Raw genomic sequence first — 54,998 nt, 5'->3', positions numbered from 1 at the left:
CGAAAGGGCCTGCCGTGCGCGCCACGCGAGCGCAGGCCGACCGCATCCTGTACAAGGCGGCGATCCGCAAGCGCCTGGAGAATCAGCCGAACCTGTGGCTGTTTCAAGGCGCGTGCGATGACCTGATTCTGGAAGGTGGCCGAATCGCGGGGGCTGTCACGCAAGTGGGCATACGCTTCATGGCGCGCGCCGTGGTGTTGACCGCCGGTACTTTTCTCGACGGCAAGATCCACGTCGGCCTGGAAAGCCACAGCGCCGGCCGCGCTGGCGACCCGCCGGCGGTGGCGTTGTCTTCGCGGCTGAAGGAGCTGAAGCTGCCACAAGGCCGGCTCAAGACCGGCACGCCGCCGCGGCTCGACGGCCGCTCGATCAACTTCGCTGCCTTGACCGCCCAGCCGGGCGATGGCGTGCCGGGCGCCAATGGCTCACCCGCCGCCGAGCCGATGCCGGTGTTCAGCTTCATGGGCCGAGCCGAGCAGCATCCGCAGCAAGTGCCCTGCTGGATCACGCATACCAACGAGCGCACGCACGCGATCATCCGCTCGGGTTTCGACCGCAGCCCGATGTTCACGGGCTTGATCGACGGCGTGGGGCCACGCTACTGCCCGAGCATCGAAGACAAGGTGAATCGCTTCGCCGACAAGGACTCACACCAGATCTTTCTGGAGCCTGAAGGCCTGACGACGCACGAGTTTTATCCGAACGGCATTTCAACCTCGCTGCCCTTCGACATCCAGCTCGCCGCGGTGCGCAGCATGGTGGGCCTGGAAGAGGCGCACATCCTGCGGCCGGGTTACGCGATCGAGTACGACTACTTCGACCCACGCGAGCTGAAGGCCAGCTTCGAGACGCGCGGCGTCGAAGGTTTGTTTTTTGCCGGCCAGATCAACGGGACGACGGGATACGAAGAGGCTGCAGCGCAAGGGCTGTTCGCCGGCATCAACGCTGCGCTGCAGGTGCGCGGCGACCCGGCGTGGCTGCCGCGCCGCGACCAGGCCTACATCGGCGTGCTGGTCGACGACCTGATCACCAAGGGCGTGACCGAGCCTTACCGCATGTTCACGAGCCGCGCCGAGTTCCGCCTGCAGCTGCGCGAAGACAACGCCGACATGCGGCTGACCGAAGCCGGCCGCGCGATGGGCCTGGTGGACGACGCTCGCTGGTCGGCCTTCAACCGCAAGCGTGATGCGGTGGCGCGCGAAGTCGAACGGCTGAAGCAGACCTGGGTGCGCCCTGCGGTCTTGCCCGACGAGCATGCGCAGCGCTTGCTCGGCACCACCATCGAACACGAGTACAGCCTCGCCGAACTGCTGACACGGCCCGACGTCGGGTTCGATCAAGTCGCCGAGGTAGCGCAGATTGCATCGCCAGACGCTGCTGTTTCACGTGAAACACTGCAGGCGGAATTCGGCGCTGCGCTCGCCGACACGGTGATCGAGCAAGTCCAGATCAGCATCAAGTACGCGGGCTACATCGACAAGCAGAACCGTGACGTGGAGCGCAGCGCGCACTTCGAGAGCTTGCCGCTGCCGGAAAACATCGACTACGGGCTTGTTCAGGCGCTGTCGTTCGAGGCGCGCCAGAAGCTGGCCAAACACCGGCCAGAAACGCTCGGGCAAGCCTCGCGGATCTCGGGCATCACGCCGGCCTCGATTTCGCTGCTGCTCGTGCACCTTAAAAAGGGGCGTTTCAAGGGCTTTGCCCAGCACGACGCGCGCCCGGCAGATGCAACCGCCTGAGGCGCCAGCCGCAGCTCGCCGGGAAGCGCTCGCCGAGATCGGCGACGCCTTGGCGCTCGAGCTGACCACGGCGCAGGCCGACACCCTGCTCGCCTACCTGGCCCTGCTGCAGCGCTGGAATGCCACCTACAACTTGACAGCCGTGCGTGACCCGGCGCAGATGCTGACGCAGCACCTGGCCGACTGCCTGGCCGTCGTCGGCCCGCTGCGCCGGCAGCTCGACGCCAGCCAGGCGCGGCGGATTCTCGACGTGGGCAGCGGCGGCGGCTTGCCCGGTGTCGTGATCGCGGCCCTGAACCCGGGCGTTCAAGTCACCTGCGTCGACACGGTCGGAAAGAAGGCGGCATTCGTACGCCAGACCGCCGGTGAGCTCGGCCTGAAGGACCTGACCGCCGAGCACGCCCGCGTCGAACAACTCAAATCCGCGCCCTTCGACGTGATCGTTTCTCGTGCTTTCGCTTCGCTGAGCGACTTCACGCGCCTGACCGGCGCGCTCCTTGCGCCGGGCGGCGTCTGGATGGCGATGAAAGGCAAGCTGCCCGACGAAGAAATCGCCGCACTCGGACCCGGGCTGGAAGTGTTTCACGTGGAACAGCTGTTGGTCCCAGGCCTGCAAGCGGAGCGTTGCCTGGTCTGGATTCGGCCACGAACCCCGTCTCTATAATCGCCCTGCCCCCAAGAGCGGAATCCCCGTCCTTGCCTGCTGACCACAGCTCTCGGCCGCTTTCGCGCCACTTTGCCCACCTGTAGCACGCCCATGGCCAGAATTTTCTGCATCGCCAATCAGAAGGGCGGAGTCGGCAAGACCACCACCACGGTCAACCTGGCCGCAGGGCTGAGCAGAATCGGCAAACGCGTTCTGGTGGTCGACCTCGATCCGCAGGGCAATGCCACGATGGGGTCGGGTGTCGACAAACGTGCGCTCGGCTTGAGCGTCTACGACGTGCTCCTCGGAAACGCGTCGATCGCCGAAGCCCGCGTCGCCAGCGAGAAGGCCGGCTACGACGTGCTCGGCGCCAACCGAGAACTGGCGGGTGCCGAGGTGGAACTGGTGCAGCTCGAGCGCCGCGACAAACGCCTGCGCGACGCGCTTCAGGCGGTGCAATCCGACTACGACTTCGTGCTGATCGATTGCCCCCCGTCGCTGAGCATGCTCACGCTCAACGGCTTGTGCAGCGCCCACGGGGTCGTCGTGCCGATGCAATGCGAGTACTTTGCGCTCGAAGGCCTGAGCGACCTCGTGAACACGATCAAGCAGGTGCACGCCAACCTGAACCCCGAGCTCGAAATCATCGGCCTGCTGCGTGTCATGTTCGACCCGCGCATCACCCTGCAGCAGCAGGTGAGTGAGCAGCTCAAGGCCCACTTCGGCGACAAGGTGTTCAACACCGTGATTCCGCGCAACGTGCGCCTGGCCGAAGCGCCGAGCTACGGGATGCCGGGCGTGGTGTTCGACCCGGCCTCCAAGGGTGCGCAGGCGTTTGTCGAGTTCGCCCAGGAAATGTCGCAGCGCCTCGGTGCTGCATGAGCTTGCACGGGCTCAACCCGACAATCGACCCGGCGCTGCTCAGCCGGATCGAAGACGCCGGGCTGAACGCGAGCGCACCCCCGCAACAACGCTGGCTCGACGGTTGGCTGGTGCGTCTCTCGCCCGGCAAGGCCAAGCGCGCTCGCTGCATCAACGCGGTGGCTGCAGGCCGCCTGCCGATCGACGAACGCCTGAAAGCCTGTGATGCGGTGTTCGCCGAGGCCGGCCTGCCGATGATCGTGCGCATCACGCCGTTCACCTTGCCCGAGGGGCTCGACACGTTGCTGGCCCGCCAGGGGCTGAAGCGGTTCGACGACACACGGGTCATGGTTCTGGCCGATCTGGCAAGCCTGGCGGATGCGGCGATTCCGCCCGACGCGGAGTTCCACGCCACCGGTCTGGAAGCCTTCGCGCAACGGGTCGGCAGCCTGCGTGGCTCGCCACTTTCACAGCGCCAGGCGCACGGTCAGCGCTTGCTGAACTCGCCAGTACCGTTTCACGCTGTCGAAATGCACGTGGGCTCGGAACTCGTTGCTTGCGGTCAGTTCGCGATCGAAGGACCGCTGGTGGGTCTTTACGACGTGTTCACCGCAGCGACATCACGCGGCCGCGGATACGCTGGCCACTTGTGCCGGCACCTGCTGCAGCTAGCGCACACTCGCGGCGCACGCCATGCCTACCTTCAGGTCGATGGCGACAACCACGCCGCACGGACGGTGTATGAGCGCCTCGGGTTCACCGACGCCTACGCTTACCACTATCGCGCACGCGATCCTTCGGCGGCGTGAGCTTCGGGCGCTACAGCCCGAGCGATTCGTCCAGGCCCAGGTGCACGTTCATCGACTGCACGGCGGCACCACTGGCACCCTTGCCCAGGTTGTCGAGCCGGGCCATCAGAATCACCTGGCTGTCGTTGGCGAACACGAAGATGTCGACACGGTTGGTGTCGTTGCAGGCCTGCACATCGAAGAAGCCCGCTTCGATCGCCGCCGGGTCGCGCAGCGGCATCACACGGACAAAGCGCTCGCCGGCGTAGCGCTTTTCGAACACGCCTTGAACGTCCTGGGCCGTGCACGCCGAGCCCAACTGTGAAAGGTGTAAGGGCACGCTCACCGACAAACCCTTGTAGAACCTGCCCACGATCGGCATGAAAACCGGCTTGGTGGTCAAACCGGTGTGGGTCATCATCTCTGGAACGTGCTTGTGCGCGAGCGTCAGGCCATACGGCCGGGGCGAGTCGAGCTGCGCGTCACCACCCGCTTCGTACTGCTCGATCATCTTCTTGCCGCCACCGGAGTACCCGGTGATCGAGCTGGCAGAAATCGGTAGCGCCGGCGGCACCAGCCCGGCATCGACCAGTGGCCGCAGCAGCAGGATGAACGCCGAGGCATGGCAGCCGGGGTTCGAAATGCGCTTGCCGGTGCGAATCAGCGCACGCTGCCCTGGCGCCAACTCGGGCAAGCCGTAAGCCCAGCCGGGCGTGGTGCGGTGCGCCGTGCTGGCGTCGATCAGGCAGGTGTTGGGGTTGGTGACCAGCGCGGCCGCCTCTTTGGCCGCCACGTCGGGCAGGCACAGAAAGGCCACGTCGGCGGCGTTCAGCAGGCGCGCGCGTTCGGCCGCGTCCTTGCGCTTGTCGGCGTCGATGCGCAGCACTTCGATGTCGCTGCGCTGCGCGAGATACTCGTGAATGCGCAGGCCGGTGGTGCCCTCCTGGCCATCGACGAACGCGCGGTATTTCATGACTTTCACCCCTGCTTCGAAACTCCAACAAGCATAAACCACCACGATGACACTGCCCGATGTTTCGCCCTTGCGCGTCTTGTTGTTGCCGGGTTGGCAGAACTCGGGGCCGGGCCATTGGCAGACTCGCTGGGAAGAGCTTCACGGCCACCAGCGCGTCGAACAGGACGACTGGCTGTGGCCCAAACGCGGCGACTGGATGGCGCGTCTCGACGACGTGCTGTCGCAGAGCGAGACGCCTGCCGTGCTGGTTGCGCACAGCCTCGGCTGCCAGCTCGTCGCCGCGTGGGCGGCGCACTCGCAGCACACGGCGCGCGTCAAGGCGGCCTTGCTGGTCGCCCCACCCGACCCCGAGCGCGAAGACATGCCGCCGCATCTCTACAACTGGCGACCGGTCGTGCGCGAGCGGCTGCCTTTCGCGAGCCTGGTCGTGAGCAGCAGTGACGACCCGTACTGCAGCCCGAGCCGCGCCGCGGAGATGGCGGCCGACTGGGGCAGCGACTCGGCCACCCTCGGCGCGCGCGGCCACATCAACGGCGACTCGGGTCTCGGTGACTGGCCAGAAGGCCACGCGATGCTGCGGGCGCTGATCGGGCTGGCGGCGTGATCGTCCACAATTGTCGCCATGGTCACCAAGAAACCCAAAGGCCTCGGCCTCGGCCTCGAAGCGCTGCTCGGCCCGCGTGTCAAGGATGCCGATGAGCTCGCGAGCAGCACCCCGAGCGGCGCGCCGCACACGCTGAAGCTCACGCAACTGCAGGCGGGCAAGTACCAGCCGCGCACGCGCATGGACGAAGGCTCGTTGTACGAGCTGGCCGAGAGCATCAAGGCGCAAGGCGTGATGCAGCCGATCCTCGTGCGCCCGGTCGCACCGGGCCGCTACGAGATCATCGCCGGCGAGCGCCGCATGCGCGCGGCAAAGCTCGCGGGGCTCGACGACGTGCCGGTGCTGGTCCGCGAGGTGCCCGACGAAGCCGCGGCCGCGATGGCATTGATCGAGAACATCCAACGCGAAGACCTGAACCCGCTCGAAGAAGCGCAGGGCCTGAAGCGGCTGACCGACGAGTTCGGCCTCACGCACGAGCAGGCCGCGCAGTCGGTCGGGCGCTCGCGCAGCGCCGCGAGCAACCTGCTGCGCTTGTTGAACCTGACCGAGCCGGTGCAGCAGATGCTGATGGCCGGCGACATCGACATGGGCCACGCGCGCGCGCTGTTGCCGCTCGAAGGCGCACAGCAGATCTTGAGCGCGACCGAGATCGTCGCCAGGAAGCTGAGCGTGCGCGAGGCCGAGAGACTGGTCGCGCGCGCCGGCACCACGACCGGCCGGCAGACACCGCTGTTGCGCGCGAAGAACGGAAAGAGCCGCGACCTGCAACGCATCGAACAGGAGTTGTCCGACACCTTGACGGCTGCCGTCGAAGTGCGCGTCAAGAAGCGCACGAAGAAGGGCGAACAAGGCGAAATCGCCATCGCCTTCGGCTCCCTCGAAGAGCTCAATGGCCTGCTCGACAAGCTGGGCTTGGGCGCCCGCTGAGTTCGGCTTCGCGCGCAAGCGCACTGCGCGGAACTTTGGCGAACCAGGCAAGCTCAGCCACACAGGCGGCATGTCAACGCACTCATCTTCGGCACGTTGTTTGCTAATCATTCATGATGCAAACGAATCCCGAATTTGAGCGGTGATGGGCCTTTTACTCCGGGCACCGGCAGGCGCAGAATGAAAGAAGCTTGAGACACACAACCCGCTGATGAACGGAAAGCTCTGATGGCGCCCGCCGGGTGTCATCAGAACTTCCCCAGACGGTGAAGGGCATGCGACGCCCCGATCCGCCTCCTAGTACGCCACAGGAGATCAGCATGGATGTGATCAGCAATTTCGCCGCCCGCTTCGAACGCAGCCGCGAAGAAGAACTCTCGATCGAGGACTACCTCGCCGAGTGCAAGCGCAACCCGGTAGCGTATGCCACCGCCGCCGAGCGCATGCTCAAGGCCATCGGCGACCCGAAGATGGTCGACACGCGCAACGAGCCGCGCTTGTCACGCATCTTCGCCAACAAACTCATCAAGATCTACCCCGCCTTCGCCGAGTTCTACGGCATGGAAGACGCCATCGAGCAGGTGGTCTCGTACTTCCGCCACGCCGCACAAGGCCTCGAAGAAAAGAAGCAGATCCTCTATCTGCTGGGGCCCGTGGGCGGTGGCAAGAGCTCGATCGCCGAACGCCTGAAGCTGCTGATGGAACAGGTGCCGTTCTACGCCATCAAGGGCTCACCGGTGAACGAATCGCCACTCGGCCTGTTCGACCCGGTGGAAGACGGTGCGCTGCTCGAAAAAGAATTCGGCATTCCGCGCCGCTACCTGAACCGCATCATGAGCCCGTGGGCCGTGAAACGGCTCGAAGAGTACGGCGGCGACATCCGCCAATTCAAGGTCGTGAAGCGTTACCCGAGCGTGCTCAAGCAGGTCGGCGTGAGCAAGACCGAACCGGGCGACGAGAACAACCAGGACATCTCGGCGCTCGTCGGCAAGGTCGACATCCGCAAGCTCGAAACCTTTGCGCAAGACGACCCCGACGCCTACAGCTTCTCGGGTGGCCTGTGCCTGGCCAACCAGGGCCTGCTCGAGTTCGTTGAAATGTTCAAGGCGCCGATCAAGGTGCTGCACCCGCTGCTCACGGCCACGCAGGAAGGCAACTTCAAGGGCACCGAAGGTTTCGGCGCCATTCCGTTCGACGGCATCGTGCTCGCGCACAGCAACGAAAGCGAGTGGAAGACCTTCCGCAACAACAAGAACAACGAAGCCTTCCTCGACCGCATCTACATCGTGAAGGTGCCCTATTGCCTGCGCGTGAGTGAAGAGGTCAAGATCTACGAAAAGCTGCTGCGCGGCTCGTCGCTGGCCGAAGCCAAGTGCGCGCCCGGCACGCTGAAGATGATGAGCCAGTTCGCGATGCTCACGCGCCTGAAGGAGCCCGAGAACTCGTCGCTGTATTCGAAAATGCAGATCTACGACGGCGACAACCTGAAAGACACCGACCCGCGCGCCAAGAGCTACCAGGAGTACCGCGACTACGCCGGCGTCGACGAAGGCATGAGCGGCGTGTCGACCCGCTTCGCGTTCAAGATCCTGTCGAAGGTCTTCAACTTCGACAGCGCCGAAGTGGCCGCGAACCCGGTGCACCTGATGTACGTGCTCGAACAGCAGATCGAGCGCGAGCAGTTCCCGGCCGAGACCGAGCAGAAGTACCTCGGCTTCATCAAAGAGCACCTGTCGGCACGCTACGCCGAGTTCATCGGCAAGGAAATCCAGACCGCGTACCTCGAGAGCTACAGCGAGTACGGGCAGAACATCTTCGACCGCTACGTGACCTACGCCGACTACTGGATCCAGGACCAGGAATACCGCGACACCGACACCGGCGAGGTCTTCGACCGCGCTTCGCTGAACGCCGAGCTCGAGAAGATCGAGAAGCCCGCCGGCATCAGCAACCCGAAAGACTTCCGCAACGAGATCGTCAACTTCGTGCTGCGCGCGCGGGCCAACAACGCCGGCCACAACCCGGTGTGGTCGAGCTACGAAAAGCTGCGCACGGTGATCGAGAAGAAGATGTTCTCGAACACCGAAGAGCTGTTGCCGGTGATCAGCTTCAACGCGAAGGCGAGTGCCGACGAAGCCAAGAAGCACGAGAACTTCGTGAACCGCATGGTCGACAAGGGCTACACGGCCAAACAAGTGCGCTTGTTGTGCGAGTGGTATCTGCGCGTGCGCAAGAGCAGCTGATCGCTGACACGCCACCCACGGAGAACGCATGCTCCAGCAGATCATTGATCGGCGCCTGGCGGGCAAGAACAAGTCCATCGGCAACCGCGAGCGCTTCCTGCGCCGCCACCACAACCAGGTGCGCGACGCGGTGCGCCGCGCCGTCGACGCGCGCGGCATTCGCGACATGGAGCGTGGTGAAGACATCCACATCCCGAAGCGCGACATCAGCGAGCCGGTGTTCGGCCACGGCCAGGGCGGCACGCGCGAGATGGTGCACCCCGGCAACCAGGAATACATGACCGGTGACCAGATCGAGCGCCCCAAGGGTGGCGGCGGCAAAGGTGGCGGCAAGGGTGAAGCGAGCGATTCCGGCGAAGGTGACGACGACTTCGTCTTTCACCTGACCAAAGAAGAATTCATGCAGATCTTTTTCGACGACCTGGCGCTGCCCCGGCTGACGCAGACCCAGCTCGCCGAAACGCCGGAATGGAAAAGCCACCGCGCCGGTTTCGTCAGCGATGGCACGCCCAGCAACCTGAGCGTGGTGCGCTCGATGCGCGGCGCGATCGGCCGGCGCCTGGCGATCGGCGCCGGCTCGCGCGGCGAACTTCGTGCGCTCGAAGACGAGCTCGAAGAAGTGCTGGCGCAGCCGGTGAGCGCACTGCGCGACGCCCGCCGTGCCGAGCTGGTAGAGCGCATCGGCGCGCTGAAGAACCGCCTCTCACGCATCCCCTACCTCGACCCGATCGACCTGCGCTTTCGCAGCCGCGTGAAGGTGCCGGTGCCCACCACCAAGGCGGTCATGTTCTGCCTGATGGACGTGTCGGGTTCGATGGACGAAGGCCGCAAGGAATTGTCGAAGCGCTTCTTCATCCTGCTCTACCTTTTTCTCACACGCCACTACGACAAGATCGATCTGGTCTTCATTCGCCACCACACGCAGGCGCAAGAGGTCGACGAAGAAAACTTCTTCCACGCCCGCGAAACCGGCGGCACGGTGGTGTCGAGCGCGCTGGTGCTGATGGACGAGATCATCAAGGCCCGCTACTCGCCGAGCGAATGGAACATCTACGGCGCGCAGGCCAGCGACGGTGACAACTGGCACCACGACAGCGGCCGCTGCCGCGAGCTGCTGACCGAGCAGTTGCTGCCGGCCTGCCGCTACTTCGCCTACGTGCAGGTGGCCGACGAAGAGCAGAACCTCTGGGAAGAGTACACACGCCTGCAGGAAACCCACCCGCACTTCGCGATGCGCAAGGTCACCGAGGCGTCGCAGATCTACCCGGTGTTCCGCGAGCTCTTCAAGAAAGAAGGGGCGGCCTCTTGAACCAGGAGACAGCATGAGCGGCTTCCCCGGCGAACGCAGGATCAACGTCGGCCCGCCGCCGCCCTTCATGGGCGACCGCCGCAAGTCGGAGCGCAAGCCGCTGCTGGCGCCTTTGCCGGCCGGCCCGCGGCCGGCAGCGAAGCTGCCCGACCCGAGCGACTGGAGCTTCGAGCTGATCGAGCAATACCACGAGGTCATCCGCGCCACGGCACGCCGCTTCGGCCTGGACACCTACCCGAACCAGCTCGAGATCATCACCTCCGAGCAGATGATGGACGCCTACGCGTCGGTCGGCATGCCGGTGAACTACCGCCACTGGAGCTACGGCAAGGAGTTCATCGCCAACGAGAAGAACTACAAGCGCGGGCAGATGGGGCTGGCCTACGAGATCGTCATCAATTCCGACCCGTGCATCAGCTACCTGATGGAAGAAAACACCACTGCGATGCAGGCGCTGGTGATCGCGCACGCGGCTTATGGCCACAACAGCTTCTTCAAGGGCAACTACCTCTTCAAGCTCTGGACCGACGCATCGTCGATCATCGACTACCTGGTCTACTCGAAGAACTACATCGCCGAATGCGAAGAGCAGTACGGCCTCGGCCCGGTCGAAGAATTGCTCGACAGCTGCCACGCACTGCAGAACTACGGCGTCGACCGCTACCGCCGGCCCAGCAAACTCTCGTTCGCCGAAGAAACCGCGCGCCGCAAGGACCGTCTCGAGCACGCCCAGTCGCAGGTCAACGACATCTGGCGCACCCTGCCCAGAAAGGCCGAGAAGGCCGAAGACGTGGCCAACACCAAGCGCTTCCCGGCCGAGCTGCAGGAGAACATCCTCTACTTCATCGAAAAGAACGCGCCGCTGCTCGAACCCTGGCAGCGCGAGATCGTGCGCATCGTGCGCAAGATCGCGCAGTACTTCTACCCGCAGCGCCAGACGCAGGTCATGAACGAAGGCTGGGCCACGTTCTGGCACCACCACCTGCTCAACACCATGTACGACGACGGCTACCTCACCGACGGCGTGATGATCGAGTGGCTCAAGTCGCACACCAACGTGGTCTACCAGCCGCCGGTGGGGCACCGCGCCTACAGCGGCATCAACCCGTATGCGCTCGGTTTTGCGATGTACACCGACATCAAGCGCATCTGCGAAAACCCGACCGCCGAAGACCGCGAGTGGTTCCCGAGTTTCGCTGGCGCGCCCTGGCTGCCGACACTCGACCACGCCATGCGCAACTTCAAGGACGAGAGCTTCATCGGCCAGTACCTGTCACCGAAGCTGATGCGCGACATGCGACTGTTCGCGATCCTCGACGACGAAAAATCGGAAACGCTGGCGGTCTCGGCGATCCACGACGACTCGGGTTTCCGGCGCGTGCGCGAAGCGCTCTCGCACCAGTACGACCTGAGCTCGCGCGAACCCGACATCCAGGTCTGGAACGTGAACCTGCGCGGCGACCGCTCGCTCACGCTGCGCCACACGCGCCACAACAACCGGCCGCTGCACGAAGGCTCGCAAGAAGTGCTGAAGCACGTGGCGCGGCTTTGGGGCTTCGGTGTGCACCTTGAAAGTGTGGACGCCGCCGGCACCGTGGCTCAGCACCTCACGGTACCTGCCCCGAACCACTGATGAGGCGCCCGGTGGCGGCAGCCGCCACCGGGTGCGGGTCTCAGAGCGAGAAGATCTTCCCCGGGTTCATGATGTTCTTCGGGTCGAGCGCACGTTTCAGCGTGCGCATCATCTCGACCGTGCCGGCGCCGGTTTCGTCGATCAGGAAGCCCTGCTTGTGCAGGCCGATGCCGTGCTCGCCGGTGCAGGTGCCGTCGAATGCGATGGCCCGCGCCACCACCGCGTCGTTGAGCCGCTCGGCGGTTTCACGCTCCGCGGGAATGGCCGGGTCGACGAGGTAGGCGATGTGGAAGTTGCCGTCACCCACGTGGCCGACGATGTAGTGCTGCAGGCCCGCCGCTTCGGCTTCTTCTGACGCCTGCGTCACGCACGCGGCCAGGTGCGAGATCGGCACGCAGGTGTCGGTGGTGACGGTGCGGCAACCCGGCTTCAGCTGCAGGCCGGCGAAGTAGGCGTGGTGGCGGGCCGTCCAGAGTTTGGTGCGCTCTTCCGGCGTGGTCGCCCACTCGAAGCCGGCGCCACCGAATTCGCTCGCGATCTCTTGCACGCTCGCGGCCTGCTCTTTCACGCTCGCATCGCTGCCGTGAAACTCCATCAGCAGCATCGGCGCTTCAGTCAGCGTGAGCTTGTCGTGCCGGTTCACGGCGCGCACCGCGTGGGCGTCGAGCAGCTCGCAGCGGGCGATCGGTATGCCCATCTGGATGATCTGGATCGTGGTGCGCACGGCCGCGTCGATGCTCGGGAAAGTGCAGGTCGCGGCCGAGATCGCTTCGGGCAGCGGGAACAGGCGCAGCGTGATCTCGGTCATCACGCCGAGCGTGCCTTCGCTGCCCACCATCAGGCGCGTCAGGTCGTAGCCGGCCGACGACTTGCGCGCGCGCGTGCCGGTGTGGATGATCTCGCCGCTGGCGGTCACGACCGTCAGGCCGAGCACGTTCTCGCGCATCGTGCCGTAGCGCACCGCGTTCGTGCCGCTGGCGCGCGTGGCGCTCATACCGCCCAGGCTGGCGTCGGCGCCCGGGTCGATCGGAAAGAACAGGCCGGTGTGGCGGATCTCGTTGTTGAGCTGCATGCGCGTCACACCAGCCTGCACGGTGACGGTCAGGTCTTCGGGCTGGATCGCCACCAGCTTGTTCATGCGCGACAGGTCGATGCTCACGCCGCCCTGCACCGCCAGCAAGTGGCCTTCGAGCGACGAACCGGTGCCGAACGGGATCACCGGCACCCCGTGCCGGGCCGCGAGCTTCACGACCTCGGCCACGTCTTCGGTGCTCTCGCAATACACCACGGCTTCGGGTGGCGGCGCATCGAAGGGTGACTCGTCGCGGCCATGCTGCTCGCGCACCGCCATGGCGGTGGAGCAGCGTGCGCCGAAGCGCGATTGCAGCGCATCGAGCATCGCCGCGGGCATGGGCCGCGGTTCGAGGCGCGGCAACAGGTGGGCGGGCAGGGGTGCATTCATGGTCTTGTCTCCGTGGCCACGCGGCGCTGGCCTGAAGCGCATTGTGCCCATGCTTGATTCGGTGGGCTAGCATCGCTGCCATGGCCAACCGACTCACTCAGATCGCAACCCGCACCGGCGACGACGGCACCACCGGCCTCGGCGACGGCACCCGTGTGCCCAAGGACCACCTGCGCGTGCAGGCCATGGGCGACGTCGACGAACTCAACTCGACGCTCGGCGTGCTGCTCGCCGAACCGCTGCCGGGCGACGTGCGCGAACTGCTGGTCGTGATCCAGCACGAGCTCTTCAACCTCGGCGGCGAGCTGTCGATCCCGGGTTACGAACTGCTCAAAGCCGAAGCGGTGATCCGCCTCGACGAGGCATTGGCGCACTACAACGCCGCCTTGCCGCGCCTGAAGGAATTCATTCTGCCGGCCGGCACGCGCAGCGCGGCCATCGCGCATGTGGGCCGCACGATCGCACGACGCGCCGAGCGGGCCGTGGTCGCGCTCACGGCGGTCGACACCGTGCGCGCCGAACCGCGCCACTACCTGAACCGGCTGAGCGACCTGCTGTTCGTGCTGGCCCGCGTGCTCAACCGCGCCAATCTCGACGGGCTGGGCGGGGACGACGTGTACTGGAAGAGCGAGCGGCTGGCGCGCGACGCTGACTAGCGCGCGGGCGCCGCGGCTCGAAAGCCGCTTACGCCGCCGGCGTGTTCAGCACCGCGCTGAACTCTTCCATGCTGAGAAAGCCGTCCTTGTTGGTGTCGAGATCGTCGAACTTCAGCGCGATCGCGGGCAGGTGGCCGGCTTCTTCACGCGAGAGCCGGCCGTCGTTGTTGGCGTCGGCACGGTTGAACGCCGCCTCGACGGCCAGGCGCGCCCGGGCACTGGGCTCGTTGGCCGCAGGCTGCGACTGTGCAAGAGCAGCCACCGAGGCACCCGCCAGCAAGGCTGCCGCGAAGGCAGCCGGCAGGAACGGGAATCGCTGGTTCATGAAGATCTCCTGAGGCACGGGCTGAACCTGCATTGGACCGTCACCACCTGCCCCGGGGCCAGCACAATTTCCCGGCCTTACCGGGGTTACATCCGGGCGCGTCGTCGTTACCTTGCCTTTCGGCGCGCCAGCACCGCGTCGCTCAGCACGCTCAGAACCTCCAGCGAGTGGTCCCAGCCGATGCAGGCATCGGTGATGCTGCGACCGTACTCGAGCTGGGCCGGGTCGTCCTTGCCCGCGCTGAACTTCTGCGCACCGGCTTGCAGGTGGCTTTCCACCATCACGCCGAAGATGCAGCGGCTGCCGGCCTTGAGCTGCGCCGCCACGTCGCGCGCCACGTCGACCTGCTTTTCGTGCTGCTTGCTGCTGTTGGCGTGGCTGCAGTCGACCATCAAGGTGCATTCGAGCTTGGCCGCCTCGATCTCCTTGCAGGCCGCGGCCACGTGAGCTGCGTCGTAGTTCGGCGCTTTGCCGCCGCGCAGGATCACATGGCAGTCGGTGTTGCCGCGCGTTTCGACGATGGCGACCTGGCCGTTCTTGTGGATCGACAAGAAGTGGTGCGGGCGTGACGCCGCCTGGATGGCGTCGATGGCGATCTTGATGTTGCCGTCGGTGCCGTTCTTGAAACCGATCGGTGCCGAGAGGCCGGACGCCAACTCGCGGTGCACCTGGCTTTCGGTGGTGCGCGCGCCGATCGCGCCCCAGGCGATCAGGTCGCCCAGGTACTGCGGCGAGATCACGTCGAGAAATTCACTGCCCGCCGGCATGCCCAGGCGGTTGATCTCGAGCAGCAGCTGCCGGCCGATGCGCAGGCCTTCGTCGATGCGGTAGCTCTCGTCGAGATACGGGTCGTTGATCAGCCCTTTCCAGCCGACCGTCGTCCGCGGCTTCTCGAAGTAGACCCGCATCACGATCTCGAGCGTGCCGGCGTACTTCTCGCGCATGGTCTTGAGCTTGCGCGCGTACTCGACCGCGGCCACCGGGTCGTGAATCGAGCACGGCCCCATGATCACGAGCAACCGGTCGTCCTTCTTCTGCATGATGCGGCGGATGGCGGCGCGCGTGTCGCCGATCAGCGTCTCGACCGGCGTGCCGGCGATCGGGAAGAAGCGGATCAGGTGTTCCGGCGGCGGCAGCGGCATCACGTCCTTGATCCGCTGGTCGTCGGTCTGGCTGGTGCGTTCGGTCTGCGCATACCAACCCTCGCTGGGGGTGTTGGACTTGCTGGTCATGGCGGTCGGCTCCTGGGCTGTGTATTTGAAGAATGCGCAGATGAAAAAAAACCGCCGGGGGTGAGCCCGGCGGTTTCTGGAGATTCGTTGCGCTGTCTACTTTGCGTATGCGCTTGCCTCTCCGGCCGCCGAGCGGTGCGAGAACCAGAAGTACGCAAAAAAACAGGCGGGGCGGAAAAGCATGGCCGCAAATGTAGCACGCCGAATCAGGGCGAACAGTTTCACGCCGTGCCACCGACGGTCAAGCGATCGATGCGCAGCGTCGGCTGGCCCACGCCCACCGGCACGCTCTGGCCTTCCTTGCCGCACACGCCCACGCCGGTGTCGAGCTTCATGTCGTTGCCGATCATGCTCACGCGCGTGAGCGCGTCGGGCCCGTTGCCGATGATGGTGGCGCCCTTCACCGGGTACTGGATCTTGCCGTTCTCGACCCAGAAGGCCTCGCTCGCAGAGAACACGAACTTGCCGCTCGTGATGTCGACCTGGCCACCGCCGAAGTTGGTGGCGTACAGGCCGCGTTTCAGGCCGGCGATGATCTCTTCCTTGGTCTTGTCGCCACCCAGCATGTAGGTGTTGGTCATGCGCGGCATCGGCACTGCGGCGTAACTTTCACGCCGGCCATTGCCGGTGGGCGCGACACCCATCAGGCGCGCGTTCATCGAGTCCTGGATGTAGCCTTTCAACACACCGTCTTCGATCAGCACGTTGCGCTGCGAGGCGTTGCCTTCGTCGTCGACGTTGAGCGAGCCGCGCCGGTCGGGGATCGTGCCGTCGTCGAGCACGGTCACGCCCTTGGCCGCCACGCGCTGGCCGATGCGGCCGCTGAACGCGCTGCTGCCCTTGCGGTTGAAGTCACCTTCCAGGCCGTGGCCGATGGCTTCGTGCAGCAACACGCCGGGCCAGCCCGGGCCGAGCACCACGCTCATCTCGCCGGCCTTGGCCGGGCGCGATTCGAGGTTCGTCAGCGCGGCCTTGACGGCGTCGTTCACGTAGCTCTCGATCATCTCGTCGTGGAAGTAGCCGAAGCCGAAGCGCCCGCCACCGCCGCCCGAGCCGACTTCGCGGCGTACTTCGCCGTTCACGGTCTGCTCGGCGATCACGGTCACCGACAAACGCACCAGCGGGCGCACGTCGGCCGCCAGCGTGCCGTCGGCGCGCGCGACCATCACCACGTCGTACTCGCCGGCGAGACCGGCCATCACCTGCTTGACACGCGGGTCCTTCGAGCGCGCGAGCTTTTCCACCTTCTCGAGCAGCGCCACCTTCTGGGTGCTGTCGAGCGTGGCGATCGGATCCATCGGTGCGTAGAGCACGCGGCTGCCGGCGACCTTCGGCTTCGTGCCGACCTTCACCTTGCGGCTCTGGCCGGCGGCGGCGATGGTGCGCACCGTCATGGCGGCGTCGAGCAACGCGGCTTCGGAGATGTCGTCGGAATACGCGAACGCGGTCTTCTCACCCGCCACCGCACGCACACCCACGCCCTGGTCGATGCCGAAGCTGCCACTCTTCACGATGCCTTCTTCCAGGCTCCAGCCTTCGCTGCGCGTGTACTGGAAGTACAGGTCGGCGTCGTCGATGCGGTGCGTGGCGATCGTGGCGAGCGCTTTCGACAGCGTGGCGTCGGTCAGCCCGAAAGGTTCGAGCAACAGGGAGCGCGCAACGGCCAGGCGTTCGATCGTGGGTTCGCGGGAAATCATGGCCGGAGTCCTTTGGAAAGCACGCGGCCATTGTAGGAGTCGGCTTGCGCCCAGACGCGTTCACGCTTCTTTACCCCTGCCCGGTCGTCGGCCCGCTCGTGGCCTTCGTTGAAGACCCGGGAAGCGAAACGCTCCGCCCGACAAACCCACCGAAGGAACCACCACCATGTTGAACCTCAAGGCATCGCTCATCGCCACCACGCTGGCATTCGCAACGATCGGCGCATTCGCCCAGGCTGCCACAGCCCCGGCCACGCCGCGCGTCGACCAGCGCGAAGCCAACCAGCAGGCACGCATCGCCAACGGCGCCGCTTCGGGCGAACTGACCGGCAAGGAGACCGTGCGCCTCGAAAAGGAACAAGCCGCGATCAACAAGGCCGAGACGCATGCCAAGGCCGACGGCAAGGTGACGCGCCATGAGCGCAAGCGCCTGCACCGCATGCAGAACGCCGCCAGCAAGGACATCCACGCGCAGAAGCACGACGCGCAGACGGCGAAGTAAGGCGCCCGGCCCGGCGCACCGTGCCTCAGCGCGCCAGCGCCGCGGCCAGTGCCTCGAACACGATCTTCAACCTCGGTGTGCCGCGCAACTCGCGGTGCGCCGTGATCCACAACGGCAGCGGAGCGAGTGGCACGGTCGGCAGCACCCGCACCAGTTCGGGTGCCAGCGCGGCCACTTGCTTCAGGCCCACGCCAATACCCAGGCCGGCGCGAACGGCCTGCCAGGCCACGATCTGGTTGTCGCAGCGAAACGCGAAGAACTCGCGCTTCACCTTGAACCCCTGCGCGTGAAAGCCGCGCAGCAATTGGTCGGAACGGTCGAAGCCGACCCATTGGTGCTGCAACAGGTCCGTGGCGCTCGGCTTGCCGTGCGCCAGCACGTAGTCGCGGTGGGCATAGAAGCCGAGCGGCTGATCGGCCAGGCGCCGCGCCACCAGCGCAGTCTGCGTCGGGCGCAGCATCCGCAGTGCGATGTCGGCTTCACGCTCCAGCAAGTTCTCGAGCGTGTTGCTCGCCACGAGCTCGATCTGGATCTCGGGGTGCGACTCGCGCAGCCCACGCAGCAGGTCCGGCAACACGAAGGCGCTCACGACTTCGCTTGCGGTGATGCGCACCGTGCCCGCGACACCCTGAGTCTGGCCTGCGGCCACCATCGCCAGTTGCTGCGCGTGTTCGCGCATGCGCTCGGCCGGCGCGCGCAGCGCGGCGCCCTTTTCGGTCAGGCGCAGGCCGCGGGTCGTGCGTTCGAAGAGTGATTGCCCCAGCTGAGCTTCGAGCTGCGCGATCTGCCGGCTCAGCGTCGGCTGGCTGCTGCCGAGCACGCTGGCTGCCCGGCTGAGCGAGCCGCTGTTCGCCACTTCGAGGAAAGAGCGCAACAAGGCCCAATCGGGTTCTGTCACCGGAGCCCGGTTCTTGATATTCATGGATGGATACCGGCTATTCAGTCATGCGCATTGTGCGGTTCCGGCAGAGCTCGAACAATGGCGCCATCGACAACCCCACTGGAGACCCCATGCCGTCCACCGTACTGATCCTCGGAGCCGCCGGCCGCATCGGCCAGGTCATGGCACTGGCCTTCGCCAACGCCGGCTGGCAGGTGCGCGCACAGGCCCGCAAGGCGCTGCCCCCCTCGCTGCAAGGCCATGCGCGGGTGCAAGTCGTGAGCTGCGACGCCACCGACCTGGCCGCACTCACTGCCGCGGCCCAGGGCGCGAGCGTGCTCGTGAACGCCCTGAACCCGCCCTACACCGAATGGGAACGGCTTGCCCTGCCGCTCGCCGACGCGGCGCTGGTGGTGGCGCGCGCGAGTGGCGCACTGCTGATGCTGCCGGGCAATGTCTACAACTTCGGCCGCGAGATGCCGGCGTTGCTGACGCCCACGACGCCAGAGGTCGGCAACACACCCAAAGCGCGCATCCGGATCGAGATGGAGCGGCGGCTCGCGGCGGCGGCCGGAGATGGTGTCGACAGCGTCGTGATCCGTGCCGGAGACTTCTTCGGCGGCCCGGGCCGTGGCACCTGGTTCGACATGGGCCTGCTGACGAAGATCGGCCAGGGGCGGTTTGTCTACCCCGGCCAGGACGACGTGGCCCATGCGTGGGCCTACCTGCCCGACCTGGCCCAGGCTTTCGTGCGCGTGGCCGAGCGGCGCGAGCAGCTGCGCGGCCACCACCGCCTTCACTTCGCCGGGCACACGCTCACCGGGCAAACGATGCGCGCGGGCCTCGAACAAGTCGTCGGCAGGCCGCTGCGCCCGGCCGGCCTGCCCTGGGGCCTCATCCGGCTGGCCTCGCCCTTTGTTCCCATGTGGCGCGAGTTGCTCGTCATGCGCTACCTCTGGCAACGGCCTCACGCGCTCGACGACGCGGCATTGCTCGCGCTCATTGGCAGCGTGCCGCAAACGCCGCTGCCGCTCGCTTTGCGCAGCGCCTTGCTCGAGCTGGGCATGCCGGTCGGCACAAACGGCGCGCCGGTACCTGCCTGAGCCCGGCAGACCCTACGCCGTGTCGCCGGCGTTGTTTTTCAGGGCCAGCGCGCGTTCGTAGAGTGCATTGCGTGGTGCGCCTGTGAGCTCGGTGGCGATGGCCACCGCCTGCTTGAGCGGCAGCGCAGCGAGCAAGGTGCGCAGCGTCTTGTCGAACGCCGGGGCGTCGGAAGCATCCACTTCGGTCGGGCATGCATGCAGCACGAGCACGAACTCACCGCGGCTGCGGTACGCATCAGCCGCCAGCCAGGCCGGCCATTCCGAAGCCGGCAGCGTGGTCACGCTCTCGAACTGCTTGGTCAACTCGCGGCACACCGTCAGGCGCCGCGTGCCGCAGGCTTCGGCGAGCGCTGCGGCTAGCGACTCGATGCGGTGCGGCGCTTCGAACAGCACCTGGGCGTGGGGACTCGCGGCGAGCTGTTGAATCGCGCGGCCACGCTCGGCGGCCCTTGCCGGCAGGAAGCCGACGAAAGTGAACGGGCCCGCGACCACATCACCCGCCACGCTCAGCGCTGCGACAGCGCTGCTCGCTCCGGGGATCGGCACACACCGGTAGCCAGCGGCCTGCGCTGCCGCCACGAGCACGGCGCCAGGGTCGCTGACGGCCGGCGTGCCGGCGTCGCTCACGTAGGCCACCCGCTCGCCGCGTGCCAGGCGCGCCAGCACCCCCGAGGCGGCATCGCGCTCGTTGTGTTGGTGCACCGCCAAAAAGGCCTTGCCCTCGATGCCGAGCTGGCGCAGCAATGGCGCGCTGTGGCGCGTGTCTTCGCAGGCGATGGCATCGACCAGCCCGAGCACATGGATGGCCCGCAGCGTCATGTCGGCCAGGTTGCCGATGGGCGTGGCCAACACGTACAGTGCGCCCGCAGGGTAGGTCTGCGCGCCGGCGGCGCTGGCGGCGGCCTGTTGCATCAACGAAGCGTGGGGTGTGGTCACGGGTATGGCAGATGCGAAGCGAGCCACGACCAAGAGCGTGGGCGATGCCGGCGAAGCGCGCGCCCTGGCTCATCTGGAGCGCCAGGGCCTCACGCTCGTGCAGCGCAATTATCGGGTCGCCGCCGGGCCGAGCGCGCGCGGTGGCGAAGTCGATCTGATCCTGCGCGATCGTGACGGCACGCTCGTGTTCGTGGAAGTGCGGGCGCGGCGCAGCGCGGCCTTCGGTGGCGCGGCGGCGAGCGTCACCACCAGCAAACAGCGGCGCCTGGTGTTCGCGGCGCAGCACTTTCTGCGGCGCTACACCACGCTGCCGCCGTGCCGCTTCGATGTGGTCGCGATCGAAGGAGAAAGCGTGCAATGGCTGCGTGGGGCCTTCGATACGTCCTGATTCAAGTGCAAAGAAGCGTGCACTGACTGTGGAACCTCGGTGGTGCATCGGTGTCATATGATCCGAGCCCATGCTTGAACAACGCATTCAACAGCAGTTCTTCGACAGCGCCGACCTCAAGTACGCCGCCGCCGAAGTACTCTCCAAACCCATCGCAGACGCCGTGAGCGCCATCGTCGGTTGCATCACCAGTGGCGGCAAGGTGCTGGCGTGCGGCAACGGAGGTTCGGCTGCCGACGCACAGCATTTCGCTGCCGAGTTCGTCGGCCGCTTCGAACGCGAGCGCCCGGGCCTGGCGGCCGTGGCGCTCACGACCGACACCTCGATCCTCACCGCCGTCGGCAACGACTACAGCTTCGAGCAGATCTACTCGAAGCAGGTGCAGGCGCTCGGCGCGCCGGGTGACGTGCTGCTGGCGATCACCACCAGCGGCAACTCCGGCAACGTGGTCGCGGCCGTGGAAGCCGCCCATGCCAAAGACATGACCGTGATCGCGCTCACCGGCCACAAGGGCGGCAAGATGCGCGAGCTTCTGAGCGAGACCGACGTGCACATCTGTGTGCCACACGACCGAACCGCACGCATTCAAGAAGTGCATCTTCTCGTGTTGCACTGCCTGTGCGATGCGGTCGATCTGCAACTCTTGGGCGAACAGGAAAACACATGACCTCTCTGAACCGAAGCACCGCCACATTGCTGCTGGCCCTGGCCGCCGGCACCACGCTCAGCGCCTGTGCGCCGCTGCTGATCGGCGGCGCGATCTGGGGTGGCACGCTGGTCGTCTCTGACCGCCGCACCTCGGGCGCGCAGATCGACGACCAGGCGATCGAGCTGAAATCGGTGCGCCGCATCGCCGACGTGATCGGCGACCGCGGCCACGTCAACGTCACGAGCTACAACCGGCTCGTGCTGCTGAGCGGCGAGGTGCCGACCGAGGCCGACAAGGCGTCGGTCGAGCAGGCGGTGGCACGCATCGACAACGTGCGCGCGATCGTCAACGAGCTGACACTGGCCGCGCCGAGTTCGCTGTCGGCACGCTCGAACGACACGCTGATGACGAGCAAGGTCAAGGCCAGCATGGTCGATGCCAAAGACATCCAGGCCAACGCCTACAAGGTGGTCACCGAACGCAGCGTGGTCTACCTGATGGGCCGTGTGACCGAGCGTGAAGCGAACCGCGCCGCTGACATTGCACGCGGCGTGAGCGGCGTGCAGAAGGTCGTGAAGGTGTTCGACGTGGTCAGTGAAGGTGAACTCGCCGACACGCAGCCGAGGACGCTCGCCAAGCCCTGACCTGCCCCGGGGGTCGCGCGCTCAGCGCAGGCGCTTCACCAGGCTCGAGGTGTCGAGCCGATTGCCACCGCTCGCCTGCACGTCGGCGTAGAACTGATCGACCAGCGCCGTCACCGGCAAGCGCGCACCATTGCGCTTCGCTTCGTCGAGCACGAGGCCCAGGTCCTTGCGCATCCAGTCGACCGCGAAGCCGAAGTCGAAGCGGTCTTCGAGCATCGTCGGACCACGGTGGTCCATCTGCCAGCTCTGCGCCGCGCCCTTGCCGATCACGCCGAGCACGGCGTTCATGTCGAGCCCGGCCTTCTCGCCGAAGGCGATGGCTTCGGCCAGGCCCTGAACCAGCCCGGCGATCGCGATCTGGTTGACCATCTTCGCGAGCTGGCCGGCGCCGCTGGCGCCGAGCAGCGTCACCGCCTTGGCAAAGGCCATCGCGACCGGCTGGGCCGTGTCGAACGCGGCCTTCTCGCCACCGCACATCACCGTGAGTGTGCCGTTGACGGCGCCGAGGTTGCCGCCCGAGACCGGCGCGTCGATGAAGTGCAGGCCGCGCGCTTGCGCCGCCACACTGAGTTCGCGCGCCACCTCGGCGGAGGCGGTGGTGTGGTCGACGAACACCGCACCGGGTTTCATGCCGGCAAAAGCGCCGTCGTCGTCGAGGACGACCGAACGCAGGTCGTCGTCGTTGCCGACACACGCGAACACGATGTCGGCACCGGCCGCGGCCAGCTTCGGCGTGGTGGCAAACGTGTGGCCGTATTCCGCCACCCAGGCTTGTGACTTGGCTGCGGTGCGGTTGTAGACGGTGACGCTGTGCCCGGCACGCGCGAGGTGGCCGGCCATCGGGTACCCCATCACGCCCAGCCCGAGAAAGGCGACGCGGCGCGCGGCGGTGGGTTCGTAGGTTCTGGTGTTCATTTGAGTTTCAAGAAAAAGACAACGGCCTCGTCAGAGGCCGTTTTGAATCAGCGAAGCGCTCGTCCGCAGTTATACGATGGTCAGGTGCTCCGTGCCGGCAGCCAGATCGGTGCTGCGCGCGCGTGAACTGTGCAGCTTGATCTGCAAGCGCAAGTCGTTGACCGAGTCGGCATTGCGCAGAGCGTCTTCGAAAGTGACGGCCTGGCTTTCGTACAGGTCGAACAAAGACTGGTCGAAGGTCTGCATGCCGAGCTCGCGCGAGCGTTTCATGATCTCCTTGATCTCGGCCACTTCGCCCTTGAAGATCAGGTCGGAAATGAGCGGCGTGTTCAGCATGATCTCGACCGAGGCCACGCGCCCGCGCCCTTCCTGGCGCGGCAGCAGGCGCTGCGAGACCAGCGCCTTCAGGTTCAAAGACAAATCCATCAGCAGCTGCGCGCGCCGCTCTTCGGGGAAGAAGTTGATGATGCGGTCGAGCGCCTGGTTGGCGCTGTTGGCGTGCAGCGTGGCCATGCACAGGTGGCCGGTCTCGGCGAAGGCCACCGCGTGCTCCATGGTCTCGCGGTCGCGGATCTCGCCCATCAGGATCACGTCGGGCGCCTGGCGCAGCGTGTTCTTCAGCGCCTGCTCCCAGCCGTCGGTGTCGATGCCCACTTCACGCTGCGTGATGATGCAGTTCTTGTGCGGGTGCACGAACTCCACCGGGTCTTCGATCGTGATGATGTGGCCGAAGGAGTTTTCGTTGCGGTAGTCGACCATCGCCGCCATCGAGGTGCTCTTGCCCGAGCCGGTCGCGCCCACCAGGATCACGAGGCCGCGCTTGGCCAGCGCCACGTCTTTCAGCACCTGCGGCAGGTTCATCGTGTCGATGGTCGGCAGCGTCTGAGGGATCGTCCGCAAGACCATGCCGATGTGGCTTTGCTGCACGAAGGCATTGCAGCGGAAGCGCCCGATGCCCTGCGGCGCGATCGCGAAGTTGCATTCCTTGGTGCGCTCGAACTCCGCCGCCTGCTTGTCGTTCATCACCGAGCGCGCCAGCGCCAGCGTGTGCTGGCCAGTCAGCGGCTGCGGCGAGACCTTGGTGACTTTGCCGTCGACCTTGATCGCCGGCGGAAAGTCGGCCGTGAGAAACAGGTCGGAGCCATTGCGCGACACCATCAGCCGCAGCAAGTCGTTGACGAATTTGGATGCCTGATCGCGTTCCATGTCTTGGTCCTTCGGGTTCCGGGCTTACCCAGGGAAGTTTTCCGGGAACTTGGCCTTGGCACGCGCCTCGGCCGGCGAAACCACGTTGCGGCGCACCAGGTCAGAGAGGTTCTGGTCCAGCGTCTGCATGCCGAGCGCATTGCCGGTCTGGATCGAAGAGTACATCTGCGCGATCTTGGCTTCGCGGATCAAATTGCGGATGGCCGCGGTGCCGAGCATGATCTCGTGCGCCGCCACGCGGCCCGAGCCGTCTTTCGTCTTGCACAGCGTCTGCGAGATCACGCCGATCAGCGACTCGGAGAGCATCGCGCGCACCATTTCTTTTTCAGCCGCGGGGAACACGTCGACGATCCGGTCGACGGTCTTGGCCGCGCTCGAGGTGTGCAGCGTGCCGAACACCAAATGGCCGGTTTCAGCGGCGGTCAGCGCCAGACGGATCGTTTCCAGGTCGCGCATTTCGCCGACCAGAATCGCGTCCGGGTCTTCACGCAGCGCCGAGCGCAGCGCGTTGCTGAAGCTCAGCGTGTGCGGGCCGACCTCGCGCTGGTTGATCAGGCACTTCTTCGACTCGTGCACGAACTCGATCGGGTCTTCGACCGTGAGCACGTGGCCGAATTCGTTTTCGTTCAGGTGGTTGACCATCGCCGCCAGCGTGGTCGACTTGCCCGAGCCGGTCGGGCCGGTCACGAGCACCATGCCGCGCGGTTTGAGCGCCAGCTCGGCGAAGATCTTCGGCGTGTTGAGCTGCTCGAGCGTCAGGATCTTCGACGGAATCGTCCGGAACACGGCGCCGGCGCCGCGGTTCTGGTTGAAGGCGTTGACGCGAAAGCGCGCCAGGCCCTGGATCTCGAACGAGAAGTCGCACTCCAGCGTTTCTTCGTAGTTCTTGCGCTGCGAGTCGTTCATGATGTCGTACACCATGCTGTGGACCTGCTTGTGGTCGAGCGGGTCCACGTTGATGCGGCGCACATCGCCGTGCACGCGGATCATCGGCGGCAGGCCCGACGACAGGTGCAGGTCAGAAGCCTTGTTCTTGACCGAAAACGCCAGCAGTTGAGTGATGTCCATGGGTGCGGAAGTCGGGTGATTCGGGCCGCGCACGAGAGCGCAGTGGCGCTGCGAGATACTCTCGAAGCATTATGGCGATGATCGCAGACAAGCTTCAACAAGTGCGCGCTCGCATCGCGCAGGCCTGCGCGTCGGCGAGCCGCCCCGTGGAAAGCGTCACGTTGCTCGTGGTAACCAAAACCTACGGCCCCGCGGCGGTGCGCGAAGCCTTCGAGGCCGGTGAACGGCGCTTCGGCGAGAACTACGTGCAGGAAGGCGTCGACAAGATCGCGGCGCTCGCCGACGTGCGCCAGCGCATCGAATGGCACCTGGTCGGCCCGCTGCAATCGAACAAGACACGCGTCGTCGCCGAGCAGTTCGACTGGGTGCATTCGGTCGACCGGCTGAAGATCGCGCAGCGCCTGAGCGAGCAGCGGCCGGCGCACCTGCCGCCGCTGCAGGTCTGCCTGCAGGTCAACATCAGCGGCGAGGCGAGCAAGAGCGGGCTGATGCCGGGCGAGGTGGCCGAAACGGCCCACGCCATCGCGGTGTTGCCGCGCCTGCGGCTGCGTGGGCTGATGGCCATTCCCGAGCCTGCCGGCAGTTTCGACGAGCAACGTGTGCCGCATCGCGCGCTGTGCGCGTTGATGCGCGGCCTGCAGGCCGAGGGCCTGGCGCTCGACACTTTGTCGATGGGCATGAGCGCCGACCTCGAAGCCGCGGTCGCCGAAGGTGCCACGCTCGTGCGCGTGGGCACGGCGATCTTCGGCCAGCGCGGCAGCGGCCCGGCACCGGGCTGAGTGCGGGCAGGTCTCAGCCGCGCGGCAGCACCAGCGTCATGAAGCGGCTGTTCGGGTCGTCGACGTACTTGCCGAACGGCCCGGTTTCTACGAAGCCGGCGCTGGCATACAGCTGCCGCGCCGGCTCGAAGGCAGCTATCGACCCCGTTTCGAGGCTCAGCCGTTCGTAGCCCCGCGAATTCGCCGTTTCGATGATGTGCATGAGCAGCGCCCTGCCCGCGCCGGTGCGGCGCTGCGTTTCGGGCGTGCGCATCGACTTCACCTCGCCATGCGTGCGGCTCAGTTCCATCAGGGCGCCGCACCCCAGCAGCACCGGCCCTTCCCAGGCCGTCCAGAAGGTGATCTCGGGCCGGCGCAACGCGGCGAGGTCGAGCGCGTGCACGCTGCCCGGCGGCGACAGCGCATGCATGCTGCGCAGGTGCTCGCTCAGCAGCGCGTGGATCTCCGGGCGCGTGAGGTCGTCGATCTCGATCTTCATTTCTTGAGGCGTGGTGATTCGACCGCGATCACGACCGCGTAGCGCGCGGGGCTGCGGGTCGGGTTGCGAAATTCGATCGGCCCGTCGATGTGCAACGCGAGGCAGTCGCCGGCGTCGAGGCGGTGCGTGCTGCCGCCTTGGGTCAGTTGCATGCTGCCTTCGAGCACCCACACCTGTTCGTCGAGGGCGGCGCCCGGGCTCGCGCCTTCGAGCACCACCCGCTTGCCGGGTGGGAACTCGACCTCGACGATGCGCACCTGCGAAGGGTGGTCGGGCGGCGACACATTGCGGCGCAGGTAGCCCGACGCCGGGTCGCGCCACTCGGGCTGCTCGGCGCGGCGCACCAGCGGGCCGGGGGCGGCGCGTGGCGCATCGAACAGCGAGGCGAGCGGCACGCCCAGGCCGGAAGCGAGCTTTTCGAGCACGACGGCGGTGGCGCTGGTTTCGCCACGCTCGATCAGCGAGATCGTCGAGCGGCTGACGCCACTGCGTGCTGCGAGCGCTTCGAGCGACAGGGCGCCCCGGGCACGCAAGGCGGCCACGCGGTGGGCGATGCGCAGGTTGATGTCCTCGGTCGTGGCGTCGTCTGCTTCCTTCATGATGGACACATCATCCAACATATTGGAAGCGCTCGTCAAGCGCAAATTCAGATCGCCAGCAGCGTCGTGTTCTTCACCTCCTCCATCACCGCGTAAGTGCGCGTCTCGCGCACGCCGGGCAACCCCCAGATCACCGAGCCGACGAAGCCGCGGTAAGCCTGCATGTCGGCCACGCGGGTCTTGATCAGGTAGTCGAACCCGCCGGCGACAAGATGGCATTCGAGGATCTCGGGCCGCACCTGCACCGCCGCCTTGAAAATGTTCATCGCGTCGTGCGTGGTGCGGTCGAGCACGACCTCAATGAACACCAGCAACCCGGCGCCGAGCTTGTCGGGGTTGAGTTTGGCTTCGTAGCCGAGGATGAAGCCGTCGCGCGTGAGCCGCTTCACACGCTCGAGCACGGCGGTGGGCGACAAGTGCACTTCTTCGGCGAGCTTCAGGTTCGAGATGCGCCCGTCGCTTTGCAACACGCGCAGGATGCGGGCGTCGGTCTTGTCGAGCGGCTGGGTGACGGGGTCGGCAAGCATGATGGATAACTCTCTAGTGATCGCCACAAACTTAGCGATTAACTCTGGCGAGATGAACATAACCTAGCCATTAGTTCTACACAAGAGGTTCACGATGTTCAGCGCACCACCCGTTTCCGCCCGCCTGCCCTACCCGTACCGCCCTGAATTCGACGTGTTGAACTCGCTGATGCAGGGTCTCGCCACCTCGGCCGACTGGCCCGCGGCCGTGCGCAGCGCGCGGCCCTGGGTGCAGGCGGTGCGCGACAACCCGGCGCCGTTCTGGGCCATGGAGTCGTTGTTGCGCGAGTACCCGATCTCGAGCGCCGAAGGCCTGGCGCTGATGCGCCTGGCCGAAGCGCTGCTGCGCGTGCCCGACGCCGAAACCGCCATCGCGCTCACGGCCGACCAGCTCGGCAAGGCCGACTTCGACACCGCTTCCGGTGGGCCGCACAAGATGCTCGCCAACCTGTCGGCCAGCGCCATCGCGCTGTCGAAGAGGTTCCTGCCCGAGAACGACGCCGAGAGCGGCGTGTTGAAGCGACTGGGCGCGCAAACGGTCGTGGCCGCCACGGTGCGCGCGATCCAGCTGCTCGGCCGCCAGTTCGTGCTCGGCCGCTCGATCAAGGAAGCGATGGGCGAAGCGGCCTCTGCACGCAAGTCGCTCAGCGGTCTGCGCTTCAGCTACGACATGCTCGGCGAAGGCGCGCGCACCGAAGCCGATGCGCAGCGTTACTTGGCTTCGTACCTGAACGCCATCCACGCCATCGCCAAAGGCTCGTCGGGCCAAGGCCCTGAGGCCGCCGACGGCATCTCGATCAAGCTCAGCGCGCTGTTCTCGCGCTATGAAGACACGCAGCGCGAGCGGGTGTTCGCCGAACTGCTGCCGCGCGTCTGGCAACTCATCGAGCCGGCCGCGCGCGCCGACATCAACCTGACCATCGACGCCGAAGAGAGCGACCGCCTCGAGCTCTCGCTCGATGTGCTGGACGCGATCGGCGCTCGCATCGCGAGCGAGTTCCCGCAGTGGCGCGGGTTCGGCCTGGCCGTGCAGGCCTACCAGACACGCGCGCTGCAGGTCGTTGAAGAAGTCGCCCGCATCGCGCGCGCCCACGGCCTGCGTTTCATGGTGCGGCTGGTGAAAGGCGCCTACTGGGACGGCGAGATCAAGCGCGCGCAAGAGCAGGGCCTCGCCGGCTACCCGGTGTTCACGCACAAGCACCACACCGACATCTCGTACCTCGCCTGCGCGCGTGCGCTGATCGCCAACCAAGACGTGATCTACCCGCAGTTCGCCACCCACAACGCCGGCACCATCGCCGCGATCATCGGCATGGCCAATGCCCAGGGCGCGAAGTACGAGATGCAGCGCCTGCACGGCATGGGCGAAGGTGTGTACCGCGAGGTGATGCGCGACAGCGCGATTCCGGTGCGTGTGTATGCGCCGGTCGGCGAGCACCGCGACCTGCTCGCCTACCTGGTGCGGCGGCTGCTCGAGAACGGCGCGAACTCGTCGTTCGTGCACCAGCTCTCCGACGAGGCGGTCGACGTGGACGCGCTGCTCGCTTCGCCGCTCGTGCCGGCCGAAGCCGTGGGCATCGAGCCCCCGGTCGCGCTCTACGGCTGGAACCCCGCCACGCAGCGGGGCCGCGCCAATTCCACCGGCGTCGACCTGGCCTGCCTCGCCGAGCGCGCGCCGCTCGACCGCGCGCTGGCCGCCACCCTGCTCGTTCCGGTTCGCGAAGCCACACCACCCGAGGTGAGCGCCACGATGGCGCGCCTGCACACCGGCTTCAACGCGTGGAACATCACGCCGCTCGCGCAGCGCGCCGCCGTCTTGCGCCGCGCCGCCAGCGCGCTCGACGCCCGCCTGCCCGAGTTCTGCGGCCAGCTCGTGAAAGAAGCCCATAAGACGCTCGGCGACTGCGTGGCCGAGGTGCGCGAAGCGGTCGACTTCTGCCGCTACTACGCCGACCAGGCCGAAGCGCGCCTCGCCACACAAACACTGCCCGGCCCGACGGGCGAAAGCAACGAGCTGCACCTGCACGGCCGCGGCGTGTTCGTCTGCATCAGCCCGTGGAACTTCCCGCTCGCGATCTTTGCGGGGCAGGTCGTGGCCGCCCTCGTCGCCGGCAACGCGGTCGCCGCGAAGCCGGCGGAACAGACACCGGCCGTCGCGCAGCGTTTCGTCGAGCTGCTGTTCGCCGCCGGCGTGCCGAACGACGCGCTCGCGCTGCTGCACGGCCCGGGCGAAACCGTCGGCGCCGCGCTCATCGCCGACCCGCGCACGGCGGGCGTGTGTTTCACCGGCTCCACCGCGGTCGCCAAGATCATCAACCGCACGCTCGCCGCGAAAGACGGCGCGATGGTGCCGCTGATCGCCGAGACCGGCGGCATCAACGCGATGATCGTCGACAGCACCGCGCTGCCCGAGCAGGTGGTCGACGCGGTGGTGCAAAGCGCCTTCCGCTCGGCCGGCCAGCGCTGCTCGGCGCTGCGCCTGCTGTGTGTGCACGAAGGCGTGGCCGACGGCGTGATCGAGATGATCCGCGGCGCGTTGAAAGAGCTGAACGTGGGCGACCCGGCGCTGCTCGCCACCGACGTCGGCCCGGTGATCGATGCCGAAGCGTTCGACGGCATCAACGCACACATCACCCGCCTGCGCTCGCAGGCCACACTGATCGGCGAAGCGCCTGTGGCATCAACCTTCCCGCGCCTGATTGCCCCGATCGCGTTCGAGCTGAAGAACATCGGCGACGTGAAGCAGGAAATCTTCGGCCCGGTCCTGCACGTGGTGCGCTGGGGTGGCGACGTCGACTCGGTCATCGCACAGATCAACGCGCTCGGCTACGGCCTGACGCTCGGCATCCAGACCCGCATCGACTCGCGCGCGCTGCGCCTCGCTGCGGCAGCGCGCATCGGCAACGTCTACGTCAACCGCAACATGATCGGCGCCGTGGTCGGCGTGCAGCCTTTCGGCGGCGAAGGCCTTTCGGGCACCGGCCCCAAGGCTGGCGGGCCTCACTACCTGTACCGCTTCTGCGCCGAGCAGACGGTGACGATCAACACGGCGGCCGCCGGCGGCAACGCGGCCTTGCTGGCCGGGTTGCACTGATCGATCAGCGCGCTTCGTACACTCGCGCCATGGACAACATCGTTTTCATCGGCGGCGGCAACATGGCCAGCGCCATCGTCGGCGGGCTGGTGCGCAGCGGCCGGGCAGCCACGTCGATCATCGTCGTCGACCCCGGCGAAGCGCAGCGCGCAAAGCTGGCCGCCGAGTTCGGCGTGCGCACGCTGGCCGCTGCCGACGCCACGCTCGTAGGCGCCGCGCTGGTCGTCTGGGCCGTGAAGCCGCAACTCTTCGGCGCCGCGGCCGCGCCCTGCGCGCCTTTCTTCGGCCAGGCGCTGCACCTGAGCGTGATGGCCGGCATCCGCAGCGTGGGCATTGCCAACGCCACGGGCGCAACGCGCATCGTGCGCAGCATGCCGAACACGCCCGCGCTGATCGGCGAAGGCATCGCCGGCCTGTACGCGAGCGCAGCGGTCACCGCCGCCGACCGTGCCGAGGTGGAGGCCGTGCTGGCGCCGACCGGCCAGACCGTGTGGGTCGACCGCGAAGAAGACCTCGACGCCGTGACCGCGCTGTCGGGTTCGGGCCCTGCCTATGTGTTCTATTTTGTCGAAGCGATGGTGCAGGCCGCGCGCGAGATGGGCCTGAGCGAAGCGCAGGGCAAGCAGCTCGCACTCGCCACCTTCGCCGGCGCCACCTCGCTGGCCCAGGCGTCGAGCGAGCCGCCCGAGGTGCTGCGCGAGCGGGTCACCTCGAAAGGCGGCACGACCTACGCGGCCCTGATGTCGCTTGAAGCCAGCGGCGTGAAGCCGGCGATCGTGCAGGCGCTTCTCGCGGCCCGGCAGCGCGCCCGCGAACTCGGCGACGAGTTCGGCTCGTAAAAGCGCGCCTGCGCCTGCGGCCGATGCCGCGCGCGTGTCACGTCATGCAAACCCTGCATGGCGCCGCGGCAGCTTTTGCGGCGCCGTGCGCCTACAGTCTCGCCCCATGCGGGCCGCGCGCCACGAGCGGGTCGAGCCAGAGCATGACACTCAAACCAGAGACAACCTCATGAGCTACCTTTCCTACGTCAGCCAGAAGGGCGACACCGCCTGGGACACCTACATCTCGCAGGTCGACCGCGTGTTGCCCTACCTCGGCAACCTCGCGCGCTGGTCGGAAACGCTGAAGCGCCCGAAGCGCGCCCTGATCGTCGACGTGCCGATCGAACTCGACAACGGCGACGTGGCGCACTTCGAGGGTTACCGCGTGCAGCACAACCTCTCGCGCGGCCCCGGCAAGGGCGGTGTGCGCTACCACCCCGAAGTGACGCTCGAAGAAGTGATGGCACTGAGCGCGTGGATGACGGTGAAGTGCGCGGCGGTGAACCTGCCCTACGGCGGCGCCAAGGGTGGCATCCGCGTCGATCCGAAGCTGCTCTCGCTGAAAGAGCTCGAGCGCATGACGCGCCGCTACACCAGCGAGATCGGCATCATCATCGGCCCGCAGCGTGACATCCCTGCGCCCGACGTGAACACCAACGGCCAGATCATGGCCTGGATGATGGACACGTATTCGATGAACACCGGCACCACCGCCACCGGCGTCGTCACCGGCAAGCCGCTGCACCTGGGCGGCTCGCTCGGGCGTGTGAAGGCCACCGGCCGCGGCGTGTTCGTGACGGGCCGTGAAGCCGCCCGGCGCATCGGCCTCGACCTGAACGGCGCGCGCATCGCGGTGCAGGGCATGGGCAACGTGGGCGGCTCGGCCGCCGAGCTGTTCGTGCAGGCCGGCGCCAAGCTCGTGGCAGTGCAAGACCACACCGGCACGCTCGTCAACAAGAACGGTTTCGACATCGCCGACACGATGGAGGTGCTCAAGCGCGACGGCGGCATCGGCCACTACAAGAACGCCGAACGCATCGACAACGAGAGCTTCTGGGACGTGGACTGCGACATCCTGATCCCCGCGGCTCTCGAATCTCAGATCACCGCAGCACGCGCCAACCGCATCAAGGCCAGGCTGGTGCTCGAAGGTGCGAACGGCCCGACGCTGCCCGACGCCGACGACGCGCTCACCAGCCGCGGCGTGCTCGTCGTGCCCGACGTGATCTGCAATGCCGGTGGCGTGACGGTGAGCTACTTCGAGTGGGTGCAGGACTTTTCCAGCTTCTTCTGGAGCGAAGACGAGATCAACCTGCGGCTCGACAAGATCATGGTCGACGCGCTGAAGAAGATCTGGGACACGGCCGACCGCCACAAGATCAGCCTGCGCACCGCCACCTTCGCGGTGGCCTGCGAGCGCATCCTGATCGCACGCGAAGAGCGCGGCCTCTACCCGTGACCGCCAGGCGGCGCCGGGCTACTGCGGCCCGAGCGCCTTCAGCCGGCCTAGCTTGGCGGCGTAGAGGTCGTGGTCCTTGCGCGTGGTGCTCACTTCCATCGCCTTCGTCAGGTGTTCGGTCGCGCGCGCCGCGTCGTGCAGCTCGAGGTAGGTGATCGCGAGCCAGAACTGGAACTCGTGGTGGTAGGGCGCACGGTCCACTTCCTTGGTGAACAAACCCTTGGCCGCCTCGAAGCGGCGCTCGCGCAACGCCGTCATGCCGGCGTTGAAGTAGCTGAACGGCGGGTGCGGGTCGAGCCGCTCGAGCTGGCGCACCAGCGCGTCGGCTTCGGCCTGGCGGCCGAGGTCACGCAGCACCAGCGCGCGGTTCGACATCGCCTTGGTGTTGTCGGGCTCGCGTTGCACCACCCGCTGCAGCACCTCTTCGGCCAGCTCGGGGCGCTGCCGGTTTCGGTAGATCACACCGAGGGTGATGTAGGCGCTCAGCAGCTCCGGGTCTTTGGCGATCGCCTCGCGCGCCCACCAGTAGGCGTCGTCGGTCTGGCCCTGCGTCAGCGCTTCGACGGACCGGTTGTTCAGGAACATCGCGATCAAAGTGTGCTCCTGGATCACGCGCGTGCGCTGCCGGCTGACATTGCTCGGCGCCAGGAAGTCGATCGTCAGCTGCCCGGTGTCCATGATGCCGATGCCGTTCTGCGGCGGCTTGTCAGACAGCGTCAGGTTGACGTGGCCGACCGAGACGACGATGTCACCGGAGCGGTCCCACGCGTCGTCGCCCAGCACCGACTGGTAGCGGACCGACAGGCCCAGCTCGCGCGCGAAGGCCGAAGTCATCAGCACCAGCGCCAGGCAGTTGCCCGAGCGGGCGTCGAAGGCCTGAGCCGCGGTGCGGGTGACGGCGGCGTCGTATTCGATCAGCAACTCGTCCTTGCGGTAAAGCGCGTCGATCAGTTGCTGCTTGCGGTCGAGAAAACGCGGGCCCGAGAGGATCCTCTCGGCCAGGTACTGGCGCATCGCCGGGCTGACCGCCATGGCCTCGGCGGGGCGGATCGGTGCCGACGGCGCGGCGAACAACTCGTCGTGGAAGAGCCCGGCGGCGGGCGGCATCGGCGGTGCGCTGGCACAAGCGGCGAGCATGAGAGACAGCAAGAGGACGGCGGCAGATTTCATCGGGCGCTCCCACAAGGCAGCCGCCGGTTGCCGGCGGCTGCCTGATCCTAGCCCTGAACCCCGAAGGCCAGCAACACGCCGGCAAACACCACGAAGCCGACCCAGTGGTTGAGCCGGAAGGCGCGGAAACAACCGTCGCGCGAGCGGTCGCGAATGAGCGTGTAATGCCATCCGGCGATGCCGGCCGCAACCGTCAGCCCGGCAAAAAAGGGCCAGCGCAAACCGAGCCCTGCGCCGAGCACGGCCCAGGTGGTCAGAAAGGCCGCGTAGAACAGCATCACCGCGGCCACGTCGAGGCGGCCGAGCGTGATGGCCGAGGTCTGGATGCCGATCTTCAGGTCGTCGTCGCGGTCGACCATCGCGTACTCGGTGTCGTAGGCCAGCACCCAGAACAGGTTGCCGAGCAGGAGCCACCAGGCCAGCGCCGGCACCTCGCCACGCACGGCCGCAAAGGCCATCGGTATGCCGAAGCTGAACGCCACGCCGAGCACCGCCTGCGGCATCGAGAAAAACCGCTTGGTGAACGGGTAGACGATGCTGATCGCCAATGCGGCGAAGCTCCACACGACGGTGGCGGTGTTGGTCGTGAGCACGAGCGCGAACGCCAGCAGCGCCAGCACCGCGCCGAGCGCCAGCGCTTCTTTCGTGCTGACCGCACCGCTCGTCACCGGGCGGTTCGCGGTGCGCTTCACGTGCTTGTCGAAGTCGCGGTCGGCGACGTCGTTGACGGCGCAGCCGGCGCTGCGCATCAGAAAGGTGCCGAGCGTGAAGACGATCAACAAGTGCCAGCCTGGGAACCCACCGGCCGCGAGCCACAAGGCCGACAGCGTGGGCCACAGCAGCAGGTAACTGCCCGCTGGCCGGTTCCAGCGGATCAGGTCGAGGTAGAGCGACAGGCGGTGCGGGGCGGGCGCGTCGGACGGCATGCCGCGATTGTCGCGGCTTCGTCGTACGCCGATTCGGGCCGTGCCGCGTTAAGGTCGCACCCACCCACGCACAGGAGACCGTCATGTCCATCGACCGCCGCAAGATCATCGGCCTGTTCGCCGCCACAGCGGCCACCACGCTGGCCGGCTGCGGCGGCGGAGGCAGCGACGGTTCGGGCCTGCAGCGGGTGTGGGTGATGAACGTGAACCCGGAGTTCCCGTCGGCCGACATCTCGGTCGGCTCAAGTTTCATCGGCACCGGCGTGCCCTTCCCCGGCTTGACGAGCCCGGTCGACTTCGACAGCGGCTACTACACGGTGCGCGTGCGGCGCTCGGGCGGCGGGGCCTTCTTCGACTTCGACAACGTGCTCATCGACGCCCGCTCGTCGCTGCCGAGCCTGTTCGTGTATTACCGCCACTTTGCCTCGGCCCGCCTGGTGCCGGCGCCACGCGGCATCGAGAACTACTTCGACTCCACGGTGAACCTCGACTACGACCTGTTCGACGGTGACGGCACCGGCTCCAGCTTCGTTCAGTCGCAGATCCTGCCGTTCGAGGGCGGCGGGCCCCAGGCCTCGAACAGCCGCACCTGCCGGCTGCGGCTCTACGCCGAAGGCAGCAGCACGCTGATCTACGACTCGGGTGTGCAGAACCGGACCGATTCGATCCTGATCCACCCGCGCTTCCCGGCCTCGTCGACACGCAGCGGCGAGGTGGCCGTCACGGCCCTGAACTACGGCTTCGTGAATGCCAGCGCGGTGATCTGGCCGAACCTGCTCGACTCGGGCCTCAGCCTTCCAGCTGTTTCTGGAACACCAGACCCGCGTGTTCGCGGAGTGCGTGGAACCTGATCTTCGGCCAGTTGGCTTCGATCGCGCGCAGCTCGGGCGCGTATTCCACCAGCACCGTCGGCGCGTCGACCGCATCGAAGGCCACGCGGTGCGCGTTGCCGTCGATGAACCGCTGAAGTTCTTTCGCGCCGCCGTCTTCGGGCGCGCAGGTGACCCAGCGCGCCACCTGGTAGCGGCTCGAGGTGATGCGCGCCTTCACGCCGTATTCGTGTTCGAGCCGGTGCGCCACCACCTCGAACTGCAGCTGGCCCACGGCACCCAGCAACAGCAGTGAACTTGCGACCGGGCGAAACACCTGGATCGCGCCTTCTTCGCCGAGCTGCGTGAGCCCGGCCTTGAGCTGCTTGGTGCGCAGCGGGTCGGCCACCTCGACGGTGCGGAACATCTCTGGCGCAAAAAACGGCAGGCCCGTGTACTGGAGCGACTCGCCCTCGGTGAGCGTGTCGCCGAGCTGCAGCACGCCGTGGTTCGGGATGCCGATGATGTCGCCGGCATAGGCTTCGTCGAGCAGCTCGCGGCGCTGGCTCAGAAAGCTGACCACGGTGTTCGGCCGCATCTCCTTGCCCGAGCGCGCCACCTTGATGCGCATGCCGCGGTTGAAGTGGCCGCTCGCCACACGCACGAACGCGATGCGGTCGCGGTGCGCCGGGTCCATGTTGGCCTGGATCTTGAACACCACGCCGGTGAGCTTGGGCTCGTCGGGCTGCACCACCCGCTGGATCGCGGCGCGCGGGCCGGGCGCCGGCGCCAGGTCGACCAGCGCGTCGAGCACTTCCTGCACGCCGAAGTTGTTGACCGCCGAGCCGAAGAACATCGGCGTCTGGTGGCCGCTCAGGAAAGCCTGGCGGTCAAAGGCCGGCGCGGCGTCCTGCAGCAGTTCGATCTCTTCTTTCGACTGCGCGTACTGCATGCCGAAGCGCTCGGGGTAGACCGGGTTGTCCAGGCCGTCGAGAAACTCCGCTCCACCTTCTTCACCGCCGAACACCCGCATGCGCTTCTCGCGCAGGTCCATCACGCCGTGGAAAGCCTTGCCCATGCCGACCGGCCAGGTGAAAGGCACCACTTCCATGCCGAGCTCGCGCTCGATCTCGTCCATCAGCGCCATCGGCTCCTGCACCTCGCGGTCCATCTTGTTCACGAAGGTGAGGATGGGCGTGTTGCGGGCGCGGCAGACCTGCAGCAGCCGGCGTGTCTGCGGCTCCACGCCGTTGGCAGCGTCGATCACCATCAGCGCCGCGTCCACGGCCGTCAGCACGCGGTAGGTGTCTTCCGAGAAGTCCTGGTGGCCCGGCGTGTCGAGCAGGTTGATGACGCAGTCGCGGTATTCCATCTGCATCACGCTCGAGGCGACCGAGATGCCGCGCTGCTTCTCGATTTCCATCCAGTCGCTGGTGGCGTGGCGCGTGGCCTTGCGTGCCTTCACCGAACCCGCGATCTGGATCGCGCCAGAAAACAGCAGCAGCTTTTCCGTCAGCGTGGTCTTGCCGGCGTCGGGGTGGGAAATGATGGCGAAGGTGCGGCGGCGGCGCACTTGCGCGGCCAGGGCCGTGGGGGTCGGGTCAGACATGCATGTGCGGCCGCACGGGGCGGGCCGCCTCGAAGAGACAACCCTCGATTATCGCGGGCTTGGCGTGATGAACGGCCGCACCACGGCGAGCAGGCGCTCGACGTAAGCCTCTTTTTCGCCGACCGGTGCGGCGTAGTGCAACGCCTGCTTCGCGGCGGCCTCGCCGGCGCCGCGCAGCATGAGCCACGCCGCCAGATATTGCGAAGCGAGGCAACCGCCCGCCGTGGCGATCGGCCCACGGGCGTGGAACGGCGCCTCTTCGACACGCACCCCGGCTTCGACGAGCCAGGGCCGGGTGGTCAGGTCGGTGCAGGCGGGCATGTCGGCCAGCAGCCCGAGCCGCGCCATCAGCAAGGCACCCGAACACTGCGCGCCGATCATCTGGCGCAGCGGGTCGAGCTGCAGTCGGTCGAGGAGGGCGCCGGCCTTGCCGTGGTCTTCGGCAATCGCGCGGGTGTAGATGCCGCTGCCGAAGAGCACCACGTCGGCCTCGTTGGCGAACTCGAGCGGCTGTTGCGCCTGCACGGTCACGCCGTTCATCGACGTGACGTGCTGGCTCGGGCTCGTGATCTGCGCTTTCCAGCCTTGCGCGCTCAGCCGGTTCAGCAGCCCGAGCGCGATGAACGAGTCGAGCTCGTTGAACCCGTCGAAGGTGAGGATCGCGATGCGCACGAACGGGGCGCGATCAGGTTTCCAGCAGCGACCTCAGCATCCACGCCGTCTGTTCGTGCACCGTGAGGCGCTGCGTCAGCAAGTCGGCGGTGGGCTCGTCGCCGGCCTTGTCGGCCAGCGGGAAGATGCTGCGGGCGGTGCGCGCCACGGCCTCGTGGCCGGCGACCAGGATCGCCACCATCTCGAGCGCTTTCGGCGGCACCGCCGGCGCGTCCTTGATCGAGCTCAGCTTGCCGAACTGCGCGTACGAGCCCGGCGCCGGATGGCCGAGCGAACGAATGCGTTCGGCCACCGGGTCGACCGCGTTCCACAGCTCGGTGTACTGCGCCATGAACATCAGGTGCAGCGTGTTGAACATCGGCCCGGTCACGTTCCAGTGGAAGTTGTGGGTCGTGAGGTAGAGCGTGTAGGTGTCGGCCAGCAGCTTGGCCAGGCCACCGGCGATCGCCGCGCGGTCTTTTTCGCTGATGCCGATGTTGATGCTCATGCCGGCGGGGGCTTTGCTCTTGGCCATGCTCGAATGCTCCGGGTTGAAAGGGGTTGAAGTCACTTTAACAACAAAGCACGGCGCGCCGCCGTGGCGGGTCAGCCCGGCCCTTCCTGGCGCAGGCTGTTGCCCAAGGCCGTCTTGCGCACGATCACGGCGAACGACTGCACCGGCGCCGCCTTCTCGCCTTCGAGCCGCCACAGGATGCCCGGCGTGCGGATCGGCGTGGGGCTCTCGATCGGGATCATCTGCAGCCCGGTCATGCCCGCCGGCACCGCGTTGATCGCGACGATGGCGCCGACCTCCGAGCGCAGCACCAACCCGAGCATGGGTGCGATCGTCGACATCTCGGCCACCACCAGCGGCTCGGCGCCGCTCGCCTTGAAACACTCTTCGAGCAGCATGCGCGTGGAGAAGTAGTCGGGCAGCAGAACCAGCCGCTGCTGGTGCAGCTCGACCATGCGGATGCGCTTGCGCCCGGCCAGCGGGTGGGCGTCGGAAACCACCAGCACCATCTCTTCGTTGTAGAGCGGCTCGAACCACAGGTCGGTCGGGCCATTGGGCCGGTAGGCGATGCCGATGTCGAGCTCGCCGGCGTGCAGCTTGGTGCCGATCTGGTCGGCCGCCAGTTCTTCCACGCGCACCTGCACCGTCGGGTGGCGCCCCAGGAATTGCGCCACGCACTCCGGGATCAGGCCGATGTTGAAGGTGTGCGTGGCGCCTATGCGCACCTGGCCCGTCAGACCGCCGGCACCGGGCTTGAGCATCGCCATGCCCAGGTCCACCTCTTTGAGCGCGCGCCCGGCGAAGCCGAGAAAAAGCTCGCCGGCCTCGGTCGTCACGACCTTCTTGCCGATGCGGTCGAAGAGTGGCTGGCCCACCTCTTCCTCGAGCTGGCGGATCTGGTGCGACAGCGTCGACTGCGTCACATGCACACGCTCCGCAGCGCGCGTGAAGCTGAGCGTTTCGGCCAAAGCCGTGAAGTAACGAAGATGCCTCAGCTCCATACAAACCCTCATCAATGATCGACGCCATCGATCATATCGATCCAAATATTTCACTTTGCGGAAGGGTGGCGCTTTCCTATCCTTGCGCAGCCAGCACCGGGGCGCCCGGTGCACACAGACCGCTTCAGCGGCGCTCGACGGAGACACCATGCACACACTTTCAACCAGCCCGGCGCGCCGGGTCATGCGGCTGGCGTTCGCACTGGCGCTGGCACTGACCGGCGCCGTCGGCCATGCCCACGACGACGACTCACGCGGCCGCGATCGGGATCGCGACCGTGACCGCAGCTGCCCCGAAGGCCGAGAGACCACGCTGATCAACGGCCGCATCCACACGATGGACAGCGCCAACCGCGTCGTCTCGACCGTCACGATGCGCAACGGCAAGTTCACCGCGGTCGGCCGCGACGACGGAAGCTTCGCGCCGCACGGCTGCCGCCAGATCATCAACCTCGAAGGCCGCACCGTCACCCCGGGCCTCGTCGACAACCACAACCACATCGTGCTGCTCGGGCTGCGCCCGGGTCACCACACGCCGCTCGAATCGGCGGCGTCGTTCGGCGACATCCGCACGATCTACCAGAAGCGCATCCGCTCGGCACCGACAGCGGCCTTCATCACCTCGATCGGCGGGTTCAACCCGGCGCAGTTCACCGAAAAACGCCTGCCCAATCTGGCCGAGCTCGACGCCATCGCGCCGGGCAACCCGGTGTACCTGCAGGTCGGGTTCACCGGGCCCTCGAGCACCAACTCGGCTGGCCGCATATTCTTCGCGAGCCGCGGCATCGTGGTCGGCGCCGACGGTTCGATCGCGGCCAATGCACCCACGGTCGCGGCCCTGAACGCACTGCGCTCGGTGCAGACCTTCGACGACAAGAAGCGCGGCACCATGGACGCCATGACGTACGCGGCCTCGCTCGGCGTCACCTCGAACTTCGACATGGGCGGCTTTCTCATCCCGGGCTCGCCCGATCACGAAGACGAATTCGTGTTCGACGGCGCCGCCAGCTGGGACCCCTACACCGCCTACGACCCGCTGCTCGAGCTGCACCGCAGCGACGACATGAAGGTCCGGGTGCGCATCTTCTTCCTGAGCATGGACAACGCGCAGGCGATCCCGATCCTTTCGCGCCGGCTGCAGAATTCTTTCCGCGACTTCGGCGACGACTGGCTGCGCGTCAGCGGTCTCGGCGAGTTCATCACCAACTGGCCGCTGTTCGGTCAGGTCGTGCCGCCGTCCAATTATCCCGCGGCCGTGCGCAAGGCGGCCGAACGCGGCTGGATCTACCAGCAGCACACCCTCAGTGCGGCCGAGGACAGTGTGGCGATCGATGCCTGGGAAGCCCTGAACGCGAGCGTGCCGATCGCGCCACTGCACTGGTCGGTGGCCCATGCCATGACGATCACGCCGGCCAGCCTCGCACGGCTCAAGAAGCTCGGCGCCGGCGTCGCGTTGCACGGCTTCCGCTACCTGGCCGGCACACCCGCCGCTGCCGGGCCGCCCTACCGCACCGTCGTCGACAGCGGCGTCAAGGTCGGCGCCGGTTCCGACTCGGCCCAGATCTCCGCGCTCAATCCCTGGCTGATGCTCTACTACATGACGACCGGCCGGAACAGCTCGGGCGTCCTCATCAATGCCGGGCAGACCCTGACTCGTCAGGAAGCCTTGCGGCTGTATACCCGTGAGAACGGCTGGTTCAGCAAGGAAGAAGACAAACTCGGGTCGATCGAGGTGGGCAAGCTGGCCGACTTGACGGTGCTCAATGCCGACTACTTCAGCGTTCCCGAAGAATCACTCAAGCGGCTCGGTTCGGTGCTGACGATCGTGGGCGGGCGCGTCGTCCACAACACCGGCGCCGTCAACATCTACGACCGCTGATCCGGCGATTCGCCACCCGCTCGACCCACGGCAAGGAGCCGCGACGATGTCTGAATACAACCAGGAAAAGCTCACGAACGACGTGTTGGCGGCGTTCAACGGCACGCCGGAACCGCGTCTGCGCGAATTGATGACGGCACTGGTCAAGCACGTGCACGCCTTCGCGCGCGAAGTCGACCTGAAGCCCGACGAGTGGCTGGCGGGCCTGAACTTCCTGAACGCCGTGGGCCAGATCTCGACCGAGCGGCGGCCGGAATTCATTCTGCTCTCCGACACGCTGGGCTTGTCGATGATGGTCGTCTCGCTGGCCCAGGCCCGCGCCAGCGGCAACGTGAAAGGCGCGACCGAAGCGACCGAAGCCACCGTCGAAGGCCCGTTCTTCTGGCCCGGCGCGCCCGACCTGCCGCTGGGCGCCGACATCGGCGAAGGCGTGCCCGGCGAACCCGCGTTCTACATGGGCCGCGTGACCGACGTGAACGGCCAACCGCTGGCCGGCGCGTTGCTCGACGTGTGGTCGGGCGACGGCGACGGCAAGTACGACGTGCAGCTGTCCGACACGCCGACGATGCGTGCCCGCGGGCGCTTTCGCACCGACGCCGAAGGCCGCTACTGGTTCTGGTCGATCCTGCCCGCGTACTACCCGATCCCCGACGACGGGCCGGTCGGCCAGATGATGCGCGCCACCGGCCGCAGCATCTACCGCCCGGGGCACATCCACATGCAGGTCTCGGCCCCCGGGCACGTGATGCTGACGACGCACATCTTCGTCGCGGGCAGCCCCTACATCAACGAAGACGCGGTGTTCGGCAAACGCGACAGCCTGGTCGTCGACTTCGACAAGCACCCGGCGGGCAAGGCCGTCGATGGCCGCGAGATGAAGAAGCCCTACCACTCGGCGAGCTTCGACTTCCGCCTCGCGCCCACACCGGCCTGAGCCGACCCACTCCGGCGCGGCCTGCGCGCCACGCCCCACCCAACGCCCAAGGTTCCCATGAAGATCGGCAAGGTCACCGTGCCCCGCACGTCCATCACCACGTCGGACGCACACACCATCGTCGTGCGCGGGCGCGATCTCTCGAAAGACCTGATCGGCAAGGTCTCGTTCGTCGAACACTTCTGCCTGCTGCTCAACGGCCGGCTGCCCACGGCTGGCGAAGCGGCGGTGCTCAACGCCACGCTGGTGGCGATCGCCGACCACGGCCTGGTGCCCAGCGTGCAGGCCGCGCGCATGACCTTCGCGGCCGCGCCCGACGCGATGCAGGGCGCGGTGGCGGCCGGCATCCTGGGCTGCGGCTCGGTGGTGCTCGGTTCGTCGGAAACGGCGGGGCGCCTGTATGTCGAGATCGACGCACAAGTGCAGGCCGGCACCGCTGTCGACGCGGCGGCGCTCGCAGTGATGCAGGCCTGGCGTGCGGCCGGCAAGACGATCCCGGGTTACGGCCACCCATTGCACAAGGAACGTGACGAACGTGTCGGCGCGCTGTTCGACGTCGCGCGTGCCGCCGGCACCGACCTGCGTTTCGTCGCGATCGCCGAAGCGGTCGAAGCGCTGATGCCGCAGGTGCTCAAGAAAGACCTGAAGCTCAATGTCTCGGGCGCCATCCCCGCCGTGCTGCTCGGCGCCGGCTTCCCGGTGCAGGCGCTCAAAGGCGTGCCGATCCTGGCCCGCACGGCCGGGCTGATCGCCCACCTGCTCGAAGAAATCTCGCAGCCGATCGGTTTTGCGCTGTCGTACCAGGCGACGCGCGAGATGGTCTACGACGGCGAAGTTCCTGCCGGATTCGGTGCCCACGAATGATCAAGGTCCTGCAAGGCCTGAAGGTCGTCGAACAAGGCACGTTCATCACGGGCCCGGCCGCCGGCATGCTGCTCGGCGACCTGGGCGCCGACGTGGTCAAGGTCGAGATGCCGAAGACCGGCGACCCGTTCCGCGCCTTCAAGGACGGCCTGTACAGCCCGCACTTCCAGACCTACAACCGCAACAAGCGCAGCATCACGCTCGACACGAAAGACGCGGCGGACCGCGACGTGTTCGACGCGCTGATCGCCGATGCCGATGTCTACATCCAGAACTTCCGTCCCGGCGTGGCCGACAAGCTCGGCGCCGGCGAAGCGCGCTTGCGGGCCTTGAACCCGAAGTTGATCTACTGCTCGATCAGCGGCTTCGGCGCCACCGGGCCGGCCGCCAACCGCCCCGCCTACGACACCGTGGCGCAGGCCGCGAGCGGTTTTCTGAACCTGCTCGTGAACCCGCAGAACCCGCGTGTCGTGGGCCCGGCGATCGCCGATTCGCTGACCGGCTTCTATGCCGCCTACGGTGTGATGGGCGCGCTGTTCGAGCGCGGCCGCACCGGCGTCGGCCGCACCGTGGAAGTCTCGATGCTCGAGGCGATGGCGCACTTCAACCTCGACGCCTTCACGCACTTCTTTCAGGTCAACGAAGTGATGGGCCCTTACAGCCGGCCGAGTGTGTCGCAGTCTTATGTGCTCGAGTGCAGCGACGGCAAGTGGATCGCACTGCACATGTCGTCGCCCGAGAAATTCTGGCAAGGCCTGGCGGTGACGATCGAACAACCCGACCTGTTCAAGGACGCACGGTTCGCCACACGCGACGCGCGCATCGCCAACCAGGAAACGCTGATCGAACTGCTCGGCGAACGTTTCAAGCACCGAACGCGTGACGAGTGGTGCCAGCGCCTGCAGGCGCAAGACGTGCCACACGCGCCGATGTACGACACCAGCGAAGCACTCGCCGACCCGCAGGCCGTGCACCTGGAACTCACGGCCTCGGCCGAGCACCCGGTGATGGGCCTGTTCCGCACCGTGCGCTCGCCGGTTTCGTTCGACGGCCAGCGTGCGCTCGACGTCCGCCCCCCGCCCACGCTCGGCGAACACAACGAAGAAATCCGCGCTGCCGTGAAGGCCCGCACCACGAAAGCCGACGCATGACCCCGACCACCCGCCGCCATGTGCTCGCTGCCAGCCTGCTGGCATTTGCCGGCATCGCCCACGCGCAAGACAACGGCGCCATCAAGATGGTCGTGCCCTTCGGCCCCGGCACCACGACCGACACCGTGAGCCGGGTCGTGGCCGAAGGCCTGGGCAAACAACTCGCCCAGACCGTGATCGTCGACAACCGCGCCGGGGCCGGCGGCTCGGTCGGCAGCGACCAGGTCGCCAAGTCGGCACCCGACGGCAAGACGCTGGTGATGGGCACCGTCGGCACCCACGCCATCAACGCCGCGCTGTTCCGCAAGCTGCCCTACGACACGCTGCGCGACTTTGCGCCCGTCGCATTCATCGGCTACACGCCGACCCTGCTGGTCGTGGCCGCGAACTCGCCCGCCAAGACGCTGAAAGACCTGGCCACGCTGGCCGCACGCCCCGAAGGCGTGACCTTCGCCTCGGCCGGCAACGGCACCTCGGGCCACCTGGCCGGCGAGCTGCTCGCACAGCGCCTCGGCGGCAAGATGATCCACGTGCCCTACAAGGAAGGCGCGGTCGCGATGACGAGCGTGATCGCAGCGCAGGTCGATTTCCTGTTCTACCACCCGGCCGCGGTGATGCCGCAGATCAAGGCCGGCAAGCTGCGTGCGCTCGGCGCGAGCGGCGCCGTGCGCAGTGCTGCAGCGAGCGACGTGCCCACGCTGATGGAGCAAGGCGTGGCCGATTTCGACCTCGTTGCCTGGTTCATGCTGTACGCGCCCGCGGCCACGCCGCCGGCCACGCTCGGCACGCTGCGCACGGCCGCCGCGAGCGCACTCGCCCAGCCCGACGTGGCGAACAGGCTGCGCGAGCAGGGCATCGAACAGCGTGCCATGCGCGTTGAGGAAATGCTGCCGTTCAACAAGACCGAGCTCGTGAAATGGGCCGAACTGGTAAAGCGCTCCGGCGCACAAGTCGATTGATCAACAAGGAGACAAGCCTGATGAACACCCTGAACCTTTCACGCCGCAGCGCCGTCGCGGCCACGCTGCTCGGCCTCTCGGGCCTGGCCTTCGCCCAAGCCGGTACGCCGGTGCGTGTGGGCAGCACGCTCGCGCTGACCGGCCCGCTCTCGGCCACCGCCCAGGTCCACAAGCTGGTCGGCGACATCTACATCGAGCAGGCCAACAAGCGCGGCGGCTGGCTCGGCCGCCCGATCGAGTGGGTCGTGAAAGACGACCAGTCCAAGCCCGACCTGGCGCGCACGCTGTACGAGCAGCTCGTCACCGCCGACAAGGTCGACCTGCTGATGGGCCCGTATGCCACCGGCGCGATCCTCTCGGCCATGGGCGTGGCGCAGCGCTACAACAAGGTGCTGGTGCACCACACGCTGGGCATTCCGTCGCTCGCCAAGTACGACATGCAGTTCCCGGCCTGGTCGCTCGGCAGCGACCCGGCCGTCACCGTGCCGAACACGGTGTTCGACGCGCTCGCCGCCGGCCCCAAGCCGCCGAAGACCGTGGCCGTGGTGACGAGCAAGTTCCCGTCGATCCAGTTCATGTCGGCCGGCGCGCGCGAGGTGATGAAGAAGCGCGGCCTCAATGAAGTGCTGTTCCTCGAGTGGGACTTCGGCAACCGCGACTTCGGCCCGATCGCCAACCGCATCAAGGACGCCAAGCCCGACTTCGTGTGGGTCGGTGCGATCGGCCTCGACGGCAACCTGCTGCTCGACGCGATGAAGAAGATCGACTACGCCCCGCCGCAGCACTTCTACCTGTACCCGTCGCCGGGGCCGCTGGTGTCGCTGCCCGAAGCGAAGAACGCCTTGTCGGTCACGATCTTCGAAGAGCAGCCGCCCTTCACCGCGAACACCGGCGCAGCCGAGTTCGTGGCGATCTACCGCGACCGCGCCACCAAGGCCGGCCTGGCCGACCCGTCGGTCGAAACCCAGGCCGCGGCGTCGTACACCGCCTGGCAGATTCTCGAAGCCGGCGTCGTGGCCACGAAGAGCCTGGACGACAAGAAGATCGCCGACTGGATCAAGGCCAACCGCGTCGACACGCTGCAAGGCAAGCTGCGCTTCAACGGCACCGGCAACTTCGGTGACGACCTGATGCGCGTGAAGCAGGTGCAGAACGGCAAGTGGGTCGTGGTCTGGCCGAAGGAAGTCACCTCTGGCGGCGCCAAGCTGCTCGCGCCGTAAGCACCTTCACATGTCGGGTTTCACGCTGCCCAGCCTCTCGCTGCTGTCGCAAAGCATCCTCTCGGGCGTTTTCGTCGGGGCGCTGTACGGTTTGATGGGCCTGGGCCTCAGCCTGAGCTGGGGCCTGCTCAAGCTCATCAACCTCGCGCACTTCGCGTTCGCGTTCCTCGCCGCCTACGTCTGCTACCAGATGGCGTCGAAGGGCGTGGACCCGTTGCTGACGCTCGGCGTGATCGTGCCCGCGTTCTTCGCGCTCGGCGCGGGCCTGCACTGGGTGATGGCGCGTTTCAAGGTCACGCCTTTCAACTCGCTGCTGCTGACCTTCGGGCTGATGGGCATCATCGAAGCGGTCATCCAGACCATCTGGACGGCCGACTTCCGCAAGCTCGAATCGAGCTACGGCGAGCACAAGTTCAAGCTGGCCGGGCTCTACATGCCGGTGCCCGAGCTGATCACGCTGGTGCTCGCGGTCGCCATCTCGCTCGCGGTGTGGGCCGTGTTGCGCTACACCGACCTCGGCCGCGCGATGCGTGCCGCTGCCGAAGACGCGCCCATCGCGTCGGCCTTCGGTGTGAACCAGAAACGCAACGCGCTGCTGCTGGCCGGCACCTGCTCGGCCCTGGTCAGCATCGCCGGCGTGTGCCTGGCGCTGAGCTTCACGCTCGCACCCTCGCAAATGTACGCGTGGGTCGGCGTCGTGTTCGCGGCCGTGATGCTGGGCGGCCTGGGCCGCGCGCTCGGGCCGCTGATCGCCGGCACCGTGATCGGTGTCAGCGAAGCCATCACGATGGCCGTGACCGCGCCGTCGTGGGCGCCGATCGTCTCGTTCACGCTGCTGATCCTGATCCTGGTGCTGCGCCCGGGAAAGGCCTCGTGATGAAGCGCACACCGCTGATCATCGTTGCCGCCGCCGTCGCGCTGGCCTTCGTGCCGCAGCTCGGCCTGCCGGCGTTCTACGACTCGCTGCTGTACCTGATGCTGCACTGGATCGTGCTCGCGACCTCGTGGAACATTCTCTCGGGTTACACCGGCTACTTCTCGTTCGGCCACGGCGCCTTCTTCGGCGCCGGCCTGTACACCACGAGCACGCTGCTGGCACGCTACGAATGGCCGTTCCTGTGGACGCTGCCGGCCGCCGCGCTGGTGGCCGCGGTGCTCGGCGTGGCGCTCGGCGCGGTCGTGTTCCGCGTCAAGGGCGTGCGTGGCGAACTGTTCGCGCTGCTCACGCTGGCGATCACCTTCGTGATCGGCACCATCGTCGTCAACACGCCGATCGACGGTGGCAACGGCGTGCCGCTCAGCGGCGTGCCGGTGCCGAAGATCGGGCCGACGCAATCGTCCACCTTCTACCTGCTGGCGCTGGCCGCGGCCACGGTGACGATGCTGGTCGCGTGGGCGATCTTCGTCTCGAAGTTCGGCGCCGGCCTGTTCGCGATCCACGACGACGAAGACGCCGCCGAAGTGATGGGCGTGCCGACCTACCGCTACAAACTGATCGCGCTCGCCATCTCTTGCGCCTTGGCCGGCGCGGCCGGCGGCATCCACGCGCTGTTCCTGTCGTACGTGACGGCGGGCGACGTGTTCACGATCACCGTGCCGCTCACGGTCGTGCTGATGAGCGTGCTCGGCGGCACACGCCACTGGGCCGGCCCGGCCGTCGGCGCCGTCGCGATCACGGCGCTGCTCTACAGCTTCACCGCCGCCGACCACGCGATCGCCGGCAAGGCGATGATCGGCGTGGTGCTGATCGCCGCGATCCTGTTCATGCCCGACGGCATCCTGCTGCGGCTGAAGAAGCTGTTCGGCAAGCCGGCCGCGGCGCCGGGGGCAGCGCACGCGCCTTCGTCGCTGGCCGCCGCGGCGCCCGCACCCGCCAGCGCTGCCACCAGCACGCCCGCGAACCACGGCGAAGTGCTGCTGCGTGTGCGCGGCCTGCAGAAGTCGTTCAAGGGCGTGCGTGCGCTGGCCGGGGTCGACGTGGAGGTGCGGCGCGGCGAGATCCTCGGCCTGCTCGGCCCGAACGGCTCGGGCAAGTCGACCTTCATCAACGTCGTCAGCGGCCACTACACACCGACCGCCGGCGAGATCGTTTTCGAAGGCCGCAACCTCACGGGCCTGCCGGCGCACCGCATCGCCGCGGCCGGCATCGCGCGCACGTACCAGATCCCGCGCCCGTTCCCGCACATGACGGTGCTCGACAACGTGGCGCTGGCCACGATGTTCGGCGGCTCCGTGCCCGACCCCGCCGACGCGCGCCGGCAGGCCATGGACTGGCTCGAATTCACCGGCCTGGCCGAGAAGGCGAACGCGCACCCCGACGACCTCAACCTGCACCAGCGCAAGTTCCTCGAACTCGCGCGCGCACTCGCCTCGCGCCCGCGCCTGGTGCTGCTCGACGAAGTGCTGTGCGGCCTCACGCCGAGCGAGATCGACGACGCGGTGGCGCTGATCCGGCGCATCCGCGACCAGGGTTCGACCATCGTGTTCGTCGAACACGTGATGCGTGCCGTGATGGCGCTGACCGACCGCATCGTCGTCTTCAACCACGGCGAGCTGCTGGCCGAAGGCAGCGCCACCGACGTGATGCAACGCCCCGAAGTGATGACCGCCTACCTGGGCAAACCGCACGCGCCGCCGGCGCCACCGATGGAGCCGGCCCATGCTTGAAGTCCACGACCTGCAGGTGGCCTACGGCGCGGCACCGGCGCTCTGGGGTGTGTCGCTCGAAGTGCGCAGCGGCGAACTGCTGTGCGTCGTCGGCCCGAACGGCGCCGGCAAGACCACGCTGATCAACACGCTGGCCGGCATCTTGCGCGCGCGCGCCGGGCGCATCGTGTTCGAAGGCCACGACATCACGCAACTCGCACCGCACCGCTTCTGCGAAGCCGGCATCGCGATCGTGCCCGAAGGCCGGCGTTTGTTCACCGGCATGAGCGTGCTCGAGAACCTGGAGCTCGGCAGCTACTTGCCGGCCGCGAAAGCGCAGCGCAAGCAGTCGCTCGAAGCAGCGATCGAGCTGTTCCCGGTCTTGAAGGAAAAGCTCGCGGCCCCGGCCGGCGAGCTCTCGGGCGGGCAGCAGCAGATGGTCGCGATCGCCCGCGCCTTGATGGCGCGGCCCCGGCTCCTGCTGCTCGACGAACCTTCGCTCGGCCTGTCGCCACTCATCGTGCACGACATGTTCGCGGCGATCCGGCGCATCAACGCCGAAGGCATGTCGGTCTTGATGGTCGAGCAGAACGTCGTGATGGCGATGGGCGTCTCGACCCGCGCCTACGTGCTCGAAGAAGGCCGCATCGTCGCCGACGGTGCGCCCGACGAACTGCTCGCCCGCCCAGAAATCCAGCGCGCCTACCTGGGCGTGTGAACACCACGACAACGGAGACGACCTCATCATGCTGTTCCCCACCACCATCGTCGGCAGCTTCCCGCAACCCGACTGGCTGATCGACCGCGAAAAGCTGGCAGGGCGCTTCCCGCCGCGCACCCGGGCGCGCGAGCTGTGGCGCATTCCGCCCCAATACCTTGAAGAGGCGCAAGACGACGCCACGCTGATCGCGATCCGCGCGCAGGAAGAAGCGGGCCTCGACATCGTGACCGACGGCGAGATCCGGCGCGAGAGTTACTCGAACCGCTTCGCGACCGCGCTCGAAGGCGTGGACCTCGACAACCCCGGCACCGCGCTCGACCGCTCGGGCCACCCGAACCCGGTGCCGCGCATCGTCGGCAAGATCCGCCGCAAGCACGCGGTCGAGGTCGACGACCTGAAGTTCCTGCGCGCCAACACCGACCGCATGGTGAAGATCACCGTGCCCGGCCCGTTCACGATGCTGCAACAGGCTCAGAACGACTATTACAAGAGCGAAGAAGAAGCGGCGATGGACTACGCCGCCGCCGTGAACGCCGAGATCCGCGACCTGTTCGCGGCCGGCGCCGACGTGGTGCAGATCGACGAGCCCTACATGCAGGCGCGCCCCGAGAAGGCACGGCAATACGGCCTGGCCGCGCTGAACCGCGCGCTCGAAGGCATCACCGGCACGACCGCGGTGCACATCTGCTTCGGCTACGCCGCGATCATCCACGCGCGACCGAGCGGCTATTCCTTTCTGCCCGAACTGGCGCAGTGCAGCTGCAAGCAGGTGTCGATCGAGACCGCGCAATCGCACCTCGACTGCTCGGCCTTGCAGGCGCTCGACGGCAAGCGGGTGATGGTGGGTTGCATCGACCTCTCCGACCCGGCCGTCGAGACGGTCGACACCATCGTGCAGCGCATCGAGCGTGCACTGCCCTACGTGAAGGCAGAAAACGTGATCCTCGCGCCCGACTGCGGCATGAAGTACCTGCCGCGCGAAACCGCCATCGGCAAACTGCGCGCGATGGTCGAAGCGGCCAAAGTGCTGCGGAGTCGGCACGGCGGCTGAGTGCCATGCTGTTCGCTTTCCACCTGACCGACCGCGCGGATGCCGGTGACCTGCGCCAGCGCGTGCGGCCCGAGCACAAGGCGTATCTCGCCCAGGTGGCCAATCGCATCGCGTTCGCTGGCCCGCTGCTCGCCGAAGACGGCCAGACGATGCGCGGCAGCCTGCTCGTGATCGACTTCGCCGACCGTGCTTCGGCGCTCGCGTGGCTGACGCAAGAGCCGTTCACGCGCGCCGGCCTCTACGGTGCATCGCAGGTGCACGCTTTCACCAACCTCTGGCCACAACGCGCGGGGTTCGTCGACACACCGATCTGAGTTCGAATCACCCAGCACTGCGTGAGCAGACAAACCAACAACGGGTCATGGCTGGGCGTGACTCACTTTGCAGGAGACAAGGCCATGTGCAGACTCTGTGACGAAGGGAAACCCCAGAACCATTTCGGCTCGCGAAGAAACTTCTTCAAGACCGCGGCCGCGACGGGTGCGGCAGCCACCGCGTTCAACCTGCTCGCGGCCGGCCCGGCCGCGGCGCACGAAGACCGCGAGCCCGAAGAGAGCGGCCGGCATGGCCGGCGCTACGTGATCCGCGGCGGCGCCGTGATGTCGATGGACCCGAAGGTCGGTGACTTCGCGCAGGCCGACGTGCTGGTCGAAGGCAAGAAGATCGTGGCCATCGGGCGCAGCCTGCACGCCGGCGGCGCGGCCGAGATCGACGCGCGCGGCCGCATCGTGATGCCGGGTTTCATCGACACCCACCACCACCTGTTCGAGACCGCGCTGCGCAGCTTTCTGGCCGACGGCATCCTGATCAACGACGGCTCGGGCTCGCGCAGCGCCGACCCGACCTACTTCGAGTACATCCTGCTCAAGTTCGCGCCGGTCTACCGCCCGCAAGACGTCTACATCAACCAGCTGTTCGGCTCGCTCAGCCAGCTCGACGCGGGCGTGACGACGGTGCACGACATCTCGCAGATCCACCACTCGCCGCAGCACTCCGACGCCGCGATCAAGGGCATCATGGACTCGGGCCGGCGCGCCGTGTTCGGCTATTTCGAGAGCGCGGGCGCTGCGATCCTCGGCACCAACCCGGGCAACAAGTACCCGGGCGACGCGGCCCGCATCAAGAAGCAGTGGTTCTCGTCGAACGACCAGCTGATGACGATGGTGATGGGCGGCGAGCTCTACCTGCCGGGTTACGAGCAGGCCTGGAAGATCGGGCGCGAGCTCGGCCTGCAGGTGGCCTGCCATGTGCTGTCGCCGTTCGGCATCCGCCCGATCTTCGACCTGCTCGCACAGGGCAAGGGCGGCGACAGCGGCACGCTCGGCCTCGGGCCCGACAACCTGTTCGTGCACATGACTGGCATGTCCGACATGGGCTGGCAGCGCGCGAAGGACGCCGGCGCCCACGTGTCGCTCGCGGTGCCGATCGAGATGAACATGCGCCACGGCATGCCGCCGATCCTGAAGATGCAGAGCCTGGGCATGGAGCCGTCGCTCAGCACCGACGTGGAGTGCACGCTCACGGCCGACTTCTTCACCCAGATGCGCTCTACCATGAACGTGCAGCGTGCGCTGGTGAACCAGATAGTGCTCGAGCAAGGCACGCTGTCGCCACCCACGCAGTACCCGACGCCGGCTGCCGGCGTGCCCAACCTGCTGACCACGCGCGACGTGCTGCGCTACGCCACGCTGAACGGTGCCAAGGGGTTGAGGCTCGACCACAAGGTCGGCTCGCTCACACCGGGCAAGGAAGCCGACATCATCATCCTCGACGCGGAAGCGATCAACGTGGCGCCGCTCAACAGCGTGCCCGGCGCGGTGGTCTCGCTGATGGAACGCTCCAACGTCGAAACCGTCATCGTCGCCGGCAAGGTGCGCAAGTGGAAAGGGCGTCTGCTCGACACCAACCTCAACCGGTTGCGCAACCAGCTCGAAGACTCGCGCGACTACCTGTTCAGTGCGGCCGGCATCGCGAAGGACGTGTTCCGCTGACGGGCCGGGTGAGGGGGTGGCAAGCGGGCTTTCCCGGTTCGGGTAACTGACATCCCGTATTCGCGGGGGTGTGCAATTCACGAATGTGACGAGATGATTCATTCATGAACAAGCCCGCCGCCACCCTCAAGAAGACCCGGTCCTCTTCGGACTTTCTCGGAGCGTTCTGCTTCGTCGTGCTCGTGCTGACCGTGCTCTACGCCACGCTCACGACCGGCTGATCGGCCCGCCGGTCAAGAGAGCCGCTTCACGCCTTCGAGCGGGCAGGCGTAGATCGCGTTGCGCAGCGCCGCGATCGCTTCGTAGCGCGTGAAGGTGCGGCGCCACACCAGCACCACGCGGCGCGTGGGCACCGGCTTCGTGAACGGGATGTACTTGATGTGCGGCTGCGCGTCTTTGGGCACGCTGAGCTGCGGCACCACCGTGACACCCATGCCCGAGGCCACCATGTACTTGATGGTCTCGAGCGACGAACCCTCGAAGCTCTTGCGGATGCCTTCGGCCTCGCTGCTGGCGAAGCGTGCGTACTCGGGGCAGACCTCGAGCACGTGGTCACGAAAGCAGTGGCCGGTGCCGAGCAGCAGCATGGTCTCGCTCTTCAGCTCTTCGGTGCTCAGGTTCTTGCGCTTGGCCAGCGCGTGGGTCTTGGGCACCGCCGCCATGAAGGGCTCGTCGTAGAGCGGCGCCACCGCGAGGCCGGTGTCGGGGAAAGGCTCGGCCATGATCGCGCAGTCGAGCTCGCCGACGCGAAGCATCTCGAGCAGCTTGGCGGTGAAGTTCTCCTGCAGCATCAGCGGCATCTGCGGCACGTGCTCGATCGCCTGGCGCACCAGGTCGGGCAGCAGGTAGGGGCCGATCGTGTAGATCACGCCCAGCCGCAGCGGGCCCGAGACCGGGTCTTTGCCACGCTTGGCGATCTCCTTGATCGCCGCGGCCTGCTCGATCACGGTCTGCGCCTGGCGCACGATCTCTTCGCCCAGCGGCGTGACTGTCACCTCGTTCGCACCGCGCTCGAAGACCTTCACGTCGAGCTCTTCCTCGAGCTTCTTGATCGAGACGCTGAGCGTCGGTTGCGACACGAAGCAGGCTTCGGCAGCACGCCCGAAGTGGCGCTCGCGGGCCACGGCAACGATGTAGCGGAGTTCGGTGAGGGTCATTTGATGGCTGCGAGATGGCAAGGCGCAGGGTGTCGATCGTATCCGGCGGCCGGCCATGAGTGCACGAACTAGGGGTGCCCGCCTGCGCCACCCTAGAACGTGGTCTGCCGAAGCCGCGGCCGGTTCCTAAACTGGATTGCAGTCTCTCGAACCCGCACTGCCGTGCCATCCAAACCATCGGATCGTCATCATGAAACTCTCTCCCGAAGCCCGTCTCTTCATCGCGATCGCCTACGTGGGCCTCACGGTCTGGTTGTTCGACGCGGTCGCCTCGCTGGCCCGCCCGGCGCAGGTCGAGTCTCAAGCGCCGCTGTCTTCAGCACCGGTCATCGTCGCCAAGGCGGCCGTGCCGCAGCGTTGACAGGCCCTAGAACCTTTCAAGCACCTTGACTCCCGGTCGGGGCCGGCTCACGTAGCCCACCGCGCCGGGGGTCGTGCGAACGAACTCCACGACCTCGGCATCGCTGCCCTTGCGCGCCGGGGCAGCCAGGCCCTCGCGGAAAGTCTTCTTGGTCCATCGGGCAGCGTACTTTTGTGCATCGGTCTGCAGCACCCCCGACAGGAATTCAGTCTGGATCGCCGTGTTGTCCACGGGCACC

54 protein-coding genes (2 of these 54 running past the window's edge) are annotated in these 54,998 nt (G+C 66.9%); 33 read left to right on the top strand and 21 right to left on the bottom strand.

The annotated features are described in order from the left end of the window. From mnmG to AC30PD_RS18835, 4 genes are all read left to right on the top strand, one after another. Positions 1–1,739, top strand: partial view of a tRNA uridine-5-carboxymethylaminomethyl(34) synthesis enzyme MnmG gene (gene mnmG / locus AC30PD_RS18850; protein WP_489537217.1) — the 3' portion only. 259 nt of this gene lie to the left of the window's left edge; the window shows 1,739 of its 1,998 coding nt (coding positions 260–1,998); its start codon lies off the left edge, out of view; its stop codon occupies positions 1,737–1,739. Continuing rightward, a complete protein-coding gene (gene rsmG / locus AC30PD_RS18845; protein ID WP_489537216.1) occupies positions 1,726–2,403 on the top strand; it encodes a 16S rRNA (guanine(527)-N(7))-methyltransferase RsmG in 678 nt (225 codons plus the stop codon). The genes mnmG and rsmG overlap by 14 nt, the downstream gene beginning before the upstream one ends. A 93-nt stretch (positions 2,404–2,496) precedes the next feature. After that, on the top strand, positions 2,497–3,267 hold the full coding sequence (locus tag AC30PD_RS18840; RefSeq protein WP_489537215.1) for a ParA family protein: 771 nt from the start codon (positions 2,497–2,499) through the stop codon (positions 3,265–3,267). Next, on the top strand, positions 3,264–4,055 hold the full coding sequence (locus AC30PD_RS18835) for a GNAT family N-acetyltransferase (protein WP_489537214.1): 792 nt from the start codon (positions 3,264–3,266) through the stop codon (positions 4,053–4,055). The genes AC30PD_RS18840 and AC30PD_RS18835 overlap by 4 nt, the downstream gene beginning before the upstream one ends. Positions 4,056–4,065: 10 nt before the next feature. Here AC30PD_RS18835 and argC read toward each other — a convergent pair whose 3' ends face one another. Then, positions 4,066–5,007: an N-acetyl-gamma-glutamyl-phosphate reductase gene (argC, locus tag AC30PD_RS18830; RefSeq protein WP_489537213.1), complete on the bottom strand. Its 942-nt coding sequence runs from the start codon at positions 5,005–5,007 to the stop codon at positions 4,066–4,068. Positions 5,008–5,053: 46 nt separating this feature from the next. On the opposite strand from argC, the gene AC30PD_RS18825 reads away from it, so the two are divergent. The 5 genes from AC30PD_RS18825 (at position 5,054) to AC30PD_RS18805 (ending at position 11,726) form a co-directional block, all read left to right on the top strand. Further along, positions 5,054–5,614 (top strand): RBBP9/YdeN family alpha/beta hydrolase, encoded by a 561-nt coding sequence (locus AC30PD_RS18825; protein WP_489537212.1) that lies wholly within the window; start codon positions 5,054–5,056, stop codon positions 5,612–5,614. A gap of 18 nt (positions 5,615–5,632) precedes the next feature. Then, complete coding sequence (locus AC30PD_RS18820; protein WP_489537211.1) at positions 5,633–6,541, top strand: ParB/RepB/Spo0J family partition protein; 909 nt, start codon at positions 5,633–5,635, stop codon at positions 6,539–6,541. A gap of 320 nt (positions 6,542–6,861) precedes the next feature. Continuing rightward, on the top strand, positions 6,862–8,784 hold the full coding sequence (locus AC30PD_RS18815) for a PrkA family serine protein kinase (RefSeq protein WP_489537210.1): 1,923 nt from the start codon (positions 6,862–6,864) through the stop codon (positions 8,782–8,784). A gap of 28 nt (positions 8,785–8,812) precedes the next feature. After that, positions 8,813–10,093, top strand: a complete 1,281-nt coding sequence (locus AC30PD_RS18810) for a YeaH/YhbH family protein (protein ID WP_489537209.1) — start codon at positions 8,813–8,815, stop codon at positions 10,091–10,093. A gap of 13 nt (positions 10,094–10,106) precedes the next feature. After that, positions 10,107–11,726 (top strand): SpoVR family protein, encoded by a 1,620-nt coding sequence (locus tag AC30PD_RS18805; RefSeq protein ID WP_489537208.1) that lies wholly within the window; start codon positions 10,107–10,109, stop codon positions 11,724–11,726. A gap of 40 nt (positions 11,727–11,766) precedes the next feature. Here the strand turns inward: AC30PD_RS18805 and AC30PD_RS18800 are convergent, their stop codons facing one another. Continuing rightward, complete coding sequence (locus AC30PD_RS18800; RefSeq protein ID WP_489537207.1) at positions 11,767–13,188, bottom strand: FAD-binding oxidoreductase; 1,422 nt, start codon at positions 13,186–13,188, stop codon at positions 11,767–11,769. 80 nt (positions 13,189–13,268) lie between these two features. Between AC30PD_RS18800 and AC30PD_RS18795 the strand changes: the two genes are divergently transcribed. Beyond that, complete coding sequence (locus tag AC30PD_RS18795) at positions 13,269–13,844, top strand: cob(I)yrinic acid a,c-diamide adenosyltransferase (protein WP_489537206.1); 576 nt, start codon at positions 13,269–13,271, stop codon at positions 13,842–13,844. 28 nt (positions 13,845–13,872) lie between these two features. Here the strand turns inward: AC30PD_RS18795 and AC30PD_RS18790 are convergent, their stop codons facing one another. From AC30PD_RS18790 to tldD, 3 genes are all read right to left on the bottom strand, one after another. Further along, entirely contained in the window at positions 13,873–14,169 is a 297-nt protein-coding gene (locus AC30PD_RS18790) for a calcium-binding protein (RefSeq protein WP_489537205.1), read from the bottom strand. Between the two features lie 107 nt (positions 14,170–14,276). Continuing rightward, positions 14,277–15,401, bottom strand: coding sequence for a 3-deoxy-7-phosphoheptulonate synthase (locus AC30PD_RS18785; RefSeq protein WP_489537204.1), 1,125 nt, complete (start codon positions 15,399–15,401; stop codon positions 14,277–14,279). 221 nt (positions 15,402–15,622) lie between these two features. After that, positions 15,623–17,098 (bottom strand): metalloprotease TldD, encoded by a 1,476-nt coding sequence (gene tldD / locus AC30PD_RS18780; protein WP_489537203.1) that lies wholly within the window; start codon positions 17,096–17,098, stop codon positions 15,623–15,625. 166 nt (positions 17,099–17,264) lie between these two features. Between tldD and AC30PD_RS18775 the strand changes: the two genes are divergently transcribed. Further along, on the top strand, positions 17,265–17,600 hold the full coding sequence (locus AC30PD_RS18775; protein ID WP_489537202.1) for a hypothetical protein: 336 nt from the start codon (positions 17,265–17,267) through the stop codon (positions 17,598–17,600). A 25-nt stretch (positions 17,601–17,625) separates the two neighbouring features. Here the strand turns inward: AC30PD_RS18775 and AC30PD_RS18770 are convergent, their stop codons facing one another. Continuing rightward, on the bottom strand, positions 17,626–18,522 hold the full coding sequence (locus AC30PD_RS18770) for a LysR family transcriptional regulator (RefSeq protein ID WP_489537201.1): 897 nt from the start codon (positions 18,520–18,522) through the stop codon (positions 17,626–17,628). Between the two features lie 89 nt (positions 18,523–18,611). On the opposite strand from AC30PD_RS18770, the gene AC30PD_RS18765 reads away from it, so the two are divergent. After that, positions 18,612–19,583, top strand: coding sequence for an NmrA family NAD(P)-binding protein (locus tag AC30PD_RS18765; RefSeq protein ID WP_489537200.1), 972 nt, complete (start codon positions 18,612–18,614; stop codon positions 19,581–19,583). A gap of 12 nt (positions 19,584–19,595) precedes the next feature. On the opposite strand, the gene rsmI is transcribed toward AC30PD_RS18765, so the two are convergent. After that, the gene (gene rsmI, locus AC30PD_RS18760) at positions 19,596–20,495 is read right to left on the bottom strand and encodes a 16S rRNA (cytidine(1402)-2'-O)-methyltransferase (RefSeq protein ID WP_489537554.1); all 900 of its coding nucleotides are present in this window, start codon (positions 20,493–20,495) and stop codon (positions 19,596–19,598) included. A gap of 28 nt (positions 20,496–20,523) precedes the next feature. Here rsmI and AC30PD_RS18755 point away from each other — a divergent pair, with 28 nt between their 5' ends. The 3 genes from AC30PD_RS18755 (at position 20,524) to AC30PD_RS18745 (ending at position 22,200) form a co-directional block, all read left to right on the top strand. Continuing rightward, positions 20,524–20,907 carry a YraN family protein gene (locus tag AC30PD_RS18755; protein ID WP_489537199.1) on the top strand — a complete coding sequence of 128 codons (384 nt, stop codon included), beginning with the start codon at positions 20,524–20,526 and terminating at the stop codon, positions 20,905–20,907. Positions 20,908–20,977: 70 nt separating this feature from the next. Further along, positions 20,978–21,574: a phosphoheptose isomerase gene (locus AC30PD_RS18750; protein ID WP_489537198.1), complete on the top strand. Its 597-nt coding sequence runs from the start codon at positions 20,978–20,980 to the stop codon at positions 21,572–21,574. Further along, the gene (locus AC30PD_RS18745) at positions 21,571–22,200 is read left to right on the top strand and encodes a BON domain-containing protein (RefSeq protein WP_489537197.1); all 630 of its coding nucleotides are present in this window, start codon (positions 21,571–21,573) and stop codon (positions 22,198–22,200) included. Before AC30PD_RS18750 ends, AC30PD_RS18745 begins: the two co-directional genes overlap by 4 nt. Positions 22,201–22,221: 21 nt before the next feature. Here AC30PD_RS18745 and AC30PD_RS18740 read toward each other — a convergent pair whose 3' ends face one another. The 3 genes from AC30PD_RS18740 to AC30PD_RS18730 all read right to left on the bottom strand — a co-directional run bounded on the left by AC30PD_RS18740 (position 22,222) and on the right by AC30PD_RS18730 (position 25,389). Continuing rightward, positions 22,222–23,115, bottom strand: coding sequence for an NAD(P)-dependent oxidoreductase (locus AC30PD_RS18740; RefSeq protein WP_489537196.1), 894 nt, complete (start codon positions 23,113–23,115; stop codon positions 22,222–22,224). Between the two features lie 69 nt (positions 23,116–23,184). After that, complete coding sequence (locus tag AC30PD_RS18735; RefSeq protein ID WP_489537195.1) at positions 23,185–24,321, bottom strand: PilT/PilU family type 4a pilus ATPase; 1,137 nt, start codon at positions 24,319–24,321, stop codon at positions 23,185–23,187. 24 nt (positions 24,322–24,345) lie between these two features. Beyond that, entirely contained in the window at positions 24,346–25,389 is a 1,044-nt protein-coding gene (locus AC30PD_RS18730) for a type IV pilus twitching motility protein PilT (protein WP_489537194.1), read from the bottom strand. Between the two features lie 71 nt (positions 25,390–25,460). Between AC30PD_RS18730 and AC30PD_RS18725 the strand changes: the two genes are divergently transcribed. Beyond that, positions 25,461–26,168, top strand: a complete 708-nt coding sequence (locus AC30PD_RS18725; protein ID WP_489537193.1) for a YggS family pyridoxal phosphate-dependent enzyme — start codon at positions 25,461–25,463, stop codon at positions 26,166–26,168. A gap of 13 nt (positions 26,169–26,181) precedes the next feature. Here the strand turns inward: AC30PD_RS18725 and AC30PD_RS18720 are convergent, their stop codons facing one another. Genes AC30PD_RS18720 through AC30PD_RS18710 form a run of 3 tightly spaced genes read right to left on the bottom strand, consistent with a single transcriptional unit; the run spans position 26,182 to position 27,772 of the window. Then, positions 26,182–26,646, bottom strand: a complete 465-nt coding sequence (locus AC30PD_RS18720) for a GNAT family N-acetyltransferase (RefSeq protein ID WP_489537192.1) — start codon at positions 26,644–26,646, stop codon at positions 26,182–26,184. Beyond that, positions 26,643–27,245, bottom strand: coding sequence for a helix-turn-helix domain-containing protein (locus tag AC30PD_RS18715; protein ID WP_489537191.1), 603 nt, complete (start codon positions 27,243–27,245; stop codon positions 26,643–26,645). The genes AC30PD_RS18720 and AC30PD_RS18715 overlap by 4 nt, the downstream gene beginning before the upstream one ends. A 47-nt stretch (positions 27,246–27,292) precedes the next feature. Continuing rightward, positions 27,293–27,772 (bottom strand): Lrp/AsnC ligand binding domain-containing protein, encoded by a 480-nt coding sequence (locus AC30PD_RS18710; RefSeq protein ID WP_489537190.1) that lies wholly within the window; start codon positions 27,770–27,772, stop codon positions 27,293–27,295. Between the two features lie 94 nt (positions 27,773–27,866). Between AC30PD_RS18710 and AC30PD_RS18705 the strand changes: the two genes are divergently transcribed. From AC30PD_RS18705 to AC30PD_RS18695, 3 genes are all read left to right on the top strand, one after another. Then, positions 27,867–30,866, top strand: coding sequence for an L-glutamate gamma-semialdehyde dehydrogenase (locus tag AC30PD_RS18705; RefSeq protein ID WP_489537189.1), 3,000 nt, complete (start codon positions 27,867–27,869; stop codon positions 30,864–30,866). 29 nt (positions 30,867–30,895) lie between these two features. Further along, entirely contained in the window at positions 30,896–31,705 is an 810-nt protein-coding gene (gene proC, locus AC30PD_RS18700) for a pyrroline-5-carboxylate reductase (protein WP_489537188.1), read from the top strand. Between the two features lie 169 nt (positions 31,706–31,874). After that, on the top strand, positions 31,875–33,146 hold the full coding sequence (locus AC30PD_RS18695; protein WP_489537187.1) for a Glu/Leu/Phe/Val family dehydrogenase: 1,272 nt from the start codon (positions 31,875–31,877) through the stop codon (positions 33,144–33,146). 18 nt (positions 33,147–33,164) lie between these two features. Here AC30PD_RS18695 and AC30PD_RS18690 read toward each other — a convergent pair whose 3' ends face one another. Next, entirely contained in the window at positions 33,165–34,316 is a 1,152-nt protein-coding gene (locus AC30PD_RS18690) for a tetratricopeptide repeat protein (RefSeq protein ID WP_489537186.1), read from the bottom strand. 47 nt (positions 34,317–34,363) lie between these two features. Further along, on the bottom strand, positions 34,364–35,242 hold the full coding sequence (ubiA, locus tag AC30PD_RS18685) for a 4-hydroxybenzoate octaprenyltransferase (RefSeq protein ID WP_489537185.1): 879 nt from the start codon (positions 35,240–35,242) through the stop codon (positions 34,364–34,366). Between the two features lie 83 nt (positions 35,243–35,325). Here ubiA and AC30PD_RS18680 point away from each other — a divergent pair, with 83 nt between their 5' ends. Next, entirely contained in the window at positions 35,326–36,093 is a 768-nt protein-coding gene (locus AC30PD_RS18680; RefSeq protein WP_489537184.1) for a hypothetical protein, read from the top strand. Here the strand turns inward: AC30PD_RS18680 and AC30PD_RS18675 are convergent. From AC30PD_RS18675 to AC30PD_RS18660, 4 genes are all read right to left on the bottom strand, one after another. After that, the gene (locus AC30PD_RS18675; RefSeq protein WP_489537183.1) at positions 36,032–37,660 is read right to left on the bottom strand and encodes a peptide chain release factor 3; all 1,629 of its coding nucleotides are present in this window, start codon (positions 37,658–37,660) and stop codon (positions 36,032–36,034) included. The two genes, AC30PD_RS18680 and AC30PD_RS18675, sit on opposite strands and share 62 nt — an antisense overlap. A 48-nt stretch (positions 37,661–37,708) precedes the next feature. Next, positions 37,709–38,332: a DJ-1/PfpI family protein gene (locus AC30PD_RS18670; protein WP_489537182.1), complete on the bottom strand. Its 624-nt coding sequence runs from the start codon at positions 38,330–38,332 to the stop codon at positions 37,709–37,711. Positions 38,333–38,345: 13 nt separating this feature from the next. Further along, entirely contained in the window at positions 38,346–38,846 is a 501-nt protein-coding gene (locus AC30PD_RS18665) for a Dps family protein (protein WP_489537181.1), read from the bottom strand. Positions 38,847–38,917: 71 nt separating this feature from the next. Further along, entirely contained in the window at positions 38,918–39,826 is a 909-nt protein-coding gene (locus AC30PD_RS18660) for a LysR substrate-binding domain-containing protein (RefSeq protein ID WP_489537180.1), read from the bottom strand. A 148-nt stretch (positions 39,827–39,974) separates the two neighbouring features. Here AC30PD_RS18660 and AC30PD_RS18655 point away from each other — a divergent pair, with 148 nt between their 5' ends. The 12 genes from AC30PD_RS18655 (at position 39,975) to AC30PD_RS18600 (ending at position 53,242) form a co-directional block, all read left to right on the top strand. Then, positions 39,975–41,705, top strand: coding sequence for an amidohydrolase (locus AC30PD_RS18655; protein WP_489537179.1), 1,731 nt, complete (start codon positions 39,975–39,977; stop codon positions 41,703–41,705). 46 nt (positions 41,706–41,751) lie between these two features. Continuing rightward, positions 41,752–42,639 carry a dioxygenase family protein gene (locus AC30PD_RS18650; RefSeq protein WP_489537178.1) on the top strand — a complete coding sequence of 296 codons (888 nt, stop codon included), beginning with the start codon at positions 41,752–41,754 and terminating at the stop codon, positions 42,637–42,639. Between the two features lie 57 nt (positions 42,640–42,696). Further along, the gene (locus tag AC30PD_RS18645) at positions 42,697–43,503 is read left to right on the top strand and encodes a citryl-CoA lyase (protein ID WP_489537177.1); all 807 of its coding nucleotides are present in this window, start codon (positions 42,697–42,699) and stop codon (positions 43,501–43,503) included. Continuing rightward, positions 43,500–44,654 (top strand): CaiB/BaiF CoA transferase family protein, encoded by a 1,155-nt coding sequence (locus AC30PD_RS18640; protein WP_489537176.1) that lies wholly within the window; start codon positions 43,500–43,502, stop codon positions 44,652–44,654. The genes AC30PD_RS18645 and AC30PD_RS18640 overlap by 4 nt, the downstream gene beginning before the upstream one ends. After that, complete coding sequence (locus AC30PD_RS18635; protein WP_489537175.1) at positions 44,651–45,613, top strand: Bug family tripartite tricarboxylate transporter substrate binding protein; 963 nt, start codon at positions 44,651–44,653, stop codon at positions 45,611–45,613. Before AC30PD_RS18640 ends, AC30PD_RS18635 begins: the two co-directional genes overlap by 4 nt. Before the next feature lie 20 nt (positions 45,614–45,633). Then, complete coding sequence (locus tag AC30PD_RS18630; RefSeq protein WP_489537174.1) at positions 45,634–46,833, top strand: amino acid ABC transporter substrate-binding protein; 1,200 nt, start codon at positions 45,634–45,636, stop codon at positions 46,831–46,833. A gap of 10 nt (positions 46,834–46,843) precedes the next feature. After that, positions 46,844–47,710 (top strand): branched-chain amino acid ABC transporter permease, encoded by an 867-nt coding sequence (locus AC30PD_RS18625; protein ID WP_489537173.1) that lies wholly within the window; start codon positions 46,844–46,846, stop codon positions 47,708–47,710. Then, entirely contained in the window at positions 47,710–49,500 is a 1,791-nt protein-coding gene (locus tag AC30PD_RS18620; protein ID WP_489537172.1) for a branched-chain amino acid ABC transporter ATP-binding protein/permease, read from the top strand. Before AC30PD_RS18625 ends, AC30PD_RS18620 begins: the two co-directional genes overlap by 1 nt. After that, positions 49,493–50,197 carry an ABC transporter ATP-binding protein gene (locus AC30PD_RS18615; protein ID WP_489537171.1) on the top strand — a complete coding sequence of 235 codons (705 nt, stop codon included), beginning with the start codon at positions 49,493–49,495 and terminating at the stop codon, positions 50,195–50,197. Before AC30PD_RS18620 ends, AC30PD_RS18615 begins: the two co-directional genes overlap by 8 nt. Positions 50,198–50,225: 28 nt before the next feature. Next, positions 50,226–51,251, top strand: a complete 1,026-nt coding sequence (locus tag AC30PD_RS18610; protein WP_489537170.1) for a uroporphyrinogen decarboxylase family protein — start codon at positions 50,226–50,228, stop codon at positions 51,249–51,251. A gap of 5 nt (positions 51,252–51,256) precedes the next feature. After that, entirely contained in the window at positions 51,257–51,565 is a 309-nt protein-coding gene (locus AC30PD_RS18605) for a YciI family protein (protein ID WP_489537169.1), read from the top strand. Between the two features lie 84 nt (positions 51,566–51,649). Further along, the gene (locus AC30PD_RS18600; protein WP_489537168.1) at positions 51,650–53,242 is read left to right on the top strand and encodes an amidohydrolase family protein; all 1,593 of its coding nucleotides are present in this window, start codon (positions 51,650–51,652) and stop codon (positions 53,240–53,242) included. A 233-nt stretch (positions 53,243–53,475) separates the two neighbouring features. On the opposite strand, the gene AC30PD_RS18595 is transcribed toward AC30PD_RS18600, so the two are convergent. Then, positions 53,476–54,399: a LysR substrate-binding domain-containing protein gene (locus tag AC30PD_RS18595; RefSeq protein ID WP_489537167.1), complete on the bottom strand. Its 924-nt coding sequence runs from the start codon at positions 54,397–54,399 to the stop codon at positions 53,476–53,478. A gap of 190 nt (positions 54,400–54,589) precedes the next feature. On the opposite strand from AC30PD_RS18595, the gene AC30PD_RS18590 reads away from it, so the two are divergent. Then, positions 54,590–54,760, top strand: coding sequence for a hypothetical protein (locus AC30PD_RS18590; RefSeq protein WP_489537166.1), 171 nt, complete (start codon positions 54,590–54,592; stop codon positions 54,758–54,760). A gap of 6 nt (positions 54,761–54,766) precedes the next feature. Here the strand turns inward: AC30PD_RS18590 and AC30PD_RS18585 are convergent, their stop codons facing one another. Then, positions 54,767–54,998, bottom strand: partial view of a hypothetical protein gene (locus AC30PD_RS18585; protein ID WP_489537165.1) — the 3' portion only. The gene runs 158 nt beyond the window's last position; only the last 232 of its 390 coding nucleotides appear in the window; the start codon falls outside the window, past its right edge; the stop codon is at positions 54,767–54,769.

Origin of the sequence: Rhizobacter sp. (genome assembly GCF_032229685.1) — a bacterium.
In the GTDB taxonomy this organism is placed as follows: Bacteria; Pseudomonadota; Gammaproteobacteria; order Burkholderiales; family Burkholderiaceae_C; genus LMDS01.
This window is presented reverse-complemented; position numbering and strand designations above follow the sequence as displayed.

Bases quoted from the DNA above. Each gene is read 5' to 3' on its own strand.
- rsmG (WP_489537216.1), top strand. From the start codon at position 1,726: ATGCAACCGCCTGAGGCGCCAGCCGCAGCTCGCCGGGAAGCGCTCGCC.
- AC30PD_RS18800 (WP_489537207.1), bottom strand. From the start codon at position 13,188: ATGAATGCACCCCTGCCCGCCCACCTGTTGCCGCGCCTCGAACCGCGG.
- AC30PD_RS18740 (WP_489537196.1), bottom strand. From the start codon at position 23,115: ATGAACACCAGAACCTACGAACCCACCGCCGCGCGCCGCGTCGCCTTT.
- AC30PD_RS18730 (WP_489537194.1), bottom strand. From the start codon at position 25,389: ATGGACATCACTCAACTGCTGGCGTTTTCGGTCAAGAACAAGGCTTCT.
- argC (WP_489537213.1), bottom strand. From the start codon at position 5,007: ATGAAATACCGCGCGTTCGTCGATGGCCAGGAGGGCACCACCGGCCTG.
- AC30PD_RS18610 (WP_489537170.1), top strand. From the start codon at position 50,226: ATGCTGTTCCCCACCACCATCGTCGGCAGCTTCCCGCAACCCGACTGG.
- AC30PD_RS18705 (WP_489537189.1), top strand. From the start codon at position 27,867: ATGTTCAGCGCACCACCCGTTTCCGCCCGCCTGCCCTACCCGTACCGC.
- AC30PD_RS18770 (WP_489537201.1), bottom strand. From the start codon at position 18,522: ATGAATATCAAGAACCGGGCTCCGGTGACAGAACCCGATTGGGCCTTG.
- AC30PD_RS18660 (WP_489537180.1), bottom strand. From the start codon at position 39,826: ATGGAGCTGAGGCATCTTCGTTACTTCACGGCTTTGGCCGAAACGCTC.
- AC30PD_RS18775 (WP_489537202.1), top strand. From the start codon at position 17,265: ATGTTGAACCTCAAGGCATCGCTCATCGCCACCACGCTGGCATTCGCA.
- AC30PD_RS18725 (WP_489537193.1), top strand. From the start codon at position 25,461: ATGGCGATGATCGCAGACAAGCTTCAACAAGTGCGCGCTCGCATCGCG.
- AC30PD_RS18835 (WP_489537214.1), top strand. From the start codon at position 3,264: ATGAGCTTGCACGGGCTCAACCCGACAATCGACCCGGCGCTGCTCAGC.
- AC30PD_RS18645 (WP_489537177.1), top strand. From the start codon at position 42,697: ATGAAGATCGGCAAGGTCACCGTGCCCCGCACGTCCATCACCACGTCG.
- AC30PD_RS18630 (WP_489537174.1), top strand. From the start codon at position 45,634: ATGAACACCCTGAACCTTTCACGCCGCAGCGCCGTCGCGGCCACGCTG.
- AC30PD_RS18720 (WP_489537192.1), bottom strand. From the start codon at position 26,646: ATGAAGATCGAGATCGACGACCTCACGCGCCCGGAGATCCACGCGCTG.
- AC30PD_RS18665 (WP_489537181.1), bottom strand. From the start codon at position 38,846: ATGGCCAAGAGCAAAGCCCCCGCCGGCATGAGCATCAACATCGGCATC.
- AC30PD_RS18690 (WP_489537186.1), bottom strand. From the start codon at position 34,316: ATGAAATCTGCCGCCGTCCTCTTGCTGTCTCTCATGCTCGCCGCTTGT.
- AC30PD_RS18675 (WP_489537183.1), bottom strand. From the start codon at position 37,660: ATGTCTGACCCGACCCCCACGGCCCTGGCCGCGCAAGTGCGCCGCCGC.
- AC30PD_RS18715 (WP_489537191.1), bottom strand. From the start codon at position 27,245: ATGAAGGAAGCAGACGACGCCACGACCGAGGACATCAACCTGCGCATC.
- AC30PD_RS18745 (WP_489537197.1), top strand. From the start codon at position 21,571: ATGACCTCTCTGAACCGAAGCACCGCCACATTGCTGCTGGCCCTGGCC.
- tldD (WP_489537203.1), bottom strand. From the start codon at position 17,098: ATGATTTCCCGCGAACCCACGATCGAACGCCTGGCCGTTGCGCGCTCC.
- AC30PD_RS18680 (WP_489537184.1), top strand. From the start codon at position 35,326: ATGTCCATCGACCGCCGCAAGATCATCGGCCTGTTCGCCGCCACAGCG.
- ubiA (WP_489537185.1), bottom strand. From the start codon at position 35,242: ATGCCGTCCGACGCGCCCGCCCCGCACCGCCTGTCGCTCTACCTCGAC.
- AC30PD_RS18825 (WP_489537212.1), top strand. From the start codon at position 5,054: ATGACACTGCCCGATGTTTCGCCCTTGCGCGTCTTGTTGTTGCCGGGT.
- AC30PD_RS18840 (WP_489537215.1), top strand. From the start codon at position 2,497: ATGGCCAGAATTTTCTGCATCGCCAATCAGAAGGGCGGAGTCGGCAAG.
- AC30PD_RS18710 (WP_489537190.1), bottom strand. From the start codon at position 27,772: ATGCTTGCCGACCCCGTCACCCAGCCGCTCGACAAGACCGACGCCCGC.
- rsmI (WP_489537554.1), bottom strand. From the start codon at position 20,495: ATGCAACAGGCCGCCGCCAGCGCCGCCGGCGCGCAGACCTACCCTGCG.
- AC30PD_RS18815 (WP_489537210.1), top strand. From the start codon at position 6,862: ATGGATGTGATCAGCAATTTCGCCGCCCGCTTCGAACGCAGCCGCGAA.
- AC30PD_RS18590 (WP_489537166.1), top strand. From the start codon at position 54,590: ATGAAACTCTCTCCCGAAGCCCGTCTCTTCATCGCGATCGCCTACGTG.
- proC (WP_489537188.1), top strand. From the start codon at position 30,896: ATGGACAACATCGTTTTCATCGGCGGCGGCAACATGGCCAGCGCCATC.
- AC30PD_RS18810 (WP_489537209.1), top strand. From the start codon at position 8,813: ATGCTCCAGCAGATCATTGATCGGCGCCTGGCGGGCAAGAACAAGTCC.
- AC30PD_RS18640 (WP_489537176.1), top strand. From the start codon at position 43,500: ATGATCAAGGTCCTGCAAGGCCTGAAGGTCGTCGAACAAGGCACGTTC.
- AC30PD_RS18790 (WP_489537205.1), bottom strand. From the start codon at position 14,169: ATGAACCAGCGATTCCCGTTCCTGCCGGCTGCCTTCGCGGCAGCCTTG.
- AC30PD_RS18595 (WP_489537167.1), bottom strand. From the start codon at position 54,399: ATGACCCTCACCGAACTCCGCTACATCGTTGCCGTGGCCCGCGAGCGC.
- AC30PD_RS18655 (WP_489537179.1), top strand. From the start codon at position 39,975: ATGCACACACTTTCAACCAGCCCGGCGCGCCGGGTCATGCGGCTGGCG.
- AC30PD_RS18750 (WP_489537198.1), top strand. From the start codon at position 20,978: ATGCTTGAACAACGCATTCAACAGCAGTTCTTCGACAGCGCCGACCTC.
- AC30PD_RS18805 (WP_489537208.1), top strand. From the start codon at position 10,107: ATGAGCGGCTTCCCCGGCGAACGCAGGATCAACGTCGGCCCGCCGCCG.
- AC30PD_RS18600 (WP_489537168.1), top strand. From the start codon at position 51,650: ATGTGCAGACTCTGTGACGAAGGGAAACCCCAGAACCATTTCGGCTCG.
- AC30PD_RS18820 (WP_489537211.1), top strand. From the start codon at position 5,633: ATGGTCACCAAGAAACCCAAAGGCCTCGGCCTCGGCCTCGAAGCGCTG.
- AC30PD_RS18785 (WP_489537204.1), bottom strand. From the start codon at position 15,401: ATGACCAGCAAGTCCAACACCCCCAGCGAGGGTTGGTATGCGCAGACC.
- AC30PD_RS18635 (WP_489537175.1), top strand. From the start codon at position 44,651: ATGACCCCGACCACCCGCCGCCATGTGCTCGCTGCCAGCCTGCTGGCA.
- AC30PD_RS18605 (WP_489537169.1), top strand. From the start codon at position 51,257: ATGCTGTTCGCTTTCCACCTGACCGACCGCGCGGATGCCGGTGACCTG.
- AC30PD_RS18795 (WP_489537206.1), top strand. From the start codon at position 13,269: ATGGCCAACCGACTCACTCAGATCGCAACCCGCACCGGCGACGACGGC.
- AC30PD_RS18625 (WP_489537173.1), top strand. From the start codon at position 46,844: ATGTCGGGTTTCACGCTGCCCAGCCTCTCGCTGCTGTCGCAAAGCATC.
- AC30PD_RS18735 (WP_489537195.1), bottom strand. From the start codon at position 24,321: ATGGAACGCGATCAGGCATCCAAATTCGTCAACGACTTGCTGCGGCTG.
- AC30PD_RS18615 (WP_489537171.1), top strand. From the start codon at position 49,493: ATGCTTGAAGTCCACGACCTGCAGGTGGCCTACGGCGCGGCACCGGCG.
- AC30PD_RS18620 (WP_489537172.1), top strand. From the start codon at position 47,710: ATGAAGCGCACACCGCTGATCATCGTTGCCGCCGCCGTCGCGCTGGCC.
- AC30PD_RS18755 (WP_489537199.1), top strand. From the start codon at position 20,524: ATGGCAGATGCGAAGCGAGCCACGACCAAGAGCGTGGGCGATGCCGGC.
- AC30PD_RS18765 (WP_489537200.1), top strand. From the start codon at position 18,612: ATGCCGTCCACCGTACTGATCCTCGGAGCCGCCGGCCGCATCGGCCAG.
- AC30PD_RS18650 (WP_489537178.1), top strand. From the start codon at position 41,752: ATGTCTGAATACAACCAGGAAAAGCTCACGAACGACGTGTTGGCGGCG.
- AC30PD_RS18695 (WP_489537187.1), top strand. From the start codon at position 31,875: ATGAGCTACCTTTCCTACGTCAGCCAGAAGGGCGACACCGCCTGGGAC.